Raw genomic sequence first — 56,036 nt, forward strand, 5'->3', positions numbered from 1 at the left:
CAGCACGACCGAAGCGAACAGGATGGTGGCGATGGTGATGCCCGACACCGGATTGTTCGACGAACCGACCAGACCGGCCAAGTAGGCCGATACCGAGACGAACAGGAAGCCCGCCACGATCATGATGATCGCCATTGGGATGCTGACGTGCCACATGCCGACGATGGCCTGGTACAGCAGCAGCAGCGGCAGCACGAAGACCACCAGCGCCACCAGCATCCACTTCATCGGCAGGTCGCGCTCGGTCTCGGCGACATCGGCGCCGCCGGAACCGGCACGCGCAGCGGCGATGCCGCTCTTCACGCCCGACAGCAGCGACTTGCGCAGGGAGAACAGCGTCCACACGCCGCCGATCAGCATGGCGCCCACGCCCAGGTAGCGGATCTTCGCCGACCAGATCGCACCCGCGATGTCCTCAGGCCCCGCCCCTGCGATGCTCTGCGCCAGCGCGGGATCGGTGCCCATGAAGGCCATGTGGTACAGCGGGATGGCGATGTGCCAGGACAGGATGCTGCCGGACAGCACCACGATGCCGATGTTCAGGCCCACGATGTAGCCCACGCCCAGCAGCGCCGGCGACAGGTTGGTGCCCATGTAGCCCAGGTACTTGCCGAAGAAGCCGGCGCCCGCCGCGGTATCCGGGATCAGGCGCATGCCGCTGTGGGCGGCGACCTTGAGCACGGCGCCGATGGCGGCGGAGAAGGCCAGGATCTTCAGGCCGGGGCCCGGATTCTCACCCGCTTTCAGCACTTCGGCCGCCGCCTTGCCCTCGGGGAACGGCAGCGGTTCCTCGACGATCATCGCGCGGCGCAGCGGCACCGAGAACAGCACGCCCAGCAGGCCGCCGAGACCGGCGATGGCCAGCACCCAGGAATACTGGAAGTCCTGCCAGTAGCCCAGGATGATCAGGGCGGGGATCGTGAAGATCACGCCGGCCGCGATCGACGAACCGGCCGAGGCGCCGGTCTGCACGATGTTGTTCTCCAGGATCGTGCCACCGCCCAGCAGGCGCAGCACGCCCATCGAGACGACCGCCGCCGGGATGGCGGTGGCCACGGTCAGGCCGGCGAACAGGCCCAGGTAGGCGTTGGCGGCCGACAGCACGACGGCCAGCACAATGGCCAGCACGACGGCGCGGAAGGTAAGTTGCGGGGTCCCCGAGCTCATTGCATGTTCCCGAATTGCGGAAAGCCGACACGCTAGCGTCCGCTGCCCGGCAAGTCCAGCCGGAACGGGCGCCGTCGCTATACTCGCCGCGGAATCCACGCCGGAGCGGCCCTTGACCCCCCTCGCCCCCGCGTCCGCTGGCCGCGACGACTTCCTGGGCCACCCCAAGGGCGTCTACGTCTGCTTCTTCACCGAGATGTGGGAGCGCTTCTCCTTCTACGGGATGAAGGCGCTGCTGCTGCTGTACCTGACCAAGTACCACCTGTTCGCCGACGGCGCGGGTTACGACCTGATCGGGGCCTATGGCGGGCTGGTCTACTGCGTGCCGGTGATCGGCGGCGTGCTGGCCGACCGCTGGCTGGGCATGCGCAAGGCCGTGGTCTTCGGCGGGTTGTTGCTGGTGGCGGGCCATGCGGGCATGGCGCTGGAAGGCGCGGCGGCGACGATGGACGCTGGCGTGGTCACGCGCGACGAGGGCGCGCTGCGCACGATGTACGTGTCGCTGGCACTGATCGTCATGGGCGTCGGCTTCCTGAAGCCCAACATCACCGGCATCGTCGGCCGGCTGTATCCGGCGGGGGATCCGCGCCGCGATGGCGGCTTCAGCCTGTTCTACGCCGGCATCAACCTCGGCGCCCTGCTCGCCTCGCTGGTGTGCGGTTACCTGGGCGAGACGCTGGGCTGGAAATACGGTTTCGGCGCTGCCGGCATCGGCATGCTGCTGGGGCTGGCCATGTTCCTCTGGGGCCAGCGCTACATGCATGGCCACGCCGAACCGCCCTCGCCCGCGGCGCTGCGCGCGCCCGTATGGGGCGTCCCGCGGGAATGGCTGATCTACGCGGGCGCCGCGCTCGGCGTACTGCCGGTGGCCTGGCTGATGTGGGCGGCGGCCAACGGCGCGTTCGCCCTGGGCGGCGAGTTCTCGCTGGCGCTGGCCTTGATGCTGCTGGTGCTGGCCGTGGTGATGGCGTGGTTCCTCTGGTTCATCGCCACCCAGTGCACGCCGGTGCAGCGACGCCAGATGCTGGCGCTGATGGCACTGATCCTCATGTGCCTGGCGTTCTTCACCCTGTACGAGCAGACGTACGGCTCGTGGGTGATGTTCACAGACAGGATGCTGACGAAAGACCTGTTCCCGTCATTGGTACAGCCGGCATCGGTGGTGGTCTGGTCGGACAGCCTTGCCGCGAACGTCGCGCTATTCCTCGGCAGCGCACCGTGGTCGACCTGGGCGCTGGTGGCGATGCCGCTGTCGTTCGTGATCGCGTCGCGCTGGTCGGAGCGGAGCGCGCACCCGGGCCGCCCTCGCGTGCTGTTCCTGGGAACCGCGGTCCTGATGGTGATGCTGGTACTGCGAGACTCGCTGGTCCTGCCTCAGACCGCCGGTTCGCTCACTTATCTGGGTGCGATGTTCCTGGTGGTGCTCGCACCGCTGTTCGCTTGGCTGTGGGCCACGCTGGGGCGCCGCGGCCGGGACCCGTCCAAACCGGTGAAGGGCGCACTGGGCCTGCTGTTCGGCGGTCTGTCCTTCATCCCGCTGGCATTGGCCGCACAGCAGGTGGGTGCCACCGGCATGGTCGCGAGCGTGTGGTGGCTGGTGCTGGCCTATCTGCTGCTGGAGATCGGCGAGATGTGCCTGGCGCCGGTGAGCCTGGCGGCGGTCACCGAATTGTCGGTGCCGCGCGTGGTGAGCTCGATGATGGGCATGTGGCTGCTGGCGACCGCGTTCTCGGAAACGCTGGCGGCGCAGTTCGGCAAGCTCGCCGCGATGGACGTTCCGGCGGCCGGCGCCCTGGACATCGCCCACGCCGCCACCGGCTTCGCCGACCTGTTCTGGCTGATGATGTGGATCGGCCTGGGCTGCGCCGCGGTCGCGCTGCTGGCTTCGCCGTGGTTGCGGCGGGCGATGCGCACGGCGGACTGAACCCCGCCGCGCGAATCGCCTGCGGCCGTATCAGCTGCCCAGCACCTGCTGCAAGCCCGCGCGCCACTCGGGAAGCACGTGCCCGAGCACCTGTTCCAGCCTGCCGATGTCGAGGCGGGAGTAGCCGGGTCGACGGGCGCGCGTCGGATAGTCGGACGTGGCGATGGGAATCACCTTGGGTGCGCATGAGATCAGTCCGCGCGCCAATGCCTCTTCAAAAATGGCTTCGGCGAACCCATGCCAGCTTGTCTCGCCACAGGGTGTGAGGTGAAACGTTCCGGATGGCGCATTGCGCAGGCCAAGCAGTTCCGTTGTGACATCCGCGATCAGCGCCGCCGGCGTGGGCGTACCGACCTGATCGGCGACCACGCGCAGTTCGTCACGGTCCGCGCCGAGCCGCAGCATCGTCTTCATGAAGTTGTGGCCGTGCCGGCCATAAACCCATGCGGTGCGCAGGATCAGATGCCGCCCCCCGACCGAACGGACCGCATCTTCGCCAGCAAGCTTGCTGGCGCCGTAGACACCCAGTGGCGCCGTCGGATCATCCTCGCGATAAGGCCGCGAGCCCTGCCCATCGAACACATAGTCGGTCGAGTAGTGGACGAACGGAATGTCTCGCAGGGCGCATGCGCGCGCCAATACACCCGGGGCCTCCGCATTGGTACGGAAGGCCGCATCGACATCGTCCTCGGCCTTGTCTACCGCCGTGTAGGCCGCGGCATTGACCACGATGGCCGGCGCCACGCGCTCGACGAGCTCCGCAAGAGTGTCGGGGCGATCGAAATCGGCCACTTCACAATGCGCACCCTCGGGCAACTCGCCGGAGCGCGTGGTAACGACCACGTCGCCCAGCGCACGCAGACTTCGCCTCAGCTCATGCCCGACCTGGCCGTTGCCGCCGAACAGCAGGACGGTCATGGCGTGTAGGTCGGCAGCCGCTCCGGCGCCACATCCGCGAGCAGGGGCGCGACGGCGTCCTTGGCCGACAGCTGCGGCTCGGTCACCGGCCAGTCGATGCCGATGGCCGGATCGTCCCAGCGCACGCCTGCATCCGCTGTCTTGTCGTACACGGCCGTACACAGGTAGCTGAACACCGCGCGCTCCGAGACGACAGCGAAGCCATGCGCAAAGCCTTCCGGAATCCAGAACTGCCGCTTGTTCTCGGCGCTGAGCATCACGGCAGCCCATTGCCCGAAAGTCGGCGATCCGCGGCGGATGTCGACGGCGACGTCGTACACCTCGCCCTCCAGTACGCTGACTAGCTTGCCCTGGGGATTCGGCCACTGGTAGTGCAGGCCCCGCAGGACTCCGCGGACCGACGTCGATACGTTGCTCTGGACGAAGGCGGTCGGCAGGCCGTGCTGGCCGTAACGTTCCGCGTTCCATGTCTCGAAGAAGAACCCGCGCTCGTCGCCGAAGACCACCGGCTCGATCACGACGCATCCCGGCAACAACGTTTCGACCACCTTCATCGCACGATCCCACGCGATACCAGCGACAGCAGGTACTGGCCGTAGCCGTTCTTGGCCAACGGCGCGGCGAGCCTTTCGACCTGCGCGGCATCGATCCAGCCATTGCCGAAGGCGATCTCCTCGGGGCAGCAGACGCGCAGGCCCTGGCGCGCCTCGATCGTCTCGATGAAGTTGGAGGCTTCCAGCAATGACTGGTGCGTGCCCGTATCCAGCCACGCATGGCCGCGGCCCAGCGGCTCCAGGTGCAACTCGCCGGCCTCGAGATACCGCCGGTTGAGGTCGGTGATCTCCAGTTCGCCGCGCGACGATGGCTTCAGCTCCGAAGCGTATTCGCTGGCCATGCCGTCGTAGAAGTACAGACCGGTCACCGCGTAATTGGAACGCGGATTCGCCGGTTTTTCCTCAATGCCAACGACACGCCCCTGCGCATCGAACTCGGCGACGCCATAGCGCTCCGGATCGTTCACCCAGTATCCGAATACGGTAGCACCCTCGCTCCGCGCATCAGCGCGACGCAGCATGTCGGTGAAACCGTGCCCGTAAAAAATATTGTCCCCCAGCACCAGGCAGCTCGGCTGTCCGGCCACGAAGTCCCGACCGATCAGATAGGCTTGCGCCAGGCCATCCGGGCTCGGCTGCGCGGCGTACCGGATGTCCATGCCCCACTGGGAACCGTCGCCCAGCAACGTCTTGAACAGGGCCTGTTCATGGGGGGTATTGATCACCAGCACTTCGCGGATGCCCGCCAGCATCAGCACGCTGAGCGGGTAGTAGATCATCGGCTTGTCGTACACCGGCAGCAGTTGCTTGCTGATCGCCTGCGTCAACGGGTAGAGACGCGTACCCGAGCCGCCGGCGAGAATGATGCCCTTGCGCTTCGTCATTGCATCTACCTCAGACGGCCGTGCCGATGCGTTCGAGGCGGTAGCTGCCGTCCAGCACGCGCTTCACCCAGGCCTGATTGGCGAGATACCAGTCGACGGTCTCCGCGATGCCCTGCTCGAAGGTGTATTCCGGCTCCCAGCCCAGCTCGTCGCGCAGCTTGGACGCATCGATCGCATAACGGCGGTCGTGTCCCGGGCGATCGGTCACGAAGGTGATCTGGCTGCTGCGTGGCTTCCCGTCGGCGCGCGGCATCCGTTCATCGAGCAACGCGCAGATCGTGTGGACGACTTCGAGGTTCTGCTTCTCGGCATTGCCGCCGACGTTGTACGTCTCACCCACGCGCCCCTTCTCCAGGACGGTGCGGAGGGCCCGGCAATGATCGCCTACGAACAGCCAGTCGCGGACGTTCTTGCCGTCGCCATAGACAGGCAGCGGCTCCCCGGCGAGCGCGCGCGCGATGATCAGCGGAATGAGCTTCTCCGGAAAATGATAGGGACCGTAGTTGTTCGAGCAATTGGTGGTCAGGACCGGCAACCCGTACGTGTGATGGAACGCGCGCACCAGGTGGTCGGAAGCCGCCTTCGAAGCCGAATACGGCGAATTGGGCGCGTACGGCGTTGATTCGGTGAACTTTCCGGTCTCGCCCAGCGAACCGTAGACCTCGTCGGTGGACACGTGCAGGAAGCGGAACCGCTCGCGCGCCTCCCCTTCCAGTGCCTTCCAATAGTCACGGACCGACTCGAGCAATCCGAGCGTACCGACGACGTTTGTCTGGATAAACGCCGCAGGTCCGTCGATCGAACGATCCACGTGGCTCTCGGCGGCGAAGTTCACCACCGCATCCGGACGATGTTCGGCTAGCAGCCTCGCGACCAGCGCGCGGTCGCCGATATCGCCTTCGACGAAGACGTGCAGGGGGTTGTCCTGTACCGAAGCCAGCGTATCTAGATTGCCCGCGTAAGTGAGCGCATCCAGGTTGACGACCTTGGCGCCGCTTGCGACGGCGCGCAGCACGAAGTTCCCGCCAATGAAACCGGCGCCGCCGGTCACGAGCCAAGTAGGCATGTATTGCTCCCTTCTTCAATTAGTCCTAGTCACGCCAGATCCGGGTTAAAACCCATACGCATTCGGGAAGCTCAAAAAGGAATGTCGTCATCCGCGAAGTCATCCATCGGCGCCGGCTGCGAGGCCGGTGCAGGCGTCGGACGGCGCTGGCCGCCGCTCTGGTTGCCGTAGTCCTGGCGCGGGGCCCGCGCCGGGCGGTCTCCGCCCGCGCCGCCACCGCCGCCTTCACGGCCGCCGAGCATCTGCATCTCGTCGGCGATGATGTCGGTGGAGTACTTCTCCTGTCCGTCCTGGCCGGTGTACTTGTCGTAGCGAATCGAACCTTCGACGTACACCGAGCTGCCCTTGCGCAGGTATTCGCCGGCGATCTCGCCGAGCTTGCCGAAGAACACCACGCGATGCCATTCGGTGCGCTCCTGCTGGTTGCCGTCCTTGTCCTTGCGCACGCTGGTGGTGGCCAGGCTGATCCGGGTGATCGCCATGCCGCCCTGGGTGTAGCGGGTTTCGGGGTCGTTACCGAGGTTGCCGACCAGGATGACTTTGTTGATGCCGCGGGCCATATCGATATCCGTTCAGGGATGCCCGCCGAGCGCGGGCAAAGACCAGTGGAGTATACCCGCCTGGCCTTCGCCATCGGCCGCCGGCCCACGCGCCTGTAGGGCATTGCCGCACCCAAGACCCTATAATTGCGTGACTTTCCGGCCCGTCGCCCCATGTCCGTCGTCGAACCCCTCCGCACCGCCCTAGCCCTGCCCGGCATCCAGTCGCTCGCCCAGGCCGACATGGCCGCCGTCGATGCCCTGATTCGGGCGCGCCTGGCCTCGGACGTGGTGCTGATCAACCAGATCGCCGACCACATCATTTCCGCCGGCGGCAAGCGCCTGCGGCCCATGCTGGTGGTCCTGGCGGGCCAGGCCTGCGGCCCGACCACGCCGGACCATCACCAGCTGGCGGCCATCATCGAATTCATCCATACGTCCACCCTGCTGCACGACGACGTGGTGGACGAATCCGACCTGCGCCGCGGTCGCAGCACGGCCAATGCCCTGTGGGGCAACGCGCCCAGCGTGCTGGTAGGCGACTTCCTGTATTCGCGCAGCTTCCAGTTGATGGTGGAGCTGGACCGGATGGACGTCATGCGCCTGCTGGCCGACACCACCAACCGCATCGCCGAGGGCGAGGTGCTGCAACTGCTGCACGTCCACAACCCGGATACCGATGAAGCCGCCTATCTGCGCGTGATCGAGCGCAAGACAGCCGTGCTGTTCGCCGCGGGCACCCGGCTGGGCGCGATGGCGTCGGGCGCGAATGAGGGGATCCAGCGCCGCCTGTACGACTACGGCATGGCGCTGGGCTATGCCTTCCAGATCGCCGACGATGTACTCGACTACACGGCCGATGCCGAAGCGCTGGGCAAGAACCTGGGCGACGACCTGGCCGAGGGCAAGGCCACGCTGCCGCTGATCCACGCGATCCGTCATTCCGATACGGCCACCGCCGAGCGCCTGCGTGCCATCGTGCAGGAAGGCGACGCGGGCGCCATGCCCGAGGTGCTGGCCGCCATCCGTGCGACCGGCGGGCTGGACTACAGCCGCGAGCGCGCGCGCCACTATGCGGCGATGGCCGAACAGGCGCTCGATGGCCTGTCCGAATCCGATGCGCTGGCCGCGCTGCGCGGCCTGGCCCGCTATGCGGTGGAACGCGGGCACTGACCCGCGCCCCACCTCACTTCGCGAACACGTCCTCGAAGAAGTCCGCCATCATCCGGTAGGCGCGTCGGGCCGAGGGGGCGTGGTAGACGCAACCCGGCGGATTCTGCGCATCGGATTCGGCGAAGCAGTGCACCGCACCGCCGAAACTGACGAACTGCCAGTCGGCACCCGCCTTGCGCATCTCGTCCTGGAACGCGGTGATTTCCGCAGCCGAAACATAGGTGTCGTCGCCGCCGTTGAGCACCAGCACGGGCGACTTCACCGGACCGGCGGCGGGCAGGTCGGTGGCGAGTCCGCCATGCAGGCTGACCACGCCCGACAACGCATCGCCAGCGCGGACCAGTTCCAGCACCGTGCTGCCACCGAAACAGTAACCGAATGCGCCGATGCGGGTCACGTCGACCAGCGTTCCGGGTTGTTGCTTCAGCACCTCGACCGCCTTCTGGACACGGGCACGCAATTTCGGTCGATCGGCACGCATCGCGGTGGCCACCGGGCCGGCCTCGGCATCGGTCTTCGGACGGATACCCTTGCCGTAGACATCGGCGACCAGCACCACGTAGTCGTCGCCGGCGACCAGGCGCGCCTTCTCTATGGCGGAATCGTTCACGCCCTTCCAGTTGGGCACCATCACCAGGCCGGGACGCGGTTGCTTCACCGCATCGTCATAGACCAGGACGCCGGCGAAGGTGTCGCCGCCGATCGTCCATTCCACGGGCTTGGCGATGGGCGCGGCGAACAGGGCGGGCGACCAGAGAAGCGAGAACACAGCAGGCAGCAGCAGTCGGCAACGCATGGCGGGTTCCTCGTGTGGGCAGGCTGAGGAACCAGTCTACGCCGCCTCCCTGCGAATGGATTCACGCGATGGCTCAGGCGAGACCCAGGCCCGGGATCGCCGTGATCGCGTCCGGATCGAATCCGGCCAGCTCCGCGAAATGGCGGCCACGCGCGACGTAGTCCTTGTACTGACCGAAGCTGGGCGCGCCGGGCGACAGAAGCACCACGCCCTCGCCGCCCAGCGCCCCGCGCGCGGCCGTCATCGCCTCCGGCAGCGTCTCGACGCCGATCAGCGTGAACCCCGCCTCCTGCGCCACCGGTGCGAGCAACGCGTGGATGCGCGGGCCATTGGCGCCCATCGTGATGAGGGTGGCCGGCGCGTCGTGGCGCATGTGCGCCGCGAAATCGGACCAGTCCACACCCCGGTCGTGCCCACCGACTAGCAGCGCGATGCGCCGTCCCGCGAAGCAGTCCAGCGCGGCCAGCGTGGCGTGCGGCGTGGTGCTGATGGAATCGTTGACCCAGGTGATGCCGTCGCGCGTCCCCATCGTCGGCAGACGGTTGGGCAGCGGACGGAACGACTGCGCCTGCGCGGCCAGCGGCAGCGCATCGATGCCCCGCGCCTCCAGCGCCGTCAGCACAGCGCACAGGTTGCTCCGGTTGTGGCGTCCCGGCAGCGGTAGCGGGCGGGTGTCCATGACGAACACGTTGCCCCGGTACAGATCGTCCTCGCGCAGGTGCCAACCGTCGTCACGGTTGAACCAGCGTACGTCGCTGTGCGGCAGCGCCAATGCGGCCAGCCGCGGATCAGCGGCGTTGAGCACGGCGATGCGCGGGTGTGCGTCCATGACGAGCTTCAGCTTGTCCTCGATGTAACGCGCCTCGCTGCCGTGCCAGTCCAGGTGCTCGGGGAACAGGTTCAGGACGATCGCCACGTCCGGGCGTGCGCCGCTGTCGGCGACATCGCCGGTCTGATAGCTGGACAGTTCGATGGCCCATTCGTCCGGCGCCGGCCGAGGATCCAGCACCTCCAGCATCGGCAGACCGATATTGCCCGCCAGGACGGTGCGCTTTCCCGCCGCACGCAGCAGATGCGCGAGCAGCGAGGTGGTCGTGCTCTTGCCCTTGGTGCCGGTGACGCAGAACGTATGCGGGACCACGCCGTCGTCGCCCGCGTGTTCGCCGAACCACAGGCCGGTGCCCCCGATGAAGCGGGTGCCTGCCCCGGCCGCGGTCACTGCCGCGGGGGTGTAGGGGCTGATACCGGGCGACTTGATGACGATCTCGAACGCGGACAGGCGTTCGGCGCCCGCTTCTATCTCCACCGACAGCAGCGGGTCGCCCAGCGCCGCGGCGTCCGCGGCTTCCTGTTCGTTGCAGAACAGCGTCAGCGGCAGCGAGGGCTGCCGCACACGCACGGCGTGATGCGCGGCGCGGCCTTCACGTCCCCATCCCCACAGCGCGACACGCCGACCCTCAAGCTGCGAAATTCGCACGCAGGCGCTCCCACAGCGCAGCAGGAATGCGGTGCTCGCCACCGATTTCCAGCAACGGCGCCACGACCAGTTCTGATGCGTCGAGTTGCGGGCGGATCTCGCGGTTGAAACGCGCGACGATCGCGTCCTCGCGCCACTCCGGCCGGTCACCCAGCGCGGCCATCGCCGCGCGCGATTCCTGGCCTTCGCCGACGCATTCGAAAGGCTTGTGGTCCTGATACTCCAGCAAGGCGTCGAAGCCGCCGGTCTGGTTCGCGTCGTCCAACAGGTTGCGCCCGAAAATGCCGACGAGGCGTGGCTTCGGCATGAACGGCGCCAGCGCGAGGAACACGAAGTGGCATTTCGGGCACACGCCGCACCAGCGGTTGGTGGGACGCTCGCCCAGCAGATGGAAATTGCGGTTGCAACTGGAGAAATGCGCGTCGTAATGATCGGTGCGGGCGAACTGCCGCGCCACCGCCAACTCCGACAGCGGCCGCAGCAGCGAGTAGTACTGCAGGTCCGCAGCCACGTGCGACTGCACGTACGCGCCGAACGCGCTCTCGAACGCCCAGCCCTTCGACCACTGGTGGTTCACCTCGCCGGTGCCCGGGATCATGCTGCCGTAGCTGGCCGAACGCTCATTGGAGAACACCACCTGGTCCACGCTGTGCAGCAGCGCCGCCAGGACCATGATCGCCGAGTTGATCGCGGTGACCGGGATATGCCCGTTCCATGCGCCCTGGCGGTTGTACTCGAACAGCTCCGGCGCCAGCGCGCGGCCGATGTTGAGCGTCGGCAGGCCGGTACGGGCCGCGCAGGCGGCGATCAGTTGCGAACCACCGATCCAGGTGACGGTCTGCTCGACGCCCGCGCCACGCAGCGCCTCGATGCTGACCAGCGAATCCTTGCCGCCGCCGATGGCGACCAGCGCATGCTCGCGCAATCCGGCCGCGGCCGCCGGTGCCGGCGCCTGCGCCGCAACCGGGAAGCGCACGCGACCGTGCAGGCTCAAGCCATTGCGATACGCAAACTCGCCCAGGCCGTGCACGTAGACCTGTTCCATCAGCACCGCGGTGGCGGCGTCGATGGCATAGCCCTCGATGCGGATCTCGTTCGGCACCGCCGCCTTGTAGTAACTGACGCCGGTGATCAGGTGCAGCAGGCGCACGGCGTGCTCGACGGCCTGTGCGCGAGTGGCGTCCAGCGCGAACGGCGCGCCCGGGATCGTCACGGTCTCTGTAAGCTCGGGGCCTTCGTCGAAGGCGTACACCAACCGCGCGACGCCGGTCTCCGCATCGAAGGAACAGCGGACGAAACGGAAGGCGCGGATGCTGGATTTGTCGAAGGTCGTCATGCGTGATCCGTGGAAGGAACGGCCTGGCGGCGCAGGTAGCGGCGGCAGGCGAAGTATTCAAGAACGAACAGCGGTACGGCGCCGAACAGCACGGCCGCCACGGAACCGTAGAAGATGATGACAGGCAACCAGGCCAGCGCCTCCGCGAATCCTGCCGGCCTGCTGGCCGCCAGCTGGTCGATGCCGGTGGCCACTACCGCCCAGCCGGCGATCGCGAACGGCAGCAGCAGGAAGATCGCCAGCAGAACGCGCAGCGCCATGCCGCCGGCCTTCCATTGACGTCCGGCCGCGCTGGCACGCGCATGCCAGCGGGTGACGGACCACGCGCCGAACCCGGCCGCCAGCACCGTGGCCGGCAGAAGGCGCAACGCGGATGCCAGCTCCGCCATTCCGGGCGTGCGGCGGTCCGCGTCCATGAGCAACACGACCGCGACGGTCAGTGCCGCAGCGGCCATCAGGCTGGACACCATGAATTCAGTCCGCGGCGACATCGCCGGGCACTCCTTCCATCACGTCTTCCGCCGGCAGGCCGCGCAGGTTGTAGTGGCTGGCCATCACGTAGCCGTAGGCACCCGCGTCGGAGAACAGCAGCACGTCGCCCTCGGCTGTCGCCGACGGCAGCCGGCGACGCTTGCCGAAGATGTCGCTGGATTCGCAGATCGGACCCACCACATCGAACGCTTCCTGTTCCGCATCATCCAGGCGCGACAGGTTGGCCACATCGTGCCAAGCGTCGTACAGCGCGGGGCGTATCAGCGTGTGCATGCCGGCATCGCTGCCCACCCGGCGGATGCCCAGCTTCTCCACCACCTGGGTGACCTGGGCCAACAGCACCCCGCATTCGGCTACCAGATAGCGACCCGGCTCGATCACCAGTTGATAGCCGGGATACGCCGCCTTGATCGCCGCGAGACCTTCGCCCCAGGCCGCCAGATCGAAGGGTTCGTCCGTTTCCGCATAGGGGATGGGCAGTCCGCCCCCGATGTCGATGGTCTCGATGGTGCCGATCTGGTCCGCCAGCCCGCCCAGCTCGTCGGCGATCTGGTTCCAGTGCTGCGCGCTTTCCACGCCGCTGCCCAGGTGCGCGTGCAGGCCGACGACGCGCGCGTCCAGCGCACGCGCGGCGGACAGGAACTCCTCGAGCTTCACCAGCGGCAGGCCGAACTTGGATGTCTTGCCGCCGGTCTTCACCTTGTCGTGGTGGCCGTCGCCGCGCCCCAGGTCCACCCGCAGCCACAGGCGCCGGCCGCGGAACACCTCCGGCCAGTGCTGCAGCGCTTCCACATTGTCGAGCGTGACATTGATGCCGCGCTCCAGGGCGAAGGCGTACTCCTCGCGCGGTGCGAAGCTGGGCGTGAACAGCACACGCTCCATCGGCAGCGAAGGCGCCACCTCGAACACGCGCTCGAGTTCGCCGCGGGACACGCATTCCAGGCCGAAGCCCTCCTCCACCAGCGTCCGCAGGATGTCGGGATGCGAGTTGGCCTTGATCGCGAAGAAACGCCGGTCGACCGCCGCGATGCCCGCCAGTGCGCGGGCGCGGGCGCGCACCACGTCCAGGTTGTAGACGTAGCGGGGTGTGCCCGCCTGCGCCAGCGACAGCAGATGCCTGCGCGCAGCGGATGCGCTCCACCAGCGCACGCCGCGATGGCGCACGGCACCGTTGATCTCGCGCCAACTGGGTCCGAACACGCTGGCCTCGTCGGTCGGCATGGCGCCGCTGTCGATCAGGGCCTCGTGCAGCAGCGGCAGCATGCCCTCGGCATCGGCCTCGTCGATCACGAAGGTCAGGTTGAGGTCGTTGGACGACTGCGAGATCAGGTGCACGCGTTCGCGGCCGAACATGGCCCAGACATCGGACAGCTTGTGCAGCAGCGAGCGCATGCCGCGCCCGACCAGGGTGATGGCCGTGCATGGCGCGATCACCTTCCCCCGGCAGATCTCGGCCAGGTCGGCCGACAGCGCGGCCAGCACGTCGGTGCTGACCAGGTTCTCGCTGGGATCCAGCGACACGGTGACGTTGGTCTCCGACGAACCGATCAGGTCCACCGACAGGCCATGCTTCTTGAAACGGGCGAACACGTCGGCCAGGAAGCCGACCTGCTGCCACATGCCGATGCCTTCCATCGACACCAGCACGATGCCGTTGCGGCGGCTGATGGCCTTTACGCCCGGCACGGTCAGGGCATTGCCGTCGATGGTGGTCCCCGGCAGGTCCGGGCGCTCGGTATCGAGGATCGCCATGGGCACGCCGGCGTCGCGGCAGGGCTTGATGGAACGGGGATGCAGCACCTTCGCGCCGGTGGTCGCGATTTCCTGCGCTTCGTAGTAATCCAGCCGCGTCAGCAGTCGGGCATCGGGCACTTCGCGCGGGTTCGCGCTGAACATGCCGGGCACATCGGTCCAGATCTCAACGCGCTGCGCACCCAGCAGTGCGCCGAAGTAGGCGGCGGAGGTATCCGAACCACCGCGCCCGAGGATGGCGGTGCCGCCATCGGCATGCCGGGAGATGAAACCCTGCGTCAGCAGCATGGTCGTCGGCTGGCCGGCGAACGCGCGGCGCCAGTCCTGGTCCGGCGCGGTGTTGCACGACACCGACAGTCGTTGCGCCCACGGACTCTGGTTGGGCAGGAAGTTCGCCTGCAGCCAGTGGCGGGCGTCCACCCAGCCGAAATCCAGCCCCTGCGCGCGCAGATAGGCCACACCGAGGGTGGACGAGAGCAGCTCGCCCTGCGCCAGCACCTCGGCCTGCCAGTCCAGCGTGCGGGTCGCGGCACGCGCATCGACCAGCAGGTTGCGCAGCGCCGCCAGGCGGTCGCCCAGCACGGCGTCGGCATCCAGCTCCAGTTCGACAAGGAACTCGCGGTGGCGGTGTTCCAGTTTCGCCACGCGCTCGGCGCTGTCGGCCGCGCCGTCGGCGATGGCGGTCAGTTCATTGGTGACGCCGGACAGCGCCGACACCACGACCAGCACGCGAACACCCTGCTCTTCCGCCCGCTGTTTCGCCAGTTTGCCGATCGTGTTCCAGCGATGGCGGCGCGACACCGAGGTGCCGCCGAACTTGAGGACGATCCAACGATCAGACGCGGGAGTGGCAGAAGGCATGGATAGAGTGGCGAGGATGCCCGAACCCTTCGGGCGTGAACCGTCGATTCTAGCCCAAGGCCCCGCGTGCGACCCGGACCGTACCGCATGCAACGAACCCCGTCGGCAGCCACCCGACTTGATAAGCTGCCCGGCCCCCACGCGAATCCCCCCCATGACCTCTCGCCGCTACGTCCAGCTGGACGTGTTCGCCGACCGCCCCGGCGCGGGCAATCCACTGGCCGTCGTCCTCGACGCCGCCGGGCTCGATGACGCCGCCATGCAGGCCATCGCCCGCTGGACGCGATTGCCGGAAACCACCTTCGTCTTCGCGCCCACGCGCCCGGATGCCAGCTACGCCGTGCGCATGTTCAGCCCGCGCCGCGAGGTGCCGTTCGCCGGTCATCCCAGCGTCGGTACCGCGCACGTGGTACTCGATGCCGGCCTTGCAGCCCCCGTCGATGGCCTGCTGCTGCAGGAAGGTGCGGCCGGCGTGCTGCCGCTGCGCGTCGAGGGCGACGGCGCGGCGCGTACGATCGCCGTGCGCACGCCGCGCGCGACCGTGGTGAAGGAAGGCGATCGCGCAGGCGACGCGCTGCTGGGTGCCGCCCTCGCGACCCTGCCACCCGGCGAGCTGCCGCCCGCCCTGGTCGATGGCGGCCGCCGTTGGTGGCTGGCCGAGGTGCGCGACGAAGCCGCGCTGCGGACCGCCACGCCCGACTGGGATGCGATCAGTGCCCTGGCGCGGGCCACCGACAGCATGGGCGTGTGCGCCTACTCACGCACACCGGGCCGCGACTACGACCTGGCCGTGCGCGCCTTCGTCGGTGCCCCGGCGGCGTTCGAGGACGCGGCATCCGGTGCGGCGAACGCCACGCTGGCGGCGGGGCTGAAATCACGCGATGCCCTCCCCGGCCGTGACGGACGCTACGTCGTCAGCCAGGGCCGCGAGGTGGGCTACGACGCCCGCCTGCAGTTGCGCGTCGACGGCGCCGGCGATGTCTGGTCCGGCGGCCATGTGCGCACCATCGTGACCGGGCAGATCGACTGGTGATGCGTTCGCGCCCACTGTAGGAGCGACGTGAGTCGCGACCGCAAGGCAGGCGGCACGAGGAACCCCTGGTGTATGCACGCGCCACGCATCGCCGCTCACCCAACGCCCCGGTCGCGACTTACATCGCTCCTGCAGATGTAGCCGTTACTCTGCCTCGTACACCGCCTTGCCATCCACCCACGTCGAACGGACGTGCAGGTCGTCGAGCTGCTCACCGGGAATCGCCAGCGGATCCTCATCGAGCACGACGAAGTCCGCACGCAGGCCCGGCGCGAGCCGACCCACTTCGCCTTCGTCATGCGCCGCCCATGCCGCGTCGGCGGTGAAACCGCGCAGCGCCTCGGCCGCGCTGAGGCGCTGGTCGGGCATCCAGCCACCCTCGGGCGCATCGTGCCCGTCCTGACGCGTCACTGCGGCGTGTAGGCCGCGACGCGGATCGACCGATTCCACCGGGAAATCCGATCCCAGCGCCAGCTTCGCGCCGCTCGCCTGCAGGCGCTGCCAGGCATAGGCGCCACGGATGCGTACCGGTCCCAGCCGGTCCTGCGCCCATGGCATGTCGGACGTCGCATGCGTGGGCTGCATCGAGGCGATCACGCCCAATGCGGCGAATCGCGGGAATTCCTCCGGCGCCACCACCTGCGCGTGCTCGACGCGCCAGCGATGATCGGTCTTCGCCGCATCACCCAGCACGCGCGCATAGGCATCCATCACCAGCCGGTTGCCGCGGTCGCCGATGGCGTGCGTCGCCACCTGCACGCCGCAGCCGCGCGCCTTGCGCATGGCCGCCTCCAGCGCCGCCGGTTCGGTCACCAGCAGGCCACGGTTGCCGGGATCGTCGCTGTAGTCCTCCAGCAGGGCGGCGCCCCGGCTGCCCAGCGCGCCGTCGGCGTACAGCTTCACGCCCCGCATCTGCAGGCGGCCGCCGGCATGGCGGTACAGTCCGCCGGCACACAGGTCCGCCAGCGCCGCGTCGTCGCCATCGGCATAGGCGTCGATGCGCAAGGGCAACCGCCCCTCGTCGGCGAACTGCTTCATCAGTGCCAGGTCCTCGCGCGATACGCCCATGTCGTGCACGCCGGTGAGTCCGTTGCGCACGGCAGCCTGGGTGGCCTTCTCCAGCGCCTGCCGGCGGTAAGCCGCATCGGGCGCCGGCACCACCGCATGGACGAGCGACATGGCCGCATCGACGAATACGCCGGTCGGGCGGCCGCCCGCTCGCTCGATACGGCCGCCATCCGGTTGCCACTCGCCGTCCAGCGGTCGCGACGCCTTCGCCGAAGCCGCGCGCAGCGCTGCGCTGTTGGCCCAGCCGGCATGGCCGTCCACGCGCTCCAGCCACACGGGGCGATCGGGAAAGGCCGCATCCAGGTCGGCGGCGGTGGGAAACGCCTTCTCCGGCCAGTCGTTCTGGTCCCAGCCGCTGCCCAGCAGCCACGCATTGGCGGGCAGCTGCTTCTCGTATTCGCGCAACCGCGCGATCACGTCCGCCTTGTCGCGCGCGTCCACCAGGTCTGCGCGCATCAGCGCGTAGCCCAGGCCCATCACATGGCCGTGCGCATCGATCAGGCCGGGAATGACGGTCTTGCCGGGCGCTTCCACGCGGCGGGCGTCGGGATACCGGGCGCGCAGGTCATCGGCGCCGCCGACAGCGAGAATGCGGCCCTGCGCATCCCAGGCGATCGCCTGCGCAACCGGGTGCGCCGGATCGGACGTGTGCACGCGCTCCGCCGTCAGCACGTGGACCTGCGCCTGCGCCAGGCCCGCGACAACCACGCATCCCACACCCAATCCCGTCAACCACGCCAGACGCCGCATGCCGCTCTCCCCAATCGGTCCAGGGCGCGACTATGCGCAATGGCGTCGCGCACGGCAACAAAAGAGGGGCCTTGCGGCCCCTCGGTTGCGGCATTCCCCTGCCCTGCGACGTGGTGCTCGCATGAAAGGCCTGGGCGATGCTTACTTACTCCGGGCGGACGTCCACCCGGATGCGGATACGGTCACCGGGGTGATGATCGGTACGGGCATGGTAGGTGCGGTTGCCGTATTCGTAGGTCACGTCGTATCCACTGACACGGCCGTCACCATAGTAATCGTCGCCATAGCGACCATTGCCCGCGGGTACCGGATCGCAGACGCGAACCTGTCCCCGCTGCATGCGGCGATCGCGCTGCGCGCTGTCGTAGATCGAGCGCCCGGCCATGCCGCCCACCATCGAGCCCACCGCGGTCCCGACATAACGGCCGCTGCCGTCGCCGACCTTGCTGCCGAGCACCGCGCCGGCGATGCCACCGATCACCGTGGCGACGGTACGGCCCGTCTCGGCGGAACGGTCCGGATAGCGGCGGTCGCCGTAGTAGCCGTCGTCGCCATAGCGATCGTCGGGATAGCCGTCGTTGCGATAGCCATCGCGGTATTCGTCGCGGGCGTATACGTCATCGGCGTTGCGGTAGTAGCAGCGCTGCCCCGTCGTCGTGTTGGCATAGCCGTCATTGCGGCCATAACCATTATCGATGATCGGGTCCACGCGCACCACGCGCGCATAATCGTAATAGGGCTCGTCGCCGTAGCGATCCGTCGTGCCGTAGTAGCGCGCGGACTGCGCGGATGCCATGCCGGAAGCGAGCAGGCCGATGGCCAGCACGGTGGCGGATAGACGCTTCATCTCGGGTACTCCCCCACGCCGGATTGGCGTGGGGGCATGCTCGGCCGATGCGAGTGAAACACGGCTGAACTCAGCCGGCTTTCGCGGCCCGGTTTAGCCATTCGACAGCTTGCGCGGCGATGCCAGCCGCTTCGCGCCCCAGCAACGGCCCGACATGCGAACCTGAAACCGTTTGCAGCACGTCCGCGTCCCACGCCTCGGCCATGGCGCGCGTGATCGACGGTGGCACGTCATCGTCATGTGCGGACGCCACGCACAACATCGGGCATGCGGAACGTTCCGTCGCGACACCGCGCCAGGCCTCGCGCAGCACCGCACCGGATTCGTCGCGCCAGTGGCGGAACGCAAACAGCGTCGTCGCGTCGTCCGCATCGGGCATTGCTTCGCGCGTACCGCTCAGACGGGCAGCGCGCCGCCACGGCACCACATCCGGCCAGTCGCGCGTCGGCATGTCCACGTGCCACGGCACCGGAGGCAACGGATTCACCAGCACCACCGCATCCGCGCCCTCGGCGGCATCCAGCGCCAGCAATCCGCCCAGGCTTGCACCGACCAGCACGCGCGGCCGCGGCAATGCCGCCAGCGCCGCGCGCACCTGCGCCTGATAATCCTGCAGACGCGTGGCCGCCACGTCGCCGCGCACAGGCACGAGGTCGGGGGCCGCCACCCGGAAGCCCGCCGTCTCGAACACGCCACGCCACACGTTCCATTCCCAGCCGCCACCGCCCGCACCATGCACGAGCAGCGCGGCGCGCGAACGCGTCAAAGCAGGGTCGCCTCCAGCGACACCGGCACCGACAGCGCGCGCGAGATCACACAGCCCGCCTTGGCCTGCTGGGCGATCTCCTCGAACTGTGCCGCATTGATTCCCGGCACGCTGGCCGAGACGGTCAGCTTGATCGCGGTGATCGTCGGGCCCGGATCCATGCCCGGCTCCATCGTCGCCTCGGCGCGCGCCTGCAGCTTGTCGGGCGTGAAGCCCGCCTTGCCCAGCACCGCCGACAGCGCCATGGTGAAGCAGCCGGCATGCGCGACCGCCAGCAGTTCCTCCGGGTTGGTGCCCTTCTCGTCGCCGAAGCGGGTCTTGAACGAGTAGTTCTGGCCTTCGAACAGGCCGCTCTGCGGCGTGCTGAGGCTGCCCTTGCCGGACTGCAGGTCGCCGGCCCACACCGCATCGGCGTAACGCTTCAAAGCCATGGTCGTACTCCTCGGGTCAGGGGAAACGCAGGGTACACCGTCGGATGTTCACGCCATGTACCGCAGTGCGACTTGACCCCTCCACCCCCGCACGCCGATGCTGACCGCCCGCCATGACCGCCCGCCGAGCGCCACGCTCACGGGACGCGCTCTGCCCGGACAGCCATGACGGCCCTTCGACCCAACCTACGGGAGGAACGGCCTCATGTCGTACAGCACGCAACAGATCCGCAACGTGGCCCTGGCAGGCCACCCCGGCGCCGGCAAAACAACACTCTTCGAAGCCCTGCTGCATGCCGGCGGCGCCCTCCAGGTGGCAGGCACCATCGAACGCGGCACCACCGTGTCCGATCACGATCCCCTCGAGAAGAGCCGCGGCCACTCCATCGATACCGCCATCGCCAGCACCGACCACGGCGGCATGCACGTCAACCTGATCGACACGCCGGGGTATCCGGAATTCCGCGGTCCGGCACTGTCGGCCCTTTCCGCGGTGGAAACCGCCCTGATCGTGGTCGACGCCGACCAGGGCGTCGCGCATGGCACGCGCCGCCTCATGGAACGCGCCGCCCAACGTCACCTGTGCCGCGCCATCGTCATCAACAAGATCGACCATGAAGGCGCCGACTGCGCCGGCGTGCTGGCGGCGCTGCGCGAGGAGTTCGGCCCCGAAGTGCTGCCGCTCAACCTGCCCGCCGACGGCGGCAAGGCGGTCATCGACTGCTTCCGGCAATCCACCGGCGTCTCCGACCTGGGCGATGTGGCCGACTGGCACCAGAAGATCATCGACCAGGTGGTGGAGATCAACGAGACCGTGATGGAACATTACCTGGACCTGGGCGAAGGCGGACTGTCCGGCGAGGAACTGCACGACGCGTTCGAGCAGTGCCTGCGCGAGGGCCATCTGGTACCGGTGTGCTTCGCATCGGCACGCACGGGCGTGGGCGTCAAGGAACTGCTGGACGTGGCCGAGCGCCTGTTCCCCAATCCGGCCGAAGCCAACCCGCCCCCGTTCGTGAAGCTCAACGGCACCGGCCCGCAACCCATCGAGGCCGTGCCCGATGCGCGCGCGCATGTCATCGCCGATGTCTTCAAGATCGTCAACGACCCGTTCGTCGGCAAGCTGGGCATCTTCCGCGTGTACCAGGGCACGCTGAAGAAGGACTCGCAGCTGTTCGTCGACGACGGCAAGAAGCCCTTCAAGGTGGGCCACCTGTTCAAGCTCAGGGGCAAGGACCACATGGAGATCGAACAGGCCATCCCCGGCGACATCGCCGCGGTGGCCAAGGTGGAGGACCTGCACTTCGACGCCGTGCTGCACGACAGCCACGACGAGGACCACATCCACCTGGCCCCGATCGATTTTCCCAAGCCCATGTTCGGCCTGGCCATCGAGGCCGCCAGCAAGGGCCAGGAACAGAAATTGTCCATCGCCCTGCAGAAGCTGGCAGAGGAGGATCCCGCCTTCGTGGTCGAACACCAGCCCGAATTGAACGAGACCGTGATCCGCGGCCTGTCCGACCTGCACCTGCGGGTCATGCTGGAGCGGTTGAAGGAGCGCCACGGCGTGGAGGTGAAGACGCGGCCGCCGCGCATCGCCTACCGCGAGACCGTCGCGGCGAAGGCCGAGGGCCACCATCGCCACAAAAAGCAGACCGGCGGCGCCGGCCAGTTCGGCGAAGTGGCGCTGCGCATCGAGCCGCTGCCGCGTGGCGCCGGCTTCGAATTCGTCGACGAGGTGAAGGGCGGCACCATCCCCGGGCAGTTCCTGCCGGCGGTGGAGAAAGGCGTGCGCCAGGTACTGTCGGCGGGGGCGGGCGCCGGCTATCCGCTGCAGGACCTGCGGGTGATCGTCCATGACGGCAAGCACCATCCGGTGGACAGCAAGGAGGTGGCCTTCGTCGCCGCCGGCAAGAAGGCGTTCCTCGATGCCATCGCCAAGGCCAGGCCGCTGGTGCTCGAGCCGGTGGTGGACCTGGAAGTGGCGGTACCGGAAGCGCAGGTCGGCGACATCACCGGCAACCTCGCCGGCAAGCGCGCACGCATCAACGGCACCGACACCGTGCACGGCGAGATCCTGGTGAAGGCGCAGGTTCCCCTGGCGGAACTCGAAGGCTATGCCGCGGAACTGAAATCGATGACCGCCGGCCGGGGTCGCTACAGCCTGGATTTCAGCCATTACGAGCCCGTTCCACCGGCAGTGCAGCAGCGGCTGATGGAGGCCTACCGGCCACGGCACGACGAGGACTGAGCCGCGCCGCGGGGTGCGGCGTCCTGTCGCGGTGCAGCGCGATGGATGCCGCATCCGGTGCATGATCGTCCGCCGTTTCGGTCGCGGCGCCGGCGATTTCCGACGTGCGGCGGAGGCGAAACAAGAAAAAACCGAAAAAAAAGGCGTTTTGGGGCCTTTACGCTCTTGGCGCCGCCAGTTCTTTGCCCTACATTTCGCATGCCGACGCGATCGGCCCGATTACCCAACCACTCGACCGTAGAGACAGGACACATGGCAAAGAGCACCAAGAAGGCCGCGCCGAAGAAGGCCGCCAAGAAAGCTGCACCGAAGGCCGCCGCCAAGCCGGCCGCGCCGAAGCCAATCAAGGAAGCGCTGAGCAAGTCGGGCCTCGTCGCCCACATCGCCGAAGCCACCGCCGTGGCCGCCAAGGACGTCCGCGCCGTGCTGGCCTCGCTGGAAAGCGCCGTGCATGCGTCCATCAACAAGAAGGGCGCCGGCGCCTTCACCCTGCCGGGCCTGCTGAAGATCACCGCCGTCAACGTGCCGGCCAAGCCGAAGCGCAAGGGCATCAACCCGTTCACCAAGGAAGAGCAGTGGTTCGCCGCCAAGCCCGCCTCGGTGAAGGTCAAGGTGCGTCCGCTGAAGAAGCTGAAGGACGCCGCGGCCTGATCGCCGCGCACCTCGTGTGACCCGAACGGGACGGCTTGGCCGTCCCGTTTTTTTTTGCCCGCCGGTACGGCCCCTGCCGGAGGTCACCCCTTGTGATCGCATGCCGCTGCCCGCAGGTCCGGAGTGTCCCTTCCGAACAAGGCGCACCACGCATGAAGATCCAGGGTTTCCTCGACCACCTGCTCAAATCCTCCAGCGGCAACGGCAGCGTGCTCAATGCCGACTTCGGCAAGGGCGCCATCACCGGCGGCGCGCTGGGCCTGCTGCTGGGCAAGAACAAGACCTCGCGCAAGCTGGCCACCTATGGCGGCCTGGCGGCGATCGGCGTGATGGCCTACCGCGCCTATAACGACTACAAGCAGCAGCAGGGCGGTTTCGCGGCGGGCGCGGGACCGCAGACCGTGGACCGGCTGCCGCCGCCGCAGGCGGAACTGCACAGCCAGGCGATCCTGAAGGCGCTGGTGGCAGCCGCCAAGGCGGATGGCCATATCGACGCGCGCGAACGCGAAGTGATCGAAGGCGAGTTCTCGCGCATCGGCACCGATGGCGAACTGCAGCAGTGGCTGCACGCCGAACTCGAGAAGCCGCTGGACCCGGCGGAAGTCGCGCGCGCCGGCAGCACACCGGAGATCGCCGCGGAGATGTACCTGGCCAGCCTGATGGTGGCCGACGAGCAGAATTTCATGGAACGCGCCTATCTGGACGAGCTGGCTAAGCAACTGCGGCTCGAGCCATCGCTGAAGGCGCAGTTGGAGCGCCAGCTGGCGCAGCCACAGCCGCCGGCACTGCCCTGCCCCGCCACATGCGGCCTGCCGCGCGCCGCGGGCGACGCATCGCCTGGTGGTTGCTCACGCTGTCATTGCTCGGCCTCCTGCTCGCATGGGCATGGAGCCGACCGTTCATGGCGTCGCCGCGCATGTGGTGGGACATCTCGCGCGCATCGCCGCCCGACGCCTTGCCGGTACCGGTGGACGGCGTGCGTGCGCGGCAGATCGCCGACACGTTCGGCGCGCCACGCGGTGCGGACCGCACGCATCAGGGCGTGGACATCTTCGCCGCGCGCGGCACGCCCGTGCGCAGCGCCACGCGCGGTATCGTCGTCGCCATCCGCGACAGCGGCCTGGGGGGCCGCCAGGTGTGGGTCCTGGGACCGGGTCGCGAGCGGCACTACTACGCGCACCTCGACGACTGGGCGCCTGGCCTGGCCACCGGCCAGGTGATCCGCGCGGGCGACGTGCTGGGTTTCATCGGCACGTCGGGCAATGCGCGCGGGACGCCGCCGCACCTGCACTACGGCATCTACGGCGCGCAGGGCGCCTACGATCCCCTGCCGCTGTTCCGGGCCGGCGCCACGTCCACGACCGTTCGCTGAACCACGCCGGCCGGCGGAACAGTCCATCACGGCGCGCCCCCTCGTTAGGGCTGCCGGGCGCGCCTATCTTGGCCATGGTCCCCACCGCGCCACCAGCGCACGCCCCCATGCCCAACGACACCCACCGCTACCGCATCACCGTCACGCCCATCGAGGACGATGGCCTGCAGTGCAATGGCCGCTGCACCATCGAATTCGAACACGCCTGCCATGACGACTGGATGCGCATTCTCGAGAACATCCAGCGCCAGCGCGGCCTCAGCGGCGACGAGCGCGCCGCGCTGGTCGTGGGCACCAAGCTGCTGAGCGGGCTGATGCTCGACCACCGCAAGGACGCCGACGACCTGTTCGCACCCCTGCGCCCGCACATGGGCGAGTTCATCCGTTCGCTGAAGGAGCGCGGTCGCGACGCCGGCTGAGCGCGACGTCGCGAGGATAACCTCCGCACGATGAAGGCCCGCCATGCCGCCGAAGCCGCCACCCTCGAGGACATCCCCAACATCGGGCCCTCCATCGCAGGCGACCTACGCGGCATCGGGATCGCCACGCCACAGGCGCTGGTGCGCCAGGACCCGTATGCCCTGTACGAACGGGTGAACGCTGCCACCGGCCAGCGCCACGACCCCTGCCTGTGCGACTGCTTCATCGCCGCCGTGCGCTTCATGGAAGGTGGCCCGGCCACGCCATGGTGGCGCTACACCGCCGAACGCAAGCGCCATTTCGCCGACCACGCCGGTTAGCGTCCGGACAGGCATGCCCGGCTATGGTGCGCCGACGCCTTCCGGAGCCTGCCATGCGCCGCACCCGACGCCAGTTCTTCACCCTCGCCCTTGCCGCCGGCGCCACGCTCGCACTGGCGGGCTGCAGCACGCTCAATGCGGTCACCGGCCTGCTGGGCAACCAGATCAACTTCCCCCAGCCGCAGTTGCAGCGCTACCTCAACCAGAGCTTCCCGCGCGAGTTCGACAAGCTCGGCGGCCTGGTGTCCGCCACACTGACCAACCCGCGCCTGAGCATTCCCACCGGCGACGACCGGCTGCGCCTGGACTTCGACATCGGCGTGAGCGCGCTGGGCGCGCGCGATGGCAGCCGCGGGCACTCCGCGCTGGCCAGCCGCCTGCGCTACGACCCTGCCACCCGTGGCCTGCATCTGGACAACCCGGAAATACTCTCCGTGGCCGTGCCCGGCGCGGGCTCGCTGATGCCCGGCGGTACCCGCCAGCTGGTCAATACCGTGCTGCAGGAGTACGCGCGCAGCGAGCCGGTCTACAGGATCGAGAGCGACGTACTGCGCCGCCTGCCGGCCAGCAAGCAGATCGGCAACCCTCAGATCGAGGATGGCCGCGTGGTCATCCCCCTGCAATGAGAGGCGACACGATGATGAAGCCGCTTCTGGCCCGCCTTGCGCTGCTCGCTTTCCTCGCCGCGCCCCTGCTGGCATCCGCGGCCACGCCTGCCGTACTGCGGTTCGATGCGGGACAGCTGCAGAGCGCCGCGCGCGCCGGCTTTCCGCTGGAAGAGTCGCTGCTGGAAGGCTTCGCATCGTTGACCCTGAGCGATCCCGACATCAGCATCCCGCAGCCCGGCGAGCGCGTGCACCTGCAGATGAATTACGACATCGCCCTGGCAACGGGCGAGCGCTTGGAGTACGGCAACGTAGTCGTCAGCAGCGGCCTGCGCTACGACCCCGGCACGCGCGGCCTGCACCTGGTGGATCCGCACCTGGAACACCTGGGCTCCGCTGCGGGCGGGCGCGGCCTGCCCGGTTCGCGCGACGTACTGCAGGACCTGATCCGCGAGTACGCCCGCACCCGCCCGCTGTACCGGTTGAGCGCCGAGGACCTCGCGCAGGTGCCCGGCACGCTGACGGCCGATTCGCTGCGGATCCGCGACGGGCACGTGGAACTGCAGTTGCCGGTGGACGCGGCACGCTGAGCCCGGCGCCGCTCTACGGCGCCAGGCCGTTCGATGGCCAGGCGCGTGGCATTGCCTGGCCGCCGGGCGGTGCCGCTACAGTTCGAAGCGGTAGCTCAGCTTCACGATCAGCTGCTCGTCGTTGCGCAGGCTGAAACTGTCGCGCAGTGCCTCGTCGGAGCCTTCCGTCCCGGCCAGTTGCTCGTAGCCGCCGCGGGCGTACACCACGTACAGGTAGGACAGCGGCGCGAGTTCGTAGCGGTAGCGCACCTGGAAACCGAGGTTGCGCACCTGGAAGTCCTCGACCGTGTCGCTGGCCGCCACCGCATGCCCGGCCGCATCGAAGCGCCACGCATCGTGCGCCCGCGCACTGATGGCGATCGCCTCCAGCTTCACGCGAAGCTCCTGCCGCGGGTCGATGTTCCAGTCCAGGCCGGCGCGCAGCGTCGTCTCGCGACCGTCGAACGCGCCCACCAGGTCGCCTTGCGCGGCCCCCTGCCAGATCAGCCAGTCCGGGCGCCTGACGAGGTTCAGACCCGCGTTGAGGCTGAAGGCGTCGTTGATGAAATACGTGGCCCCATACCAGAAGGCCGAACCCAGCTTGCGGTTGCCCGCCAGGCCGCCGCCGAAGGCCTCGACCTCGACCTCGTGCGCCCAGTTGCCCTTGCGCGGACGCTCGTACTCGAAATATGCATTCAAGTTCGCCGGCAGACGCACGATACCGTTGCCGCGCAGCAACGTATCGCTGATCCCTGCACTGTTGACGTTGATCTGCGCATACTCGTAGCTGCCGTCGCGCAGCTGGCCTTCGCGGCTCATCCGGAACTGGTCGTTGAGCTTCTCGCCGTGGTTGTTGTGGTTGCTGCTGACGCGCCAGCGCCAATCCTTGGACGAATAGCGCGACGCCTCCGGAAGGCCGGTGAACCGCCTGCGCACTTCCCAGTGCAGGTAGTTGGTGCTGTTGCGCGACAGGTAGCCGAAGTCGTTGAGCTGCAGGTCGTTGCCGAAGTGCATGGCGATCCACTGCTGGCGCCAGCCGTGGTCCATCTCGTAGTCGGCCCAGACGGTGGCGCCGTAGTCCTGCAGCGCGTCGCCGGCCTGGTCGATGCGGCTGCCCAGCAGGCGCGTGCGGACGTTCCAGCGCGCGCTCGGCCGCCAGTTGTGGTCCACGCCGAGCACGGTGGCCTCGCGGTCGCGCCAGGGATCGTCGACGCGGGTCAGCATGGCGCCCAGATTCTGCATGTCGAAATCGCGTACCAGCCGCACCGCGTGGTAACGGCGGCCGGTAGCGCCATCCTCGTCGGCGGAGAACAGGCCGTAGTTCACCCGGCCCAGGCTGCCGTTCAACTTGACCGCCGCCGTGATGTCGCCGGTGCTGCCCACACGACGCGTGTAAAGCTGCTGGCTGTCGTCCGACGGCGTGGTCAGTTCGAAGATGCCCTGATTCTCGGTGAAGAACGGACGCTTGTCGCTGATGAAGGTCTCGGTGGCGCTGAAGTTCACCACCAGGTCGTCCGCTTCCACCTGGCCGAAGTCGGGATTGACCGTGGCCGACAGCTGGAAGCGGCCATTCGGCTTCCAGAAGATGTCCGCGCCGCCGTTGAAATCGCTGCCGCCGCCGACGTTGTCGTACAGGCCGGACACGTAGGGCGTGATGGCGAGCAACGACTGGTCGTACCGCGCAACGGTGATCGGCGCGAAGTCCGACAGGAAGCGCGGACGCTCGAAGCTCGCCTGCGGCCACGCCATGCGCTCGCCGGTGGAGCCGATCACGCGCGCCAGGAACACCTTCAACGTGCGCTGGCCGTCCGTGCCGTCGCGCATGGGCGCGGTGTGCCACGGGATCAGCATTTCGACCGACCAGCCCTGTTCGTCCTCGGCCACCGCATGCCGCCACTGGCCGTCCCAGTCGTCGCTGAACTGGTTCTCGTTGGTGATGATCTCGTCGGCGATGCCGCCGGTGGAACTGACGGTGAAGGCGTAGCCGGTGCGCCCGTCGCCGTCGAAATCGACGAAGGCATTGACGCGGTCGACCTGCTCGTCGAAGTCGCGCTGCACCTTCTGCCGCGTGCGGGGCACGTCGGGCGGCTGGGCGTTGCGGAACGCGATGGCCAGGCCATCCGGCGTGGCGAGCACCCAGGCCTCGGTGGCGAGCGAACCGGGTTCGCCGGTCAGCGGCTGGGTCTTGCGGAAGTCGGCGACGTGATGCGCGTCCTGCCACTCGGCGGAGTGGATGCGGCCGTCGATCTCGACGGCCTGCACCGCGGCACACGGCAGGACCAGCGCAAGCGCGCCGGCGAATCGGGTAAGCATCATGGGGATCGGGGGTGGGTCCGGTGCGCGCACGTTAGCCGCGCGGCACGGTCGCCACACCTGCCTTCGGTCATTTCAACCTTCCGGCTTCCTGCGGCATCCGTGCCAAGTGGAGATCAGCGCCCTTTCTTGGGCTGCAGCATCGTGCCCGTGCACTTCTTGCTACCGCACCGGCACGCCCAGATCTTCTTCAGGCGCGCGGTATGCGGCTCGTCCAGGGTGATGCCGTAGTTGTAGGTCAGCTCCTCGCCGGGCTTGATGGCGCGGATGGCCTCGATGAACACCTTGTCCTTCTTGCGGTTCTTGCCGTCGTGCTCTTCGATCACCGCTTCGCAGTTGGGATCGCAGCTGTGGTTGATCCAGCGCGCCTTGTTGCCCTTGTGGTTGGCGTCGATCACGTACTCGTCGTTGAGCGTGAACAGGAAGGTGTGGCCGGAGTCCACGTCGCCGGTGTCGTCGGCGTCCACTTCCTCGTGCGTGCGTCGCTTGCCCTTGTATTCCACCACCCGCTCGCCCTTCTCGATCGGGGCGATGGCGAACACGCCGTTGCCGTGGATGTCGGATTGGCGGGCTTCGATCTTGCGGGGCATGCGGGGGTCCGGCGGGAGGGAGGAGGGACGATTCTCGCCCAACGCGCGGCGTTTCCCAACTTTCCGTTGCCTGAACGCCTCCGCTCGGACGCGTGGCCGGTCCGCGCAGGGCGGCGCGTTCGATGCCCGTTCCCCTCATTGCGACCCCCTCCATGCGCGCCCACCCGTTCCTGTTCGCCACCGCCCTGTGCCTGGGCCTGTCCGCCTGCCAGCCCTCCGAAACCCGGACCACCTCGCGTCTGCCGCCGTCCACGCCCAGCGACACCGACCTTCTGGCCCGGGGCGAATACCTGGTGCGGACAACCGGCTGCAACGACTGCCACACGCCCGGTTATGCCGAATCCGGCGGCACGACCGACAAGGCGGGCTGGCTGGTGGGTTCGCCGATGGGTTTCCATGGTCCGTGGGGCACCACGTATCCGAGCAACCTGCGCCTGCGCATGCAGCAGCTGACCGAAGCGCAATGGCTGGAATACAGCGCCAACCTGCGTACCCGACCGATGATGCCGGACTTCGCCGTGCGCGCGATGACCGAGGAAGACCGTCGCGCGATCTACCGCTTCATCCATTCGCTGGGCGCTGCCGGCCAGCCCGCGCCCGAGGCCCTGCCGCCGGGCCAGACGCCGCCGGCGCCGTACCTGGGCCTGGTGCTGCCGACCCCGCCGGCAGATGCGCCTGCGGCCCACTGAAGCCTTGGGGCCGCCTCATCCGAGGCGGCCGTCGAACATCCAGAAGAAGCCCAGTGCCAGACCGAACACGGTCCAGAACAACTGGCCAAGTCCGCGAAACAGCTTCACGGCCAGGTATACGCCGCCAATGGCGAGCAGCACGCGCCAGACGAACCTCTGGTCCAGGCCGTGACCCGATGGCGTGGAAGCGGAAGAAGCGTGGGTGGTGTTCATGGAGGCAATCCTGGGAAAGAGACCGTCCGGAGTGGACGATGGCCATCTTCCCTGCGCGCCGGCGGCCGCATCAGTCCAAGCCGTCAGCCTTCGCGGGTGACATTCGTCAGCCGCGCGGCGCCCGCCTAAACGGGGGAAACCCCCGCATTTGAGCCCGGCGGACCAAAAGCGTACAATTTCGGTACGTTTTATGGATTCCCCCGCCCCATGCTCCGCGTCACCAAGCTGACCGACTACGCCACCGTCGTCCTGACCGTGCTCGCCGCCCGGCCGGGCGAGATCCTCAGTGCGTCCGACCTGGCCGAGCATTCCGGCCTGGAGACGCCGACCGTGAGCAAGGTGCTGAAACCGCTGGCGCAGGCCGGGCTGGTGGAAGGCCTGCGCGGCGTGCACGGCGGCTACCGCCTGAGCCGCGAAGCGGCCGACATCAGCCTGATCCAGATCGTCGAGGCCATGGAAGGGCCACTCGCGATGACCGAATGCAGCCAGAGCGAAAGCCACTGCGGCATCGCCCACCAGTGCGGCGCGCGCGCCAACTGGCGCCTGATCAATGATGTGGTGGCAGACGCCCTGCGCGGCTTCACGCTGGCGCAGATGATCGCCCCGCCCCCCTCCTCTTCCGACGACATGCGCAGGCGCCCCATCGCCGTGCAGGTCGCCACCCGCTGAACCGCAGGCAGCCCCATGGCCACCGAGAATGCTGAAATCCTGGAACAGCTGGGACGTCGCTACGACGCCGGCTTCATCACCGACATCGAATCCGATTCGCTGCCGCCCGGCCTGGACGAGGACGTCGTCCGCGCCCTGTCGGCGAAGAAGAACGAACCGGAGTGGATGACCGAATGGCGCCTGGCCGCCTACCGTCACTGGCTGACCATGCCGGCGCCGCACTGGGCCAAGCTGAAGATAGGCCCCATCGATTTCCAGGCCATCAGCTACTACAGCGCGCCGAAGGCGAAGTACGCCTCGCTGGACGAGGTGCCGCAGGAACTGCTGGACACCTACGACAAGCTGGGCGTGCCGCTGCACGAGCGCGCCAAGCTGGCCGGCGTGGCGGTGGACGCGGGGTTCGATTCCGTGTCCGTCGGCACCACCTTCCGCAAGGAACTGGCCGAGAAGGGCATCATCTTCTGCTCGATGTCCGAGGCGATCCAGGAGCATCCCGAACTGGTGAAGCAATACCTGGGCACCGTGGTGCCGGTGGGCGACAACTATTTCGCCGCGCTGAACTCGGCGGTGTTCTCCGACGGCAGCTTCGTATTCATCCCCAGGGGCGTACGCTGCCCGATGGAACTGAGCACCTACTTCCGCATCAATGCCGGCCACACCGGCCAGTTCGAGCGCACGCTGATCGTCTGCGAGGACAAGGCCTACGTCTCGTACCTGGAAGGCTGCACCGCACCGATGCGCGACGAGAACCAGCTGCACGCCGCGGTCGTCGAGCTGGTCGCGCTGGAAGACGCCGAGATCAAGTACTCGACAGTGCAGAACTGGTACCCGGGCGACGAGGAAGGCCGTGGCGGCATCTACAATTTCGTCACCAAGCGCGCCGAATGCCGGGGCGACCGCAGCAAGGTGACGTGGACGCAGGTGGAAACCGGCTCGGCGATCCCCTGGAAGTACCCGTCCTGCGTGCTGCTGGGCGACGCCTCCGTGGGCGAGTTCCACTCGGTGGCGCTGACCCACCATCGCCAGCAGGCCGACACCGGCACCAAGATGATCCACATCGGCAAGCGCACCAAGTCCAAGATCGTCAGCAAGGGCATCAGCGCCGGCCGCGGCCAGAACACCTACCGCGGCCTGGTGAAGGTGGACCGCAACGCCGATGGCGCGCGCAACTACACCCAGTGCGACAGCCTGTTGATCGGCAAGAAGTGCGGCGCGCACACTTTCCCCTACATCGAGGTGAAGAACCCCACCGCGACGCTGGAACACGAGGCCACCACCTCCAAGATCAGCGACGACCAGCTGTTCTACTGCCGCGCGCGCGGCATCGGCCAGGAAGACGCCGTCAGCATGATCGTCGACGGCTTCTGCAAGCAGGTCTTCCGCGAACTGCCGATGGAGTTCGCGGTGGAAGCCAAGAAGCTGCTGGAGGTTTCGCTGGAAGGCAGCGTGGGATAAGGCTTTTCCCTTCTCCCGTCGGGAGAAGGTGCCCGTAGGGCGGATGAGGGGCAACGAAGTCCGGCGCTCTCAAACATCTGGACTCCATCGCCCCTCACCCCAACCCCTCTCTCCCACGGGACTTCCTTTGGTCGCCGCTGGGAGAGGGGCTCGAAAGAATCAAACGGAAACGAACATGCTCAAGATCGACAACCTCCACGCCAGCGTCGCCGGCAAGGACATCCTCAAGGGCCTCTCGCTGGAGGTGAAGCCGGGCGAAGTGCACGCCATCATGGGGCCCAACGGCGCCGGCAAGTCCACGCTCGGCAACATCCTGGCCGGCCGCGAGGGCTATGAGGTCACCGCCGGCAGCGTCGAGTTCGACGGCGAGCCGCTGCTGGACCTGGCACCGGAAGAGCGCGCCGCCGCCGGCGTGTTCCTGGCGTTCCAGTACCCGGTCGAGATCCCGGGCGTGAACAACACCTACTTCCTGCGCGCGGCGCTCAATGCCCAGCGCAAGGCGCGCGGCGAGTCGGAGCTGGATTCCATGCAGTTCCTCAAGCTGGTGCGCGAGAAGCTGGCCGTGCTGCACCTGAAGGACGAACTGCTCCACCGCGGCGTAAACGAAGGCTTCAGCGGCGGCGAGAAGAAGCGCAACGAGATCTTCCAGCTCGCCGTGCTGGAACCGAAGCTGGCGATCCTGGACGAGACCGACAGCGGCCTGGACATCGACGCGCTGAAGAACGTGGCCGACGGCGTCAATGCGCTGCGCTCGCCGGACCGCGCGTTCGTGGTCATCACCCACTACCAGCGCCTGCTCGACTACATCAAGCCGGACGTGGTGCACGTGCTGGCCGGCGGCCGCATCGTCGAGACCGGCGGCCCGGAGCTGGCGCTTGAGCTGGAACAGCACGGCTATGCGTGGATCAAGGACCGGGTGGCACCGGAGCAGGCCGCCTGATGAGCGCGTTGCTGGATTCCCTGTCCGCCACCTTCCACGGCGATCCCGCACGCCGCGCTGCGCTCGACGAGGCGTTGCGCGACGGCCTGCCCGGCCCGCGCACCGAGGCGTGGAAGTACACCTCGCTGCGGCAACTCGAACGTCGCAGCTTCGCCGCTGTCGAGGCGCTGCCGTCGCTGGACCCGATGCTGCTGGCCGATATCCCGGCGCCGCGCGCGGTGTTCGTCAACGGCCGCTACTCGGTCGCGCTGTCCCTGACCACCGACCTGCCGGACGGCGTCAGCCTGCAGCTGTTGTCCGAGGCACTGGCGGAGGGCGGCGACGCGGCGCGCTTCCTGCAGCGTCGTTTCGAGCGCACCGACGAAGTCTTCGCCCGGCTCAACGCCGCGCTGGCGACCGAAGGCCTGCTGCTGCGCGCCGAGGCCGACGTGCGGAGCGAGCAGCCGCTGCATCTGGTCTTCATCGGCACCGAGGACGGCGCCGACCGCGCCTGGCATCTGCGCAACCTGATCGAACTGCGCGCAGGCGCCGCGTTGACCGTGGTGGAACACCACTTCGCTGCCACGCCGCACGCGCACTTCATCAACGCCCTGAGCCACGTGCACCTGGCGAAGGGGGCGACCCTCTCGCACGCGCGCATCCAGAGCGACAGCGAGCGCGCCACCTCGCTGCTGCGTACCGACGCGGTACTCGCGCGCGATGCCGACTACCGGCGCGTCGACCTGGAGCTGGGCGCCGCGCTGTCGCGCCACGAGCTCAACGTACGCCTGGAAGGCGACAACGCGCGCCTGACGGCGAACGGCGTGCTGCTGGCCGGCGGGCGCCGGCATGTCGATCCCCGCCTGGGCATCGACCATATCGGCCGGGACACCGCCTGCGAACTGACCTGGCGCGGGCTCGGCGCAGGCCGTGGACGCGCGGTCTTCCATGGCGGCATCCTGATCCGCGAGGGTGCGGACGGCACTGATGCAGCGCTGTCGAACAAGAACCTGCTGCTGTCGGACAACGCCGAGATCGATACCCAGCCCGTGCTGGAGATCCACGCCGACGAAGTGAAGGCCGCCCATGGCGCGACGGTCGGCCAGCTCGATGCCAATGCCCTGTTCTACCTGCGCTCGCGCGGGTTGACGCAGACCGAAGCCCGGCAGCTGCTCACCACCGCGTTCTGCCGCGAACCGCTGGGCGTCATCGCGCATGCCGGCGTGCGCGAAGCCCTGCTCGCCCGGGTGGACACCGCGCTGGCGGCGCTGGAGGCACCATGAACCGCGAGGCCCTGTCCGGTGCCCGCACCGCGATCGACTGGGCGCGCGTGCGCGAGGACTTCCCGCTGCTCGCACGGCAGGTGAATGGCAAGCCGCTGATCTATCTGGACAGCGCCAACACGGGCCAGAAGCCGGCATCGGTGATCCAGACGGTCGATGACTTCTACCGCCAGCACAACGCCAACGTCAGCCGTGCCGTGCACACGCTGGGCACCGAAGCGACGGATGCGTACGAACGCGCACGCAAGAGGCTGGCGCGCTTCCTCAACGTGCGGCCGGACGAACTGGTGCTGTGCAGCGGCACCACGTTCGCGATCAACCTGGTGGCGTACTCGTGGGCGCTGCCGCGCCTGAAGGCCGGCGACACCATCCTGGTGTCGCGCATGGAGCACCACGCCAACATCGTGCCGTGGCAACTCGTGGCCCAGCGCACCGGCGCGACGATCAAGGTCGCGGAGATCCACGCCGACGGCACGCTCGACCTGGACGCGCTGCACGCCGCCATGACCAGCGACGTGAAGCTGCTGGCGATCACTCACACCTCCAACGTGCTGGGGACGGTCAATCCGGTGCGCGAGATCTGCCGCGAGGCACGCAAGCGCGGCATCGTCACCGTGGTGGACGGCTCGCAGGCGGTGCCGCACCGCGCGGTCGATATCGCCGCGATCGGCTGCGATTTCTACGCGTTCACCGGCCACAAGATGTGCGGCCCCACCGGGACCGGCGCGCTATGGGCGCGCAAGGAACACCTGCAGGCCATGCCGCCGTTCATCGGCGGCGGCGAGATGATCAAGGAAGTGAGCTTCGACGGCACGGTGTTCAACGACCCGCCGCACAAGTTCGAAGCCGGCACGCCCAACATCGCCGGTTTCATCGGGCTGGGCGCGGCCGTGGACTACCTGGACGCGCTGGGCATGGCGAACGTGGAGGCCCGCGAGGCCGAACTGTTGGCGCACGCCACCGAGGAACTGGACCGGATCGACGGCCTGCGCATCGTCGGCCGCGCGCCGGACAAGGCGGCAGTGATCTCGTTCCTGATCGAAGGGGCGCACGCGCACGACCTGGCCACGCTGCTGGACCTGGAAGGCGTCGCCGTCCGTTCCGGCCAGCACTGCGCACACCCGCTGCTGCAGTTCTACGGCATAGCCGCCACGCTGCGGGCCTCGTTCGCCTTCTACAACACGCATGAGGAAGTGGACGCCTTCATCGCCGCCCTGAAAAAGGCGCACGCCCTGCTGGCGTAACCCTGCGGGCATGCCCGCAGCCGCCCTACAATGGACGGCATGGATACCCTCAGCTTCCGCCCCGCCAACCACGCCGACATCCCGGCCCTCGTCGCCCTGGTCACGTCCGCCTACCGCGGTGACGTCAGCCGGCAGGGCTGGACGACGGAAGCCGACCTGCTGGACGGCCAGCGCATCGACCCCGATGTCCTCGCGCGCGACATCGGCCGCGAGCGCAGCCGCATTCTGGTTGCAGAGCGTGCCGGCGAAATGCTGGCATGCGCGCACGTGGCCGAGGAGGACGGCGCGGGCTACTTCGGCATGTTCTCGGTACGCCCCGACCTGCAGGGCGGCGGCGTGGGCAAGGCCATGCTGGCCGAGGCCGAACGCATCGCGCGCGAGGAGTGGCAGCTGCCGACCATGCGCATGACCGTGATCGACATCCGGGACGAACTGATCGCGTTCTATGAACGCCGCGGCTACGCGCGCACGGGCATCAAGAAGCCCTTCCCCTACGGCGACGAGCGTTACGGCATTCCCAAGCGCGCGGACCTGCGCTTCGAGATCCTGGAGAAACCGCTGACGGGAGCCGCCGCATGAGCGAGACCTGGACGTTCGTATGCGCCGCAGGCGAGCTGTTGCCCGGCGAGCTGAAAACCGTGTTCGACGAGGTCACCGGCACGCCCATCGTGGTCCTCAACCACGACGGCGATCTCTATGCCCTGGAAGACAAGTGCAGCCATGAGGACTTCGAACTGTCCTCCGGCCACTTCGATCCGGCGGACGCCAGCATCGAATGCGTCCTGCACGGGGCACGTTTCGATGTCCGCGATGGCCGTGCCCTGTGCGCGCCGGCCTACTCGCCGGTAGCGAAGTTTCCGGTGCGGCTGGAGCATGGCGGCATCTGGACACGGGACGACCGGGACTGAACGCGGAATGTGAACATTCTGTTGTAATCGCAAATCATTCTCATTATCCTGTCGCACCCTGCGGCAGATCGCCGCAGCCCGTCTCTTCGAGGCTCCGGTGCCGCGCGTCCCCCACCCCGTCCTGTCGACCGTCGTCTGCCTGCTGCTGGCATGCGTGACGCTGTTCGCGGGCGGGCTCCACGCTACGACGGTACGGCCCGTCGACGACACCCCGGCCCTGACCCGCGTTGTCCCGGCAAGCGAGGCCTTCGAGCTGACCGCGCGTGATCACGACGCCGACCACGACGCCTTGCCCCTGCCTGCCGACTCCGAGCCGGCGACGGGCCATGTACGCGCATCCGCGCCGCGGTGTCCCCTCCAAGGGCGATACCCCGCCTTCTCGATGCACGACGATCCGCGTGCGCGCCCCCCCGCCTATCGCGGCTGCGGTCCTCCCCGCTGATTTCCTGCGGCGCCGTGCGCCGTCGCGTGACGCCTCGTTTCGCCGACACACCGAACGCCGTGCGCAAGACACGGACCCGTTCCCTCTCCGTCCCGTAGCCTTCGCCACCGGGTCATCCGCTCAAGCACACCAAGGATGCCTATGAACTTCCGCCCATCCCCGCTGACCGCTGCCCTGCTCCTCGCCATCACGGCCCCGGCCATGGCCGCTCCCACCGGCGATGCCCCCGCCGATGCCGCCATGCAGGCAAAGGAACTGGACACCGTGGAAGTACACGGTGAACGCGTGCAGAAAGCCAGCTCGCCGAAGTACACCGAGGCGTTGGTGGACACGCCGCAGACCATTACCGTGGTGACCAGCGAGGTCATGGCGCAGCAGAACCTGCTGGGCCTGAAGGACGTACTCAGCACGCTGCCCGGCATCACCTTCGGCGCAGGCGAAGGCGGCGGAGGGTATGGCGACAGCATCAACCTGCGCGGCTTCACCGCCAGCAGCGACATCACCACCGACGGGGTACGCGACAGCGCGCAGTACACGCGCAGCGACACGTTCAATCTGGAGTCGATCGAACTGATCAACGGCGCCAATTCCGCTATGTCAGGCGCCGGCTCCGTCGGCGGCAACATCAACCTGGTCAGCAAGACCGCGCGCGAAGGCGACTTCAACACCTTCACCGTGGGCGCAGGATCCGACAAGTACGGCCGCGTGACGGCCGACAGCAACTTCGACTTCGAGAACGGCGTCGCCGTGCGCCTGAATGCGATGGGGCATACCCAGGATGTCCCGGGCCGCGACGAGGAGTTCAAGCACCGCTGGGGCTTCGCGCCGTCGATCGCGTTCGGCCTGGGTTCCGATACCCGCTTCACGCTGAGTTACCTGCACCAGCACGACAACAACATGCCGCAGTACGGCGTGCCGTTCGCGCTGAGCCCATTCAACGACGGCCCACTGCCCGGCGTTGATCGCGAAACGTACTTCGGTTACCGGAACACGTCGCGCCAGGAAAGCGATGTCGACATGCTGACCGGCGTACTGGAGATGGACTTCGGCGATCACGTGAGTCTGCGCTCCCTTGGGCGCCTGCAGCGCGTGGAGCAGTACACGAATGCCACCGCACTGCAGGGCAGCTGGTGCCTGGCAAACGGCACCAATCCCTATACGGGAGGTGCCTGCGCGACCCTGCCTGTCGGTCCGGGCGTGCCGGCCGGCACCGTCCAGCCGCCGGGCACATGGTCTCCGACCGGCGGGCCTCGCGGTTTTGTCCGCGATACGGAGAACTTCATCGCGCACAGCCAGACGGACCTGTCGTTCGGTTTCGACACGGGTGCGGTACGCCACGATGTGGTGGCCGGCGTATCGTTCAGCAAGGAGGATTTCGAGCTCGACAGCGGCTCCGGCTTCCGCAATGCAGACGGCAGCGAACTCGCCAACGACAACAGCAGCTATCCGCTGCAGGACCTCGACAATCCCTACAACGTGTGGACCGGTCCCAGGAATTTCGTCCGTACCGGCCACACCGAGGGCAGCTTGGACAACCAGGCGGTATACGTGTTCGATACGTTGAAGTTCAATGACCGGTGGCTGCTGAACCTGGGCGCGCGTTACGAACACAACGAAGGCGATACGGTGACCTATGGCGTGACCGAAGGCCGGATCACCGGTGTAACCAACCGCTTCGAGAACGAAGAGGATCTGTTCTCCTACCGCGCAGGCGTGGTCTACAAGCCGGCCGACAACGCCAGCGTCTACCTGTCGTACGCCAACAGCAAGACGCCATCGAAGACCTCGGTCAACGGCGCCTGCAACGCCAACACGTGCAACGTGGATCCCGAAACCGCGGTCAACGTCGAACTGGGCACCAAGTGGGACGTGCTGGAGAACCGCCTTGCCCTGACCGCGGCACTGTTCCGCAACGAGCGCCGGAACTACAAGGTGGCCAGCGCCGATCCGCTGCAGCCCGAGCAGGTACTGGATGGCAAGGCGCGCGTGGACGGTCTTGCGCTGGGCATGGCCGGCAACATCACGCGTGAGTGGGCAGTGTTCGCCAACTACACCTTCCTTGACAGCGAAGTACTTCAGAACGCGGCGGATGAAGCCGCGAGCGATCCGGTCAAGGGCCGCGAACTGACCCAGACGCCGCGCCACGCGGCCAGCCTGTGGACCACTTACGCACTGGGCGACTGGACCTTCGGCTACGGCACGACCTATCAGGGCTCGTTCTATCCGAACAACGCGAACGAGGCCGTGTATCGGAAGACGGACGCCTACTGGGTGCACCGCGCCATGATCGGTTACCAGATCAACGAACGGATCGGCCTGCAGCTCAACGTCAGCAACCTGTTTGACGAGGAGTACTACACGGGCATCCGCAACAACCTGACCGTCGATGCCGCGGGCGTGGTCACCGCCGGCAACGGCTGGGCCAATCCCGGCGAAGGTCGCTCGGCGGTGCTGACGGCCACGCTCCGCTTCTGAGGCGGGCATCGCTCGCACCTTGTCCATGCACAATGGACAAGGTGCTCCATTCGAGGTCATCGACATGCTGCTCGCCATACCCGAGGTGTTGACGCCGGAACAGGTCGCGCAGGCCCGCGCGCAGTTGGACGCCGCCGACTGGGCGCACGGCCGCATCACCGCGGGCTACCAGTCGGCCAAGGCCAAGGACAATGCTCAGCTGCCGGAGGATTCTCCCGCGGCCCGCGAAGTCGGTGCCCTGATCCTGGACGCGCTGTCGCGTAACAGCACCTTCTTCTCCGCGGCGCTGCCCAAGCGCATCTATCCGCCCCTGTTCAACCGCTATGACGGCGGCCAGTCGTTCGATTACCACGTGGACAATGCAGTCCGCTACGACCGAAGCCGCGGCGGCGTCGATCCCGTGCGCACGGACCTGTCGGCCACGCTGTTCCTCAGCGCGCCGGAGGACTACGACGGCGGAGAACTCGTCATCGAGGACACCTTCGGCACACAGCGCGTGAAGCTGCCCGCCGGCCACATGGTGCTGTATCCGGGCACGAGCCTGCACAAGGTGACGCCTGTGACCCGCGGGGCGCGCGTGGCGTCGTTTTTCTGGATGCAGAGCATGGTCCGCGACGATGGTCATCGCCGGCTGCTGTTCGAACTGGACCTGTCCATCCGCCGCCTGACCGTGGACGTGCCCGAACATGCCGCCCTGGTCCAGCTGACCGGCGTGTACCACAACCTCCTCAGGCAGTGGGCGGAGACCTGAGGGACTCAAGCAAGATTCAATCTTGTTTGCACTTGATAAGTATTCTCATTTAAAATGTCCCGTAACGGCCCGCCGGACTGGCGCGCGCCCTGGGGACCTTCTTGAACCAACCGCCTGACAACCCGATCGGCCTGCACGCACCGAGACCGGCGCGCGCACCCTGGTGGTCGCGGTCGGGCATCGCGGCCGTCGTGATCGCGCTGTCCCTGCTGCTGGGATTCCACTCACCGGTCCCTTCCGGCACGGGTCGGGCGGTTGCTGCTGCCCAGACGGCACCCGCGCTGGTCGCAGGCGAGTCCCGCGACCACGCAGGGGGCGCTCGCGAGGAGCGCCATCGCGACCTCCCCGCGAAGAAGGCACGACTGATTGCCCTGAAGGTGAAAACCACCCGCGCGCCGGGACACATCCGGGACGCCGCATCGCGCCTGTCTTCATCACGGCGTGAGCATGGCGGTCCGCAACCGGACCCGCGCATGCCGGACGCCTCTGCCGCCCTGCAACGCCTGGATCCGTCATTGAGCCTGCATCACGGCCAGGCACCTCCTGTCGCCTGATCCGCTCGCGGCCCGTCCGATCCCGGACGCTGCTTTGTGCTGATCGCGCACCCGCGCGACCGCGCCCCTGCTGCCCACTTCTTCCCGGATCCCATGAACGTCATCCGTACGTCCGTGCGCGCCTCGCTGCGTCGCAACCGCCTTGCCCTCGCCCTGCTGTCCGTCGCCACTGCCCCCGCCATCGCGCAGCCCGCGGCCGACGCCGCCGATGTCAGCACCCTCGACACCGTTGTCGTCACGGCCTCCGGTTTCGAACAGAAGATCACCGACGCACCCGCCAGCATCAGCGTGATCTCCGCGGAGGAACTGCGCCAGCGCCCCTACATCACCCTGATCGACGCCGTGCGCGACCTGGAGGGCGTCGATGTCGGCGAGACCTCCGACAAGACGGGACAGAAGACCATCAGCATCCGTGGCATGGGGCCGGACTACACGCTGATACTGATCGACGGCAAGCGCCAGAACAACCACGGCGACATCTACCCCAACTCGTTCGGCGGCAACCAGTTCAACCATATTCCGCCGCTGGACATGATCCAGCGCATCGAAGTGATCCGCGGGCCGGCGTCCACCCTGTACGGCGCCGACGCGCTGGGCGGGGTGATCAACATCATCACGCGCAAGGTGTCGGACCGCTGGCAGGGCTCGGCCACGCTCGGCCACGGCATCCAGGAGAACCGCGATTTCGGAAGCGACAGCACCTTCGACTTCATGTTGATGGGGCCGCTGGTGAAGGAACGTTTGGGCCTGGGCGTGCGCGGTTCGTGGTACGAGCGGGACGCGTCCACGCCCGAATACGAGGCGATCACCGCGCCGGACGGTACGGTGTTCGAGCGGGCACTGGGCTTCGGTGGCGGCGGCAAGACCGTGGACAACACCAACAAGAGCGCGGGCGTCACGCTGAGCTGGACGCCGACGGACAGCCAGAGCGTCATCTTCGACTACGACACGTCCAGGCAGGTGTACGACAACACGCCGTACATCAACAACCTGGGCACCGAGACGTATCCGTTGGGCACCGTGGACGGACTGGACGGCATCTGGCGCGCGGCGCCAAGGGTAGGATATGCGGCCGATCAGGAATTCACCCGCGACCAGTGGTCGGTGACCCACAACGGTCAGTGGGCGTTCGGCGACAGCTTCGTCTCGCTTGCGCACATCGACACCGGCAACCACGGCCGCACGCTGCCGTTCACCGTTGCCGAGCGGCTGCTGCACCAGGACATCTACTGCAACAACGCCGTTACCTGCGCTACCGGCCCCTATGCCGGAATGACGCGTGCGCAGCGCCAGCAACTGGCCATGGATACCTTCCTCCCGCGTCCGAAGCGCACGATGGAAAGCCGCCAGTACACGCTGGACGCCAAACTGGATTTCGCCGTCGGCGAGGCGCACCGCTTCGTCGTCGGCGGCCAGGTGATCGACGGCGAACTGGAAGACGGCGTGTTCGGCATGGAAGGCGGCGGCGATGGCGGCGGCACCGTCCAGGAGCACAGGATGTGGTCGCTGTTCGCGGAGGACAACTGGAATCCACTGGATGCACTGACCATCACACTGGGCCTGCGCCACGACGATCACAGCGTGTTCGGCAGCCAGCTCAGCCCACGCGCCTATGCCGTGTGGGACATCAGCACAGCATGGACGTTGAAGGGCGGCGTCAGCACCGGCTTCAAGACGCCCAAGACCACCGACCTGTACGACGGCGTCACCGGATTCGGCGGCCAGGGCACCACGCCCTTCGTGGGCAACCCGGACCTGCAGCCCGAGACCAGCGTCAACAGCGAGATCGCGCTGTACTGGACCTCGCCGGACGACGCGCACAACTTCAATCTCACCGTGTTCCGCAACGACTTCGACGACAAGATCGCACGCGGCGAAACCAGTCTCAGCTGCGAGCAGACCGGCGGCGTGCGCCCATGCGCCAACCTCGGCGACTACGCGCTGCTGGGTTATACGACGTATGCGCAGAACATCAACATCGATGAAGTGCGCATCCAGGGCGCGGAAGTCGCCGGACGCTGGGGCATCACGGAGGCCCTGTCGCTGCGCGCCAACTACACCTTCACCGACAGCGAGCAACTGAGCGGGGCGCAGAAAGGCCTGCCGCTGACCAACACCGCCCGCCACATGGCCAACGCCAGCCTGAACTGGCAAGCCACCGACCGCTTCAGCATGCAGCTGCTCGCCGAAGCCCGCTCCAAGCGTTATCGCGACACGATCAACGGGGTCCGCCGGGACTACCAGGACTACACGGTGCTGCATCTGGGCGCGCAGTACCGATTCAACGAGCATGTGGCGGTGTCGGGCCGCATCAACAACCTGCTCGACGAAGATTTCACCACCTTCCAGACGGTCTTCAGCGACCTCGACAACGACGGCATCTATACGTCCAACGAGGTGTCGTATCTGGACGACTACAACAACAAGGACAAGTCGCGGAACCTGTGGCTGAGCCTCAACGTCAGCTTCTGAGCCGTCGGGGCGTTCCCGCGCCGGTGGGAACGCCTCTCAATTGAGAGTTATTCTCATCCATGATGTAATGGCCGCCTGTTCCTTCCGCCTTGAGAGTGCCGTTGTCCGCTCCCGTTTCCCCTGCCCTCCAGCAACAACGCCGCGGCTTCTGGCTGCGCACGTTGCATCAGTGGCACTGGATCAGTTCGGCCGTCTGCCTGATCGGCATGCTGCTGTTCGCCATTACGGGGATCACGCTGAACCACGCCGCGAAGATCGAAGCCTCGCCCGAGGTCACCCAGCTTACCGCCACCCTTCCTGCACCCGTCGTCGCCCTGCTGGGCGATCGACAGGAAGGCAATGCCCCGCTGCCCGCGGCCGTGGGCGATTGGCTGGAGCAGGAACTGTCGATATCGATCGGGCGACGACCTGCCGAATGGTCGGACATGGAGCTCTATCTCTCGATGCCGGGCCCCGGCACCGACGCCTGGCTCAGCATCGATCGCGAAACGGGGGCGGTCGAGTACGACCGGACCCGCCGCGGCTGGATCTCCTATTTCAACGACCTCCACAAGGGCCGCAACGCCGGGCCGGCGTGGGGATGGTTCCTGGACATCTTCGCCGTGGCGTGCCTGGTGTTCTGCATCACCGGCCTGTTCCTGCTCTACCTGCACGGGCGGCAGCGCCGCATGACCTGGCCGATGGTGGGCCTGGGCCTGCTGGTGCCGCTGCTGATCGCGCTGCTTTTCATCCATTGATCCCCTTCAACGAACCGCGAGTGACCGCATGTCGAAGATCGCCGTCCACACCACGCTGACCATCGCGCTCAGCGGCCTGCTGGCCACGCCCGCCTACGCCGCCACGCTCGACATCAATGTCGAGATCCCCAAGCTCAATGTGGCCGAGTACCACCGTCCTTACGTCGCCGTGTGGATCGAAGGCGCCGACCAGAAGGTCGCCGCCAACCTGTCCGTCTGGTACCAGCAGACCAGCAATTCCGAAGGCCACGGCACCAAGTGGCTGCCCGACCTGCGCCAGTGGTGGCGCAAGTCCGGCCGCTCGCTGAAGGTGCCGGTGGATGGTGTGACCGGACCCACCAAGCCGGTCGGCAAGCACGCATTGAGCTTCAGCGACAAGCAGCATCTGGCCAGGCTGGCGCCCGGCCAGTACACGCTGGTCGTCGAGGCCGCGCGCGAAGTCGGTGGCCGTGAACTGCTGAAGATTCCTTTCACCTGGCCCGCCAAGGGCGCACCGCAGTCGGGCAAGGCGCAGGGCGCCACCGAGCTGGGCGCCGTCACGCTGACGGTCAAGCCCTGATCTTTTCTTCCATCTATCCGCTGGAGATTCCGATGAAGCGTTCCCTCGCCGTAGCCATCGCCCTGGCCTCCGCCCTCCCCGCCACCGCGCTGGCGCACAAGGCCTGGTTGCAGCCGTCGCAGACCGTCATCGCCGGCACCAATCCGTGGATCACGGTGGATGCGGCGGTATCCAACGACCTGTTCTACTTCAACCACGTTCCCCTGCGCACGGAAGGCCTGGCGATCACCGCCCCCGACGGCAGCGCGGTCGAGGCGCAGAACCTGGCCACGGGCAAGTACCGCACGGTGTTCGACGTCGAGCTGAAGCAGCAGGGCACCTACCGCATCGCCACGATCAACAAGGGCCTGATGGCCCGCTGGGAAGGCGCCGACGGCAAGCCGGGCGGCCTGCGCGGCGCGAAGCCCGAAGACCTGGCGACCAAGGTGCCGAAGGATGCGAAGAACCTGCAGGTGTCGCAGTCGATCGGCCGCATCGAGACCTTCGTGACCAACGGGGCGCCCAACGACACTGCGCTGAAGAGCACCGGAGAAGGCATCGAACTGCTGCCGGTGACGCACCCGAACGACCTGTTCGCGGGAGAAGCGGCCACCTTCCGGATGCTGGTCGACGGCAAGCCGGCGGCCGGGCTGGAATTCGAGATCACCCGCGGCGGTACGCGCTATCGCAACGCGCAGGAAGAGATCAAGGTCACCACGGATGCCAACGGCGAGTTCAGCGTGACCTGGCCGGAAGCCGGCATGTACTGGCTGGAAACCGGCACGCAGGACGACAAGACCACCGTGCCGCAGGCCAAGCAGCGTCGCCTGAGCTATGTCGCCACGCTGGAAGTGCTGCCCCAGTAAGACGGAGCCATGCCGCCGGACGCAGTACCGGCGGCATGGATCGGCATGAACATCTCCCTTCCCTCCCCCGCTGCGCAGGCAGCGCCGGTGCATGCACTGCACGGGCAGACCATGGGTACGACGTGGTCCGTCCAGTACACCAGCCCGTCGCGCATCGATCCGCATGCATTGCACGACGCCATCCAGGCGCGCCTGGACGAATTGGTCGCGCAGATGAGTACGTGGGAGGAGGACGCCGACATCATGCGCTTCAACCGCTGCGCCGCAGGCGAATGGTTCGTCCTGCGGGACGACATGCTGCAGGTGCTCATGGTGGCGCTCGACATCGCGTCACGCAGTGACGGCGCGTTCGACCCCACCGTGTCGCCGCTGGTGGCGGCATGGGGATTCGGGGCGCATGCGCAAAGGCGGGGTCGCCCCACGCCCGCGGCGCTGGTCGAAGCCCGCTCCCGCGTCGGCTGGCAGCACCTGCGGCTCGATGCCGCGCAGCACCGCGTCCGCCAGCCGGGCGGTGTGATGCTGGACCTTTCGGCCATCGCCAAGGGCTACGGCGTGGACGTGGTGGCCGCCCTGCTGCGGCGTCGCGGTATCGATGCCGGCCTGATCGAAGTGGGCGGCGAACTGTATGGCTATGGCCGCAAGGCCGACGGTCAACCATGGCGCGTGCTGGTGGAATCCTCCCCGGATGAGGAAGCCGACAACGAAGGCCTGGAACCGCGGGTACTGGCACTGGATGGCATGGCCGTCGCCACCTCGGGCGACCGCTGGCATGCGTACGCGCAGGATGGTCACCGCTACTCGCACACGATCGACCCGCGCAGCGGCGAGCCGGTGACCGATGCCGCTGCCGCAGTGACCGTGATCGCGGCCGATGCGATGCACGCCGATGCCTGGGCCACCGCCCTGACCGTCATGGGCACCGAAGAAGGTCCGGCTTTCGCGGCGCATCACGGTCTGGCGGCGCGCTTCCTGCAACGCACCGGCGAAGGCTTGCGGGAAACCATGACGCCAGCGTTCGAGCAGCACCTGGCGGCATGAGCACGGCAGGCCCTTCACCTCGGCACGGTAGCGCCGCCCTGGTTGGCAATGCGCTGGTGATGCTGTCGCTGGCCGCGTGCGCCTGGCTGTTCGCTGGCTTGCACGAGGGCGACTGGTGGCAGGCCAGCCCGTCCAGGGCCCGCGTCTTCATCGCCGCCGCCGCCTTGCTGGCGTATGCCGGACTGGTGGCGGGCATGCTGTCCCGCGCGCGCAAGCACGACACGTCGGGACAACCGGTGATGCTGGCCGGATCGGATGCGACGTGGGTGGTGCATGCCAGTCAGACCGGTTTCGCGATGGAGCTGGCCGATATGACCGCCGCGTCGCTGCGCCACGGCGGCGTTGCGGTCCAGCGCGCGGGGCTGGAACGGCTGGATGCGGCACGGTTGCAGTCCATCGGGCGCGCCGTGTTCGTCGTCAGCCCCACCGGCGAAGGCGATCCGCCCGACCCCGCGCTCGGCTTCGTCCGCCACGTGATGTCGCAGACACTCCCGCTGCACACGCTGCGCTACGCCGTCCTGGCCCTGGGCGATCGCGAATACGCGCAGTTCTGCGCCTTCGGCCACCAGCTCGATGACTGGCTGCGGCGACAGGGCGCGCAACCGCTGTTCGACCTGGTGGAAGTCGACAACGCCGACGACAGTGCCCTGCGCCACTGGCAGCACCATATCGGCCAGTTGGGCGACGGGTCCGACGCGCAGGACTGGTCCACGCCGCGGTACGAATCCTGGCGGTTGCGCGATCGTGTCGAGCTGAATCCCGGCAGCATTGGTGGGCCCGTGTTGCCCCTTTCCCTGACACCCGGATCCGGTTCGCTGCCCGACTGGGCCGCTGGCGACATCGCCGAGATCGGGCCGTGCCGCGCCATGGCCGAGGTCGACGAGGTCCTGCAGCGCACGGGCCTGGCGGGCGATGTTCCCGTGCAGTGGCAGGACCACGCGCAACCGCTGGCGCAGGTACTTGTCCGCAGCCAATGGCCCGTCGCGGACCATGAGCTCTGGCGCGGAGATGCGCAGGCGCTCGCCGATGCCTGCACGCCCCTGCCGCACCGGGAATACTCCATTGCGTCCCTTCCCGGCGATGGCGCGCTGCACCTGCTGGTGCGCCTGATGCATCACGCAGACGGTACCGCCGGCCTGGGCAGCGGCTGGCTGTGCCGGCATGCGCAGCCGGGAGACGCCATCGCCCTGCGCATCCGCCGCAATCCGAATTTTCATCCGCCCGCCGCCGATGTACCGATGATCCTGATCGGCAACGGCACGGGCCTGGCGGGTCTGTGCGCCCGCCTGAAAGCGCGGGCGCTGGCCGGCGCGACGCGCAACTGGCTACTGTTCGGCGAGCGCCAGCGCGCGCACGACGCCTTCCTCGCCGACGAACTGGCGGCATGGCAGGCGCAAGGCCTGCTCCCACATCTCGACCTGACTTTCTCGCGCGATGGCGACACCCACCGCTACGTCCAACATGCGCTGGCTTCGCACGCGAACCGGCTGCGGCAGTGGGTCGAAGAAGGCGCGGCGGTGTACGTATGCGGAAGCCTGGCCGGCATGGCGCCCGACGTGGACGCCACGCTGCGCCGCATCCTGGGCGAGGACAAGGTCGAAGCCCTGCGGACCGCCGGGCGCTATCGCCGGGACGTGTACTGACCTGTCGTCCTCAGCGGCCTTCGGCCTCGATGCGGATGGCCAACAGCTCACCACCACCGTGCAAGGCATGCCGCGTGCGCGTGTCGCCCCCGGTCAGAACGGCAGTATCGCCGCTGCACAGGTCGTCAAGGCCGCTCGCCGCGTCGAACGCCGCCTGTCCGGCGATCAGGGGGACGACCCAGTGCACTCCGGGCTCGGTGAAGAACAGCATCGGCCCCACCAGCGGACGATGCAGCAGTTCGGTACGGACCCGGCCACGCCGCCACATCAGGTTGAAATCGTGCGTCGTGCCGTCGACCAGCTCGCCCGTCACCACGTCCTCGCCCGCGAACCGATAGCGGTCGTGGGGCGGCATCAGATCGACCGTGCGCCCGTCTTCGAACCTCAGGCGCAACCCGTTCCCGCGCAGCAGCACCAGTTCGCGGTCGACGCCGGGGAACGATGAGAACGCCGCATCGCGTTCGATCTCGGCGATCGACAGCCGCCAGTCCCAGTCATCGTTGTCCGGGACCCGCGCGATCTCGCGGGTCCAGCCCAATCCATTCTTCCAGCGCACCCGCCGGTACTCGTTGGCGTGAATGACGCGCGATGATTCCGGCATGATGTCCCCCGGCAGTCCGTCGCGGGATTCTAGCCGGCGCCCGGCCTTGCCGCGCCTGCCCACCCACAAACGACAACGCCCGGACGTGCGTCCTGCGCGTCCGGGCGTTGTCGACATCCCTGTCGGTCTACCGCCGGCGAATCAGGCTGCAACCTGCTGCCGACCTGCGCGTCGTGCGCGATATGGATACGTCCCTGTCGGCATCCCGCCTGTTTCCCCCTGGCTTCCTGCCCCTGTGCCTGGCGCTCCACGTCCTGTGGAGACGCCCGGCACGGGAATCGATCAGCGCCGCGCGACCGGCTTGGCGGGCGCCGCGGTTGCGGCAGCCGGCTTGCGCGCCGGAGCGGCGCCCGTGCGCAGCTCGATGCGGTCGCGGTTCTGCTCGACGATGCTCAGGCCGATGCCCTTCACCATGGCGAGCTCCTCGGCGCTCTTGAACGGGCCGTTGGCCTTGCGGTACTCGACGATCGCGGCCGCCTTCGACGGACCGACCCCGACCAGCACGCGATCCAGCGCGGCCGCGTCGGCGGTGTTGATGTTGACCTTCTCGGTGGCCAGCGCCTGCGCGGCGATCAGCAGCGACAGGACGGCGGCGAACACGGTGTGGACGAACGACTTCATGACGACTCTCCTTGTGGCGATGGACTGTCCCTGGACGGCGGACGCCTCTTGGCATCCGCCATGTTGCCGCTGCAGGCCGATGACCTTGGCGGCAGGTTCAGTCTTGCGTTCCCACGGGCTTCAAGATATCGCCCGAGCACGGGGGAATCTGCCCGTAAACACCGCGCATGCATGTAGGAAAAGTCCTACCCCTTTCCAGGGCGTAGAATGACCGCCTGTGCCTTTCAGTACCCGGAGTTGCCATGGACACCGTCAAAGTCGACCGCTATGTAGCCGAGAAATGGGATGACGACATCGTCCCGCAGCTGGTCGAGTACATCCGCATCCCCAACAAGTCGCCGATGTTCGACAAGGACTGGGTGGCCAACGGGTACATGGAACAGGCGGTCCAGCTGATGGAGCGATGGGCGAAGGCGCAGTCGGTGCCGGGCATGCAGGTGGAAGTGGTGCGCCTTGAAGGCCGCACGCCGCTGATCTTCATCGAAATCCCGGCAACGGGACCCGACACCGGCGCCGACACCGTGCTGCTGTACGGCCATCTGGACAAGCAGCCGGAGATGACCGGCTGGGACGATGACCTGGGCCCGTGGGTGCCGGTGATCAAGGGCGACAAGCTGTATGGCCGCGGCGGCGCCGACGACGGCTACGCGATCTTCGGCTCGCTGGCCGCCATCCAGGCACTGCAGCAGCAGGGCGTGCCGCATGCGCGCTGCGTGGTGCTGATCGAGGCCTGCGAGGAATCCGGCAGCTACGACCTGCCGGCCTACGTCGATCACCTTGCCGACCGTATCGGCAAGCCGTCGCTGGTCGTCTGCCTGGACTCCGGCTGCGGCAACTACGAGCAGCTGTGGTGCACCACGTCGCTGCGCGGTCTGGCCGGCGGCAATTTCACGGTCAAAGTGCTGGAGGAAGGCGTGCATTCCGGCGATGCGTCCGGCGTGGTGCCGTCCAGCTTCCGTCTGCTGCGCCAGCTGCTGTCGCGGCTGGAGGACGAGCAGACCGGCCGCATCCTGCCGGAAGGCCTGCAGGTCGAAATCCCGGCGGACCGTCTCGCACAGGCCCAGGAAGCCGCGCGCGTGCTGGACACGGCGGTATTCGACAAGTTCCCGTTCCTGCCCGGCATGACCCCGATGGCCGAAGACCTGGCCGAGCTGGTGCTCAATCGCACGTGGCGCCCCGCGCTGTCGGTCACCGGGGTCAACGGCATGCCGCCGCTATCGTCCGCCGGCAACGTGCTGCGCCCCTACACGTCGGTGAAGCTGTCGCTGCGCCTGCCGCCTACACTGGATGGCAAACAGGCCGGCCAGTTGCTGAAGGACCTGCTGGAAAAGGATGCACCCAACGGTGCGCAGGTAAGCCTGGAGCTCGAGAAGGCCAGCACCGGCTGGAATGCGCCGGCGATGTCGCCGTGGCTGGAAAACGCCATTGATGCTTCCAGCCGCGAGTTCTTCGGCAAGCCGGCCATGTACATGGGCGAAGGTGGCACGATTCCCTTCATGGGCATGCTGGGCGAGAAGTTCCCCGGTGCGCAGTTCATGATCACCGGTGTGCTGGGCCCGCATTCCAATGCGCACGGCCCGAACGAATTCCTGCACATCCCGATGGGCAAGAAAGTCACCGCCTGCGTGGCGCGCGTGATCGCCGAACACCACGCGGCCAGTGTCCGTGGCGAGACCACCGGCGTGGCGGCGGTAGCCGGCGGCGAACAGCACGGCGACCACGGCTGCTGCTGATCCAGACAGGTCGTGCCACCTGCAGAAGGCCGGGGCGACCCGGCCTTCGATCATTCCGGCCTCATGCTCATGCCGGCTCCTGAAGGTCCGACTCACCAAGCCCCGAGTCGGCTCCTCCGCCTCCGACTCTCTGAGCGCCATGCCGGCCGCTGCCCACGCCGCGGGCAGCTGGGTTACGCTTCACGTCGCCCCACACCTTCCCAACCGGAGCGTTTCGATGGAACAGATCTTTGGCGGCGGCATCCTGTGGACCCTGCTCATCGGCTTCCTGGCCGGCCTGCTGGCGCGTGCGCTGAAACCCGGCGACGACAAGCTGGGCTTCTTCATGACCATCGTGCTGGGCATCCTGGGCGCACTGCTGGCGCGCTTCATCGGCGGGACGCTCGGCTGGTACAGCCCCGGCGAACCGACGGGATTCATCGCCTCGGTGATCGGCGCCATCGTGCTGCTGCTGATCTACGGCATGGTCCGCAAGAAGAAGTGACATCCCGGAGAGAACGAAGGCCCCGCTCACGCGGGGCCTTTCCTTTTTGCACGCGCGGGCGATACGGTCACTGACTTCTGCCGTACACGTCCTCGAACCGCACGATGTCGTCCTCGCCCAGGTAGCTGCCGGACTGCACTTCGATCAGCTCCAGCGGCACCTTGCCCGGATTCTCCAGGCGATGCTTCACGCCCAGCGGGATGTAAGTGCTTTCGTTTTCCGACAGCAGCAGGGTTTCATCGCCGCGCGTCACCTTCGCGGTACCGCTGACCACGATCCAGTGCTCGGCGCGGTGGTGGTGCATCTGCAGGCTCAGCGCGGCACCGGGCTTGACCTTGATGCGCTTGACCTGGTGGCGGCCTCCGTTGTCGACCGAATCGTAGCTGCCCCACGGACGGTGCACTTCGCGATGCAGGACGGCCTGGCTGCGTTGTTCCTGCTTCAGCCGCGCGACCACCTGCTTGACCTCCTGCACCTTGTCTTTGCGCGCGACCAGCACGGCGTCGTCCGTCTCCACCACCACGATGTCGTCCACGCCCACCAGCGCCACCAGTCGCTGCGCGTAGGCGTAGCTGTTGCGGCTGTCGACCGCGATCACGTCGCCGTGGTGCGCATTGCCATCGGCATCGCGCTCGGCCACGTCCCACAGCGCGGACCAGCTGCCGACATCGTTCCAGCCGATGTCCACCGGCAGCACCATCGCATCGGCGGTTTTCTCCATCACCGCGTAGTCGATGGAGTCCGACGGACACGCACCGAAGGCGTCCTTGTCCAGGCGCACGAAATCGCCATCGTGCCGCGCGGCCGCATGCGCCGCGCGCACGGCATCGACGATATCGGGACGGAAGCGCGCGAGTTCTTCGAGGTAGCGGCTGGCGCGGAACAGGAACATCCCACTGTTCCAGTAATAGCCGCCTGCATCCAGATAGGACCTGGCCGTGGCGGCATCGGGCTTCTCGACGAAGCGCAGGACCTGGCGCAGGCCGTCGCCGGCTTCGGCCTGGATGTAACCGAAGCCCGTTTCCGGTGCATCGGGCACGATGCCGAAGGTCACCAGCGCACCGGCCTCCGCCGCGGACGACGCCTCGCGCACGGCGCGCTGGAAGCCGGCGACGTCGCGGACCACGTGGTCCGACGGCAGCACCAGCAGCAGCGGATCGGCGCCGCCCGCCATCGCCTGCAGGGCCGCGGCGGCAATCGCTGGCGCCGTGTTGCGACCCACCGGTTCCAGCAGGATCGCCGGTACCGGCGCGCCCACCTGGCGCAACTGTTCGGCGACCAGGAAGCGGTGCTCCTCGTTCGCCACCACGATCGGCGCCAGATCGGCCAGCGCTTCCACGCGGCGCCACGTGGCCTGCACCATGGTGTCGTCGCCGGCAAGCGGCAGGAACTGCTTGGGGTAGGCCTCGCGGGAGAGCGGCCACAGGCGCGTGCCGGAGCCGCCGGACAGCAGCACGGGTTGGAGTTGGGCCATGCAAGCCTCGCAAGTCGGTAGGGCGCCAGTTTACCCTGTAGCCCTTTGACGCCTGTGCCCGCCCCCGACCGCATGAACCCTACGATTCAGGACCCTTCCGGGCGTGGCGCCCAACGCCTGGAGTGGGCGCGCGGCGCGCTCGGCGACCCCTACGCACAACTGGAGCGCGCGTCGATGGACGCCGGCTTCCGCAGCTACTGGCGCAGCCTGGGCGATGGTCCCGGGCGCATCGTGATGGACTCGCCTCCGGGCCTGGAGGATGTCCGTCCCTGGCTGTCCATGCGCGAACTGCTGGTGAGCGGCGATGTGCGCGTACCGGAGGTGCTCGCCATCGACATCGAACACGGCTTCCTGCTGCTGGAGGACCTGGGCGGTCCGACCCTGGCGCATGTGATCAGCGAGGACAACGCGGACACCTGGTTCGATGCCGCGCTGGAGCAGTTGCTGCGGCTGCAGGCGATCGTTCCACCCGCCGGCATGGGGGAGTTCGGCGAAGCGCTGCTGCAGCGCGATGCCGGCCTGTTCGACGAATGGTTCCTGCGTCGCCATCTGGGACTGGTGCTGGACTGCGGCGAGAGCGAGGGACTGGAGCTGGCCCAACGCCGGTTGATGGACAATGCGCTGGGGCAGGCGCGCGTGCTGACGCATCGGGATTTCATGCCCCGCCACCTGATGCCGGTGACGCCGGGGCCGGCGGTGCTGGATTTCCAGGATTGCGTCCGCGGGCCGATCGCCTACGACGCGATGAGCCTGTTCAAGGATGCGTTCCTGAGCTGGCCGCTGGAACGCGTGGATGGCTGGCTGGCCCGCTATCACGCCCGTGCGACGCGCGCCGGACTACCGGTGCCCGAACTGAAGGTGTTCCTGCGCGACGCCGACTGGATGGGCATCCAGCGCCACCTGAAGATCCTCGGCATCTTCTCGCGCCTGCACTACCGCGACGGCAAGACGCGCTACCTGCCCGACGTGCCGCGCTTCATCCGCTACCTGGACGAGGTCCTGCCGCGATATCCGGAACTGGATGGCCTGCGGACGCTGCTCGACGCGCGCATCAAGCCGGTGCTGCAGGCGCGGGGCGAGATCGCATGAAGGCCCTGATCTTCGCGGCCGGCCTGGGCGAGCGCATGCGCCCCCTGACGGACCACACGCCCAAGCCGCTCATCGAAGCCGGCGGCAAGCCTTTGATCGTCTGGCATCTGGAAAAGCTGGCGGCGATGGGCGTGCAGGACGTGGTGATCAATACCAGCTGGCTGGCCGACCGCTTCCCGGTGGTGCTGGGCGATGGCGCGCGCTGGGGCCTGCGGATCCAGTATCTCTACGAAGGCGACACGCCCCTGGAAACCGGCGGCGGCATGCTCAATGCCCTGGTAGTGCTGGGCGAAGCACCGTTCCTGCTGGTCAATGGCGACATCTGGACCGATTTCGATTTCAACCGGCTGCCGCGCGAGCCGCAGGGTCTCGCGCATCTTGTGATGATCGATCCGCCCGGCTACGCCACCCATGGCGACTTCGCACTGGACCCTGCCGGGCATGTCCGCGGCGACGGCGAGCGCCGCCTTACCTACGCGGGTATCGGCGTCTACCGCCCGGCCCTGCTGGACGGTTGGGCTCAGCATGTGGACGACCACGCCAGCATCGCCGGGAACGGAAAGCCGCGCTTCCGCCTGGCGCCGATCCTGCGCGCGCACATGCCTGCGGGTCGGATCCATGGCGAACATCACGCTGGCGGCTGGACCGATGTCGGCACGCCGGAACGCCTGGCCGACCTGAACCGCGAGCTGTCGCGCTGACGTTGCGGCCTGCGACGGAAGACCTCGGCGGCGCGTAGTGTGGGGCTATGGATGCTCCCGCCCACGCCCCCGATCCCGACGCCGAAGCCGAGCGGCTTCGACGGGCCCGCAGGGGCGACGGCGCTGCATTCGAAGCGCTGTACTACGACCACGCGCGCGCGCTGCATGCGCTGGCATGCCGGCTGACGGGCAACGCGGCGGAAGCCGAGGACATCGTGCAGGAGACCTTCCTGCGAATGTTCGGCTTCCTGTCCGGGCTGCGCGAAAACACACCGTTGCGGCCGTGGCTGAAGCGCGTGGCGGCCAATCTGGCGATCGACCGCCTGCGCCGGCAGCAGCACCCCGGCACCGACATGGCCCTTGCCGCGCTGGCCGATACCGCCTCCGCCTCGCCAGCCGACGCCGCCGATGCCGACACCCTGTTGCGACGCCTGCCGCCGCTCGCCCGTACTGTCGTATGGCTGCACGAAATGGAGGGCTGGTCGCATGAGGACCTGGGCCGCCGCTTCGGACGCACCGCCAGCTGGTCCAAGTCGCTGATGTCGCGCTCGCTGGCGCGCCTGCGCCAAGACCTCGACCCCCATGGAGACGCTCCCCATGACACCTGAATCCCTCCACGCGCGCCTGGCCGCACTCCCGGAGCCGGATCTGCCGCCCGCGCTGTGGCCGCGTGTCCGGCATGCGCGCACGCGGCAACGCGAACGCCGCAGGCGGTTCGCCGCCGGCGCCATGACCGCGTTGGTACTGGCGGCCTTGCCGATGGTCTACACGCGTCTCTTCCCGCCTGCCGCACCCGTACCCGAGCGCTTGGCAGTGGTTCCGCGCGCGCCGCTGCACGAGGAGCCGCTGCGCGCCGTCGACCGCGAGCTGCAGCACGCCTACGAGCGAGGCGCCAGCGAGCAGGAACTGCAATGGCTCTGGCAACGGCGTGAGGCGCTGGCGCGCAGCGGCGCTGCCCCTTCCCTGCCCCAACCGGTAGAAATCTGAGGTGGATACCGTGAATACCTTCCGTTTCGTTACGCACACCCTGATCGCCGCCGCATGGGCGACCGGTCTTGCGACCAGCGCGCACGCGCAGTCGACGCGCGAACTCGACGCCGCCCTGCTGCAGATGTCGGAACGCGGGGATCTCAAGGACACCGGCGCTCCGCAGGTGATCCAGAAACCCGCCCAGGTCCGCTACGAACTGGGTGCCGTCGTCGACGTGCGCGCGGCGCAGCGCAACGGCCTTCCCGTGCTGGCGCTGACACCCGATGGACCCGCCGCGCGTGTAGGACTGAAGGCCGGCGACCGGCTGGTGGCCCTGAACGGCGTACGCCTGGACGGCACCGCGCCGCCGGCACCGCTGCTGGAGCAGGCAATGCAGCGCGGTGCGGGCCGGGTGAGCGCCGAGATCCTGCGCGGCACCACGCCCCTGAAGCTCGAGGGAGCGGCCGGCGTGGTGGCCGTGCCCGCCTACCGCATCGAGATAGGCCCCGAAACCCGGGGCGCCTGCGGATTCGTCACCGCGCA

General features: G+C 67.8%; 55 protein-coding genes and 1 pseudogene (1 of these 56 running past the window's edge). 35 read left to right on the forward strand and 21 right to left on the reverse strand.

Translation table 11 applies throughout. The features are described 5' to 3' along the window. The coding region (locus CSC76_RS08635; RefSeq protein WP_162109626.1) for an OPT family oligopeptide transporter at positions 1-1,167 on the reverse strand (1,167 nt) is incomplete at its 3' end. Positions 1,168-1,279: 112 nt separating this feature from the next. Here CSC76_RS08635 and CSC76_RS08640 point away from each other — a divergent pair. Continuing rightward, the gene (locus CSC76_RS08640) at positions 1,280-3,091 is read left to right on the forward strand and encodes a peptide MFS transporter (RefSeq protein ID WP_238394918.1); all 1,812 of its coding nucleotides are present in this window, start codon (positions 1,280-1,282) and stop codon (positions 3,089-3,091) included. A 30-nt stretch (positions 3,092-3,121) separates the two neighbouring features. Here CSC76_RS08640 and rfbD read toward each other — a convergent pair whose 3' ends face one another. The 5 genes from rfbD to CSC76_RS08665 form a co-directional block, all read right to left on the reverse strand. Beyond that, on the reverse strand, positions 3,122-4,009 hold the full coding sequence (rfbD, locus tag CSC76_RS08645; RefSeq protein ID WP_162109628.1) for a dTDP-4-dehydrorhamnose reductase: 888 nt from the start codon (positions 4,007-4,009) through the stop codon (positions 3,122-3,124). Continuing rightward, positions 4,006-4,563 carry a dTDP-4-dehydrorhamnose 3,5-epimerase gene (rfbC, locus tag CSC76_RS08650; RefSeq protein WP_162109629.1) on the reverse strand — a complete coding sequence of 186 codons (558 nt, stop codon included), beginning with the start codon at positions 4,561-4,563 and terminating at the stop codon, positions 4,006-4,008. Before rfbC ends, rfbD begins: the two co-directional genes overlap by 4 nt. Beyond that, positions 4,560-5,447, reverse strand: a complete 888-nt coding sequence (rfbA, locus tag CSC76_RS08655; protein ID WP_162109630.1) for a glucose-1-phosphate thymidylyltransferase RfbA — start codon at positions 5,445-5,447, stop codon at positions 4,560-4,562. Before rfbA ends, rfbC begins: the two co-directional genes overlap by 4 nt. A gap of 10 nt (positions 5,448-5,457) precedes the next feature. After that, entirely contained in the window at positions 5,458-6,513 is a 1,056-nt protein-coding gene (rfbB, locus tag CSC76_RS08660; RefSeq protein WP_162109631.1) for a dTDP-glucose 4,6-dehydratase, read from the reverse strand. A 71-nt stretch (positions 6,514-6,584) separates the two neighbouring features. Beyond that, positions 6,585-7,073 (reverse strand): single-stranded DNA-binding protein, encoded by a 489-nt coding sequence (locus tag CSC76_RS08665; RefSeq protein WP_162109632.1) that lies wholly within the window; start codon positions 7,071-7,073, stop codon positions 6,585-6,587. A gap of 153 nt (positions 7,074-7,226) precedes the next feature. Between CSC76_RS08665 and CSC76_RS08670 the strand changes: the two genes are divergently transcribed. Further along, positions 7,227-8,225 (forward strand): polyprenyl synthetase family protein, encoded by a 999-nt coding sequence (locus CSC76_RS08670; protein WP_162109633.1) that lies wholly within the window; start codon positions 7,227-7,229, stop codon positions 8,223-8,225. Between the two features lie 13 nt (positions 8,226-8,238). Here CSC76_RS08670 and CSC76_RS08675 read toward each other — a convergent pair whose 3' ends face one another. From CSC76_RS08675 to CSC76_RS08695, 5 genes are all read right to left on the reverse strand, one after another. After that, positions 8,239-9,021: a dienelactone hydrolase family protein gene (locus CSC76_RS08675; protein WP_162109634.1), complete on the reverse strand. Its 783-nt coding sequence runs from the start codon at positions 9,019-9,021 to the stop codon at positions 8,239-8,241. Positions 9,022-9,094: 73 nt separating this feature from the next. After that, on the reverse strand, positions 9,095-10,498 hold the full coding sequence (murD, locus tag CSC76_RS08680) for a UDP-N-acetylmuramoyl-L-alanine--D-glutamate ligase (protein ID WP_162109635.1): 1,404 nt from the start codon (positions 10,496-10,498) through the stop codon (positions 9,095-9,097). Next, entirely contained in the window at positions 10,479-11,834 is a 1,356-nt protein-coding gene (gene murL, locus CSC76_RS08685) for a UDP-N-acetyl-alpha-D-muramoyl-L-alanyl-L-glutamate epimerase (RefSeq protein WP_162109636.1), read from the reverse strand. The genes murD and murL overlap by 20 nt, the downstream gene beginning before the upstream one ends. Further along, the gene (locus CSC76_RS08690; protein ID WP_162109637.1) at positions 11,831-12,325 is read right to left on the reverse strand and encodes a hypothetical protein; all 495 of its coding nucleotides are present in this window, start codon (positions 12,323-12,325) and stop codon (positions 11,831-11,833) included. Before CSC76_RS08690 ends, murL begins: the two co-directional genes overlap by 4 nt. Further along, positions 12,309-14,939 carry a bifunctional aspartate kinase/diaminopimelate decarboxylase gene (locus tag CSC76_RS08695; RefSeq protein ID WP_162109638.1) on the reverse strand — a complete coding sequence of 877 codons (2,631 nt, stop codon included), beginning with the start codon at positions 14,937-14,939 and terminating at the stop codon, positions 12,309-12,311. Before CSC76_RS08695 ends, CSC76_RS08690 begins: the two co-directional genes overlap by 17 nt. 154 nt (positions 14,940-15,093) lie before the next feature. Between CSC76_RS08695 and CSC76_RS08700 the strand changes: the two genes are divergently transcribed. Then, positions 15,094-15,972, forward strand: coding sequence for a PhzF family phenazine biosynthesis protein (locus tag CSC76_RS08700; RefSeq protein ID WP_162109639.1), 879 nt, complete (start codon positions 15,094-15,096; stop codon positions 15,970-15,972). 144 nt (positions 15,973-16,116) lie between these two features. Here the strand turns inward: CSC76_RS08700 and CSC76_RS08705 are convergent, their stop codons facing one another. The 4 genes from CSC76_RS08705 to CSC76_RS08720 all read right to left on the reverse strand — a co-directional run bounded on the left by CSC76_RS08705 (position 16,117) and on the right by CSC76_RS08720 (position 19,834). Continuing rightward, on the reverse strand, positions 16,117-17,790 hold the full coding sequence (locus CSC76_RS08705; RefSeq protein WP_162109640.1) for an amidohydrolase: 1,674 nt from the start codon (positions 17,788-17,790) through the stop codon (positions 16,117-16,119). Positions 17,791-17,935: 145 nt separating this feature from the next. Next, complete coding sequence (locus tag CSC76_RS08710) at positions 17,936-18,637, reverse strand: glycine zipper 2TM domain-containing protein (protein WP_162109641.1); 702 nt, start codon at positions 18,635-18,637, stop codon at positions 17,936-17,938. Positions 18,638-18,707: 70 nt separating this feature from the next. Further along, positions 18,708-19,403: an alpha/beta hydrolase gene (locus CSC76_RS08715; RefSeq protein ID WP_162109642.1), complete on the reverse strand. Its 696-nt coding sequence runs from the start codon at positions 19,401-19,403 to the stop codon at positions 18,708-18,710. Beyond that, entirely contained in the window at positions 19,400-19,834 is a 435-nt protein-coding gene (locus CSC76_RS08720; protein WP_162109643.1) for an OsmC family protein, read from the reverse strand. The genes CSC76_RS08715 and CSC76_RS08720 overlap by 4 nt, the downstream gene beginning before the upstream one ends. A gap of 205 nt (positions 19,835-20,039) precedes the next feature. On the opposite strand from CSC76_RS08720, the gene fusA reads away from it, so the two are divergent. From fusA to CSC76_RS08760, 8 genes and pseudogenes are all read left to right on the forward strand, one after another. After that, on the forward strand, positions 20,040-22,085 hold the full coding sequence (gene fusA, locus CSC76_RS08725; RefSeq protein WP_162109644.1) for an elongation factor G: 2,046 nt from the start codon (positions 20,040-20,042) through the stop codon (positions 22,083-22,085). 252 nt (positions 22,086-22,337) lie between these two features. Next, complete coding sequence (locus CSC76_RS08730; protein WP_162109645.1) at positions 22,338-22,736, forward strand: HU family DNA-binding protein; 399 nt, start codon at positions 22,338-22,340, stop codon at positions 22,734-22,736. Positions 22,737-22,888: 152 nt separating this feature from the next. Next, positions 22,889-23,440 (forward strand): annotated as a pseudogene (locus CSC76_RS08735) (tellurite resistance TerB family protein); the annotation flags it as partial. A gap of 98 nt (positions 23,441-23,538) precedes the next feature. Further along, entirely contained in the window at positions 23,539-24,108 is a 570-nt protein-coding gene (locus tag CSC76_RS08740) for a M23 family metallopeptidase (RefSeq protein ID WP_162109646.1), read from the forward strand. Positions 24,109-24,215: 107 nt separating this feature from the next. Beyond that, positions 24,216-24,527 (forward strand): DUF3861 domain-containing protein, encoded by a 312-nt coding sequence (locus CSC76_RS08745; RefSeq protein WP_238394919.1) that lies wholly within the window; start codon positions 24,216-24,218, stop codon positions 24,525-24,527. A gap of 30 nt (positions 24,528-24,557) precedes the next feature. Further along, positions 24,558-24,848, forward strand: a complete 291-nt coding sequence (locus tag CSC76_RS08750; RefSeq protein ID WP_162109647.1) for a helix-hairpin-helix domain-containing protein — start codon at positions 24,558-24,560, stop codon at positions 24,846-24,848. A gap of 53 nt (positions 24,849-24,901) precedes the next feature. Continuing rightward, the gene (locus CSC76_RS08755) at positions 24,902-25,474 is read left to right on the forward strand and encodes a DUF1439 domain-containing protein (protein WP_162109648.1); all 573 of its coding nucleotides are present in this window, start codon (positions 24,902-24,904) and stop codon (positions 25,472-25,474) included. Between the two features lie 11 nt (positions 25,475-25,485). After that, positions 25,486-26,043, forward strand: a complete 558-nt coding sequence (locus tag CSC76_RS08760; protein WP_162109649.1) for a YceB family lipoprotein — start codon at positions 25,486-25,488, stop codon at positions 26,041-26,043. Between the two features lie 75 nt (positions 26,044-26,118). Here the strand turns inward: CSC76_RS08760 and CSC76_RS08765 are convergent, their stop codons facing one another. Both CSC76_RS08765 and CSC76_RS08770 read right to left on the reverse strand, forming a co-directional pair. Then, positions 26,119-28,335, reverse strand: coding sequence for a DUF5916 domain-containing protein (locus CSC76_RS08765; RefSeq protein WP_162109650.1), 2,217 nt, complete (start codon positions 28,333-28,335; stop codon positions 26,119-26,121). A 116-nt stretch (positions 28,336-28,451) separates the two neighbouring features. Further along, positions 28,452-28,925, reverse strand: a complete 474-nt coding sequence (locus tag CSC76_RS08770; protein ID WP_162109651.1) for an SET domain-containing protein — start codon at positions 28,923-28,925, stop codon at positions 28,452-28,454. A 152-nt stretch (positions 28,926-29,077) separates the two neighbouring features. Here CSC76_RS08770 and CSC76_RS08775 point away from each other — a divergent pair, with 152 nt between their 5' ends. Continuing rightward, a complete protein-coding gene (locus tag CSC76_RS08775; protein ID WP_162109652.1) occupies positions 29,078-29,614 on the forward strand; it encodes a c-type cytochrome in 537 nt (178 codons plus the stop codon). Positions 29,615-29,629: 15 nt separating this feature from the next. Here the strand turns inward: CSC76_RS08775 and CSC76_RS08780 are convergent, their stop codons facing one another. Next, entirely contained in the window at positions 29,630-29,827 is a 198-nt protein-coding gene (locus tag CSC76_RS08780; protein ID WP_162109653.1) for a hypothetical protein, read from the reverse strand. A 207-nt stretch (positions 29,828-30,034) separates the two neighbouring features. Here CSC76_RS08780 and CSC76_RS08785 point away from each other — a divergent pair, with 207 nt between their 5' ends. From CSC76_RS08785 to CSC76_RS08860, 16 genes are all read left to right on the forward strand, one after another. Continuing rightward, positions 30,035-30,496: an SUF system Fe-S cluster assembly regulator gene (locus CSC76_RS08785; RefSeq protein ID WP_162109654.1), complete on the forward strand. Its 462-nt coding sequence runs from the start codon at positions 30,035-30,037 to the stop codon at positions 30,494-30,496. Between the two features lie 15 nt (positions 30,497-30,511). After that, the gene (sufB, locus tag CSC76_RS08790; RefSeq protein WP_162109655.1) at positions 30,512-31,951 is read left to right on the forward strand and encodes a Fe-S cluster assembly protein SufB; all 1,440 of its coding nucleotides are present in this window, start codon (positions 30,512-30,514) and stop codon (positions 31,949-31,951) included. Between the two features lie 175 nt (positions 31,952-32,126). Continuing rightward, a complete protein-coding gene (gene sufC / locus CSC76_RS08795; RefSeq protein ID WP_162109656.1) occupies positions 32,127-32,891 on the forward strand; it encodes a Fe-S cluster assembly ATPase SufC in 765 nt (254 codons plus the stop codon). Further along, on the forward strand, positions 32,891-34,153 hold the full coding sequence (gene sufD, locus CSC76_RS08800; RefSeq protein WP_162109657.1) for a Fe-S cluster assembly protein SufD: 1,263 nt from the start codon (positions 32,891-32,893) through the stop codon (positions 34,151-34,153). Before sufC ends, sufD begins: the two co-directional genes overlap by 1 nt. Beyond that, the gene (locus CSC76_RS08805) at positions 34,150-35,397 is read left to right on the forward strand and encodes a cysteine desulfurase (RefSeq protein ID WP_162109658.1); all 1,248 of its coding nucleotides are present in this window, start codon (positions 34,150-34,152) and stop codon (positions 35,395-35,397) included. Before sufD ends, CSC76_RS08805 begins: the two co-directional genes overlap by 4 nt. Before the next feature lie 39 nt (positions 35,398-35,436). Further along, entirely contained in the window at positions 35,437-35,976 is a 540-nt protein-coding gene (locus CSC76_RS08810) for a GNAT family N-acetyltransferase (RefSeq protein ID WP_162109659.1), read from the forward strand. After that, positions 35,973-36,305 (forward strand): non-heme iron oxygenase ferredoxin subunit, encoded by a 333-nt coding sequence (locus tag CSC76_RS08815; protein WP_162109660.1) that lies wholly within the window; start codon positions 35,973-35,975, stop codon positions 36,303-36,305. Before CSC76_RS08810 ends, CSC76_RS08815 begins: the two co-directional genes overlap by 4 nt. A 583-nt stretch (positions 36,306-36,888) precedes the next feature. Then, positions 36,889-39,222 carry a TonB-dependent receptor gene (locus tag CSC76_RS08820; RefSeq protein ID WP_162109661.1) on the forward strand — a complete coding sequence of 778 codons (2,334 nt, stop codon included), beginning with the start codon at positions 36,889-36,891 and terminating at the stop codon, positions 39,220-39,222. Positions 39,223-39,286: 64 nt separating this feature from the next. After that, complete coding sequence (locus tag CSC76_RS08825) at positions 39,287-39,973, forward strand: Fe2+-dependent dioxygenase (protein ID WP_162109662.1); 687 nt, start codon at positions 39,287-39,289, stop codon at positions 39,971-39,973. Between the two features lie 101 nt (positions 39,974-40,074). Continuing rightward, positions 40,075-40,527, forward strand: a complete 453-nt coding sequence (locus CSC76_RS08830; RefSeq protein ID WP_162109663.1) for a hypothetical protein — start codon at positions 40,075-40,077, stop codon at positions 40,525-40,527. Positions 40,528-40,620: 93 nt separating this feature from the next. After that, positions 40,621-42,999 carry a TonB-dependent receptor domain-containing protein gene (locus CSC76_RS08835; protein WP_162109664.1) on the forward strand — a complete coding sequence of 793 codons (2,379 nt, stop codon included), beginning with the start codon at positions 40,621-40,623 and terminating at the stop codon, positions 42,997-42,999. 101 nt (positions 43,000-43,100) lie between these two features. After that, a complete protein-coding gene (locus CSC76_RS08840; protein ID WP_162109665.1) occupies positions 43,101-43,736 on the forward strand; it encodes a PepSY-associated TM helix domain-containing protein in 636 nt (211 codons plus the stop codon). A 28-nt stretch (positions 43,737-43,764) separates the two neighbouring features. Next, complete coding sequence (locus tag CSC76_RS08845; RefSeq protein ID WP_162109666.1) at positions 43,765-44,295, forward strand: DUF2271 domain-containing protein; 531 nt, start codon at positions 43,765-43,767, stop codon at positions 44,293-44,295. 32 nt (positions 44,296-44,327) lie between these two features. Next, positions 44,328-45,140 (forward strand): DUF4198 domain-containing protein, encoded by an 813-nt coding sequence (locus CSC76_RS08850; RefSeq protein WP_162109667.1) that lies wholly within the window; start codon positions 44,328-44,330, stop codon positions 45,138-45,140. 45 nt (positions 45,141-45,185) lie between these two features. After that, positions 45,186-46,178, forward strand: a complete 993-nt coding sequence (locus CSC76_RS08855) for an FAD:protein FMN transferase (RefSeq protein WP_162109668.1) — start codon at positions 45,186-45,188, stop codon at positions 46,176-46,178. After that, a complete protein-coding gene (locus CSC76_RS08860) occupies positions 46,175-47,821 on the forward strand; it encodes a sulfite reductase subunit alpha (protein WP_162109669.1) in 1,647 nt (548 codons plus the stop codon). The genes CSC76_RS08855 and CSC76_RS08860 overlap by 4 nt, the downstream gene beginning before the upstream one ends. A 10-nt stretch (positions 47,822-47,831) precedes the next feature. Here the strand turns inward: CSC76_RS08860 and CSC76_RS08865 are convergent, their stop codons facing one another. Further along, on the reverse strand, positions 47,832-48,422 hold the full coding sequence (locus CSC76_RS08865) for a HutD/Ves family protein (protein ID WP_162109670.1): 591 nt from the start codon (positions 48,420-48,422) through the stop codon (positions 47,832-47,834). A 282-nt stretch (positions 48,423-48,704) separates the two neighbouring features. After that, the gene (locus CSC76_RS08870) at positions 48,705-49,043 is read right to left on the reverse strand and encodes a ComEA family DNA-binding protein (RefSeq protein ID WP_162109671.1); all 339 of its coding nucleotides are present in this window, start codon (positions 49,041-49,043) and stop codon (positions 48,705-48,707) included. A gap of 242 nt (positions 49,044-49,285) precedes the next feature. Between CSC76_RS08870 and CSC76_RS08875 the strand changes: the two genes are divergently transcribed. Beyond that, entirely contained in the window at positions 49,286-50,776 is a 1,491-nt protein-coding gene (locus CSC76_RS08875; RefSeq protein WP_162109672.1) for a M20 family metallopeptidase, read from the forward strand. Positions 50,777-50,993: 217 nt separating this feature from the next. Continuing rightward, positions 50,994-51,260, forward strand: a complete 267-nt coding sequence (locus tag CSC76_RS08880; protein WP_162109673.1) for a GlsB/YeaQ/YmgE family stress response membrane protein — start codon at positions 50,994-50,996, stop codon at positions 51,258-51,260. A 67-nt stretch (positions 51,261-51,327) separates the two neighbouring features. Here CSC76_RS08880 and CSC76_RS08885 read toward each other — a convergent pair whose 3' ends face one another. Beyond that, a complete protein-coding gene (locus CSC76_RS08885; RefSeq protein ID WP_162109674.1) occupies positions 51,328-52,734 on the reverse strand; it encodes a mannose-1-phosphate guanylyltransferase/mannose-6-phosphate isomerase in 1,407 nt (468 codons plus the stop codon). Positions 52,735-52,806: 72 nt separating this feature from the next. On the opposite strand from CSC76_RS08885, the gene CSC76_RS08890 reads away from it, so the two are divergent. The 5 genes in view from CSC76_RS08890 to CSC76_RS08910 are tightly spaced (at most 47 nt apart) and all read left to right on the forward strand, a layout consistent with a single transcriptional unit that may run on beyond the window. Further along, a complete protein-coding gene (locus CSC76_RS08890) occupies positions 52,807-53,823 on the forward strand; it encodes an aminoglycoside phosphotransferase family protein (protein ID WP_162109675.1) in 1,017 nt (338 codons plus the stop codon). Beyond that, positions 53,820-54,524 (forward strand): N-acetylmuramate alpha-1-phosphate uridylyltransferase MurU, encoded by a 705-nt coding sequence (murU, locus tag CSC76_RS08895; RefSeq protein ID WP_162109676.1) that lies wholly within the window; start codon positions 53,820-53,822, stop codon positions 54,522-54,524. Before CSC76_RS08890 ends, murU begins: the two co-directional genes overlap by 4 nt. A 47-nt stretch (positions 54,525-54,571) precedes the next feature. Continuing rightward, positions 54,572-55,132, forward strand: coding sequence for an RNA polymerase sigma factor (locus tag CSC76_RS08900; protein WP_162109677.1), 561 nt, complete (start codon positions 54,572-54,574; stop codon positions 55,130-55,132). Next, on the forward strand, positions 55,122-55,511 hold the full coding sequence (locus CSC76_RS08905) for a hypothetical protein (RefSeq protein ID WP_162109678.1): 390 nt from the start codon (positions 55,122-55,124) through the stop codon (positions 55,509-55,511). Before CSC76_RS08900 ends, CSC76_RS08905 begins: the two co-directional genes overlap by 11 nt. A gap of 1 nt (position 55,512) precedes the next feature. Further along, positions 55,513-56,036, forward strand: partial view of a PDZ domain-containing protein gene (locus CSC76_RS08910; protein WP_162109679.1) — the 5' portion only. 361 nt of this gene lie beyond the right edge of the window; 524 of the gene's 885 nt are visible here — the first part of the coding sequence; its start codon is at positions 55,513-55,515; the stop codon falls past the right edge of the window.

It is taken from the genome of Pseudoxanthomonas mexicana (assembly GCF_010093385.1).
Taxonomy (GTDB): domain Bacteria; phylum Pseudomonadota; class Gammaproteobacteria; order Xanthomonadales; family Xanthomonadaceae; genus Pseudoxanthomonas_A; species Pseudoxanthomonas_A mexicana.

Excerpts from the sequence above, each read along its gene's own strand:
- rfbD (WP_162109628.1), bottom strand. The coding sequence starts at position 4,009 with ATGACCGTCCTGCTGTTCGGCGGCAACGGCCAGGTCGGGCATGAGCTG.
- rfbC (WP_162109629.1), bottom strand. The coding sequence starts at position 4,563 with ATGAAGGTGGTCGAAACGTTGTTGCCGGGATGCGTCGTGATCGAGCCG.
- rfbA (WP_162109630.1), bottom strand. The coding sequence starts at position 5,447 with ATGACGAAGCGCAAGGGCATCATTCTCGCCGGCGGCTCGGGTACGCGT.
- rfbB (WP_162109631.1), bottom strand. The coding sequence starts at position 6,513 with ATGCCTACTTGGCTCGTGACCGGCGGCGCCGGTTTCATTGGCGGGAAC.
- CSC76_RS08665 (WP_162109632.1), bottom strand. The coding sequence starts at position 7,073 with ATGGCCCGCGGCATCAACAAAGTCATCCTGGTCGGCAACCTCGGTAAC.
- CSC76_RS08670 (WP_162109633.1), top strand. The coding sequence starts at position 7,227 with ATGTCCGTCGTCGAACCCCTCCGCACCGCCCTAGCCCTGCCCGGCATC.
- CSC76_RS08675 (WP_162109634.1), bottom strand. The coding sequence starts at position 9,021 with ATGCGTTGCCGACTGCTGCTGCCTGCTGTGTTCTCGCTTCTCTGGTCG.
- murL (WP_162109636.1), bottom strand. The coding sequence starts at position 11,834 with ATGACGACCTTCGACAAATCCAGCATCCGCGCCTTCCGTTTCGTCCGC.
- CSC76_RS08690 (WP_162109637.1), bottom strand. The coding sequence starts at position 12,325 with ATGTCGCCGCGGACTGAATTCATGGTGTCCAGCCTGATGGCCGCTGCG.
- CSC76_RS08695 (WP_162109638.1), bottom strand. The coding sequence starts at position 14,939 with ATGCCTTCTGCCACTCCCGCGTCTGATCGTTGGATCGTCCTCAAGTTC.
- CSC76_RS08700 (WP_162109639.1), top strand. The coding sequence starts at position 15,094 with ATGACCTCTCGCCGCTACGTCCAGCTGGACGTGTTCGCCGACCGCCCC.
- CSC76_RS08705 (WP_162109640.1), bottom strand. The coding sequence starts at position 17,790 with ATGCGGCGTCTGGCGTGGTTGACGGGATTGGGTGTGGGATGCGTGGTT.
- CSC76_RS08710 (WP_162109641.1), bottom strand. The coding sequence starts at position 18,637 with ATGAAGCGTCTATCCGCCACCGTGCTGGCCATCGGCCTGCTCGCTTCC.
- CSC76_RS08720 (WP_162109643.1), bottom strand. The coding sequence starts at position 19,834 with ATGGCTTTGAAGCGTTACGCCGATGCGGTGTGGGCCGGCGACCTGCAG.
- fusA (WP_162109644.1), top strand. The coding sequence starts at position 20,040 with ATGTCGTACAGCACGCAACAGATCCGCAACGTGGCCCTGGCAGGCCAC.
- CSC76_RS08730 (WP_162109645.1), top strand. The coding sequence starts at position 22,338 with ATGGCAAAGAGCACCAAGAAGGCCGCGCCGAAGAAGGCCGCCAAGAAA.
- CSC76_RS08740 (WP_162109646.1), top strand. The coding sequence starts at position 23,539 with ATGCGGCCTGCCGCGCGCCGCGGGCGACGCATCGCCTGGTGGTTGCTC.
- CSC76_RS08745 (WP_238394919.1), top strand. The coding sequence starts at position 24,216 with ATGCCCAACGACACCCACCGCTACCGCATCACCGTCACGCCCATCGAG.
- CSC76_RS08750 (WP_162109647.1), top strand. The coding sequence starts at position 24,558 with ATGAAGGCCCGCCATGCCGCCGAAGCCGCCACCCTCGAGGACATCCCC.
- CSC76_RS08755 (WP_162109648.1), top strand. The coding sequence starts at position 24,902 with ATGCGCCGCACCCGACGCCAGTTCTTCACCCTCGCCCTTGCCGCCGGC.
- CSC76_RS08760 (WP_162109649.1), top strand. The coding sequence starts at position 25,486 with ATGATGAAGCCGCTTCTGGCCCGCCTTGCGCTGCTCGCTTTCCTCGCC.
- CSC76_RS08765 (WP_162109650.1), bottom strand. The coding sequence starts at position 28,335 with ATGCTTACCCGATTCGCCGGCGCGCTTGCGCTGGTCCTGCCGTGTGCC.
- CSC76_RS08770 (WP_162109651.1), bottom strand. The coding sequence starts at position 28,925 with ATGCCCCGCAAGATCGAAGCCCGCCAATCCGACATCCACGGCAACGGC.
- CSC76_RS08775 (WP_162109652.1), top strand. The coding sequence starts at position 29,078 with ATGCGCGCCCACCCGTTCCTGTTCGCCACCGCCCTGTGCCTGGGCCTG.
- CSC76_RS08780 (WP_162109653.1), bottom strand. The coding sequence starts at position 29,827 with ATGAACACCACCCACGCTTCTTCCGCTTCCACGCCATCGGGTCACGGC.
- CSC76_RS08785 (WP_162109654.1), top strand. The coding sequence starts at position 30,035 with ATGCTCCGCGTCACCAAGCTGACCGACTACGCCACCGTCGTCCTGACC.
- sufB (WP_162109655.1), top strand. The coding sequence starts at position 30,512 with ATGGCCACCGAGAATGCTGAAATCCTGGAACAGCTGGGACGTCGCTAC.
- sufC (WP_162109656.1), top strand. The coding sequence starts at position 32,127 with ATGCTCAAGATCGACAACCTCCACGCCAGCGTCGCCGGCAAGGACATC.
- sufD (WP_162109657.1), top strand. The coding sequence starts at position 32,891 with ATGAGCGCGTTGCTGGATTCCCTGTCCGCCACCTTCCACGGCGATCCC.
- CSC76_RS08805 (WP_162109658.1), top strand. The coding sequence starts at position 34,150 with ATGAACCGCGAGGCCCTGTCCGGTGCCCGCACCGCGATCGACTGGGCG.
- CSC76_RS08810 (WP_162109659.1), top strand. The coding sequence starts at position 35,437 with ATGGATACCCTCAGCTTCCGCCCCGCCAACCACGCCGACATCCCGGCC.
- CSC76_RS08815 (WP_162109660.1), top strand. The coding sequence starts at position 35,973 with ATGAGCGAGACCTGGACGTTCGTATGCGCCGCAGGCGAGCTGTTGCCC.
- CSC76_RS08820 (WP_162109661.1), top strand. The coding sequence starts at position 36,889 with ATGAACTTCCGCCCATCCCCGCTGACCGCTGCCCTGCTCCTCGCCATC.
- CSC76_RS08825 (WP_162109662.1), top strand. The coding sequence starts at position 39,287 with ATGCTGCTCGCCATACCCGAGGTGTTGACGCCGGAACAGGTCGCGCAG.
- CSC76_RS08835 (WP_162109664.1), top strand. The coding sequence starts at position 40,621 with ATGAACGTCATCCGTACGTCCGTGCGCGCCTCGCTGCGTCGCAACCGC.
- CSC76_RS08845 (WP_162109666.1), top strand. The coding sequence starts at position 43,765 with ATGTCGAAGATCGCCGTCCACACCACGCTGACCATCGCGCTCAGCGGC.
- CSC76_RS08850 (WP_162109667.1), top strand. The coding sequence starts at position 44,328 with ATGAAGCGTTCCCTCGCCGTAGCCATCGCCCTGGCCTCCGCCCTCCCC.
- CSC76_RS08855 (WP_162109668.1), top strand. The coding sequence starts at position 45,186 with ATGAACATCTCCCTTCCCTCCCCCGCTGCGCAGGCAGCGCCGGTGCAT.
- CSC76_RS08860 (WP_162109669.1), top strand. The coding sequence starts at position 46,175 with ATGAGCACGGCAGGCCCTTCACCTCGGCACGGTAGCGCCGCCCTGGTT.
- CSC76_RS08865 (WP_162109670.1), bottom strand. The coding sequence starts at position 48,422 with ATGCCGGAATCATCGCGCGTCATTCACGCCAACGAGTACCGGCGGGTG.
- CSC76_RS08870 (WP_162109671.1), bottom strand. The coding sequence starts at position 49,043 with ATGAAGTCGTTCGTCCACACCGTGTTCGCCGCCGTCCTGTCGCTGCTG.
- CSC76_RS08875 (WP_162109672.1), top strand. The coding sequence starts at position 49,286 with ATGGACACCGTCAAAGTCGACCGCTATGTAGCCGAGAAATGGGATGAC.
- CSC76_RS08880 (WP_162109673.1), top strand. The coding sequence starts at position 50,994 with ATGGAACAGATCTTTGGCGGCGGCATCCTGTGGACCCTGCTCATCGGC.
- CSC76_RS08885 (WP_162109674.1), bottom strand. The coding sequence starts at position 52,734 with ATGGCCCAACTCCAACCCGTGCTGCTGTCCGGCGGCTCCGGCACGCGC.
- CSC76_RS08890 (WP_162109675.1), top strand. The coding sequence starts at position 52,807 with ATGAACCCTACGATTCAGGACCCTTCCGGGCGTGGCGCCCAACGCCTG.
- murU (WP_162109676.1), top strand. The coding sequence starts at position 53,820 with ATGAAGGCCCTGATCTTCGCGGCCGGCCTGGGCGAGCGCATGCGCCCC.
- CSC76_RS08900 (WP_162109677.1), top strand. The coding sequence starts at position 54,572 with ATGGATGCTCCCGCCCACGCCCCCGATCCCGACGCCGAAGCCGAGCGG.
- CSC76_RS08905 (WP_162109678.1), top strand. The coding sequence starts at position 55,122 with ATGACACCTGAATCCCTCCACGCGCGCCTGGCCGCACTCCCGGAGCCG.